This window comes from Paenibacillus sp. LjRoot56, from assembly GCF_964253335.1.
Taxonomy (GTDB): domain Bacteria; phylum Bacillota; class Bacilli; order Paenibacillales; family NBRC-103111; genus Paenibacillus_E; species Paenibacillus_E allorhizoplanae.
The window spans coordinates 57,672-115,342 of sequence record NZ_CAXURV020000008.1; the positions used below are offsets into that span (position 1 = coordinate 57,672).

Below are 57,671 nucleotides of genomic sequence, written 5' to 3' on the forward strand. Positions count from 1 at the left end.
TTCGTTGAAGACAAGCTCGTTCTGATATTTCGTCCAAGTGGCTCCTCCATCTAGGCTGTATACGGTTTCCGTAACGCTGGACTTATCATCCGTAGCGTTCAGATTTACTTTGACATCGGAGACGTACCAACCGTTCTGCTTCGTCCCTTCCAAAGCGGCGACGGTAACTGGAGGTGTATCATCCGTTACGATCCATTGAACCGTTCTGAATTTTTTGGGATCTTTCGTTTCACCAATGCCGGAGCCCCACTCGATATACCCTTTGCGCCCGGTGCCATCGTTATCATTAACGAGCAGCGAGAAGCTGAAGGCACCCTGTTTTTCCGGTTTGATCGGCGCAAGCTCAGACCAAGGAAGCGCGAGTTCATAGACGGTAACCTTTTGTGCTTCATCGCGCGATACCTGCAAGGAACCGTTCGTTATAAGATCCTTGACGCTGGTATTAGGTGACGACCAACGAAAGATTTGCGGTCCCTGAGGCGTCTGGGAAATACCTATTTCATAGAAACCCAGATTTTCTCCAGGAATACCCGCCATTGCGGCAAACTGGAGACTGTCATTTTTCCAAATATCCGCTCCGCTTGCAGGCGTGTAAAGAACATCGTCTTTGATTACAGCGGTCAGATTGAAATGATCCTGATCCCAGTTCACCCATACGCTGCCGCCCAAATCCGATGGACCCGCATAATTTTGCATTTTTACCGTTCCTTGCGACAATTGAGCGACTGGCGGCGACGCGATGATCGCTGGGTCAGCCAAGCCGTCAAGCTGCAGCGTACCAGGAAGGATCGGATTGAAATCCAGCTTCCCTCCATAAACGAAAGATGCTTTTCCATCAAATTGCACAGTCACTTGTGCTTGATTGCTGACGCCGTAATTAAAGCCGCTCAGCGGAATATCGAACGTCTTGGTGGTGTCTGGAGGTATCACATCGTTCAAATTCTGTGTACCTGACTGAGTACCAACCTGCCAATCGGCTTTCCTGACGGTTAGCCCTTGCTGCTTAGAATAGTTCTGAATTTGGATTTTTAATGCTTGAGCTTTCGTATTCACATCCGTAATAACAGGGATGATTCTTGCACGATAGGAAGGGAGGGTCTGAATCGCATGCTTCAGTCTTCCAATTCGGTTCCCACTCATGGTCAAATCACCTGTTACATAGCGAATGCCTTCCTGACTCAATCCAGGCAGTGCAAACAGCTGTGACGCATTCTGACCGGCTCCCGCGTACAAAGAATAGGTTGAGCCTTCCACTGTGAATGATGCAGTAAGGGGCGATGTGGATGCATTATTTGCTTCCACGGTCAGTAACACGGGCTCACTATTTACAGCTTCTGCCCCCGTCAATGCGAACGTCGAATCAACCGCAATACCGTCAATGTCGCTTTGGATATAAATTGGTTCCGCAGTTAGCGTCATATACACCTTGCCGTTAAGCGGCGTGAAGGTTTCCGTGTTCCCCATGATATCGGTGACTTGAATCGGTACATTCGTTTGAATGGCTGCCTGCACGGGGGTATTCGCCCAAACAACCCTTAGCTTCTGGCCGTTTTTATCAAATCTGTAGCTGGTAATGCCCGTGTCGACGGCTTCCTGTTCAACGAACGAGGCACCTAGCAATTCTCGCGTCATCGCCCCATAAGCCGCATAGGCGGGTTTCGGAGAAAACTGCCCTTTGGGGTCATCCTGGTGGCGAATGAGGCCGAAATTATCTTCGCCATAGTCGGCTTGCATGCCGTCATTCATCAAATCATACCAGAATATTTTCTTGACACCGGCGCTCAACGCTTGCACATAAGCACGCACCAAATAATCCGCTTGCGTTTTTTCGTCTACTCCCCTTGTGTCGGCATGCCAGCCAACTTCCGTAATCCAAACCGGTTTGTCTTGTCCCTGATTATATTTCCGGATTAAGCTTTGCGCATCGAGCACAGCTTGCAACATGCCATCCGGCGTTCGATTGTACGGATGGATGGAAACGACGTCCATGTATTGGAGCCCGCCAAGCTTAAACACTTCTTCCATCCAGCTTATATCTACATTCGATGCCATTCCGACAACCGTTACGTCCGGTCTGGCGGCTTTCACCGTCTCATAGGTCTTCTTCAGCAGCTTAAAATAATAGTCCGGACGCGAGTCTGCGGGACCGTTCCCACGATCGCCAAACCCTCCGTTGAACTCATTGTAGACTTCCACCCATTCCATCTGATTGCCGTATAAGTCCAACAAGGCCTTTCCATAATTGGCAAACCCTTGACGGCCATCGTCCGAATAGGGCGTACTGTCCTGATCATAAAACGGATTGGTAAAGTCAAGGGTGATGAACGGCTTCAAGCCGTCTTGCTGCGTTTTCCGCATAAAGGCATCACGGCCTGGCGGCTTCTGGTATTTCCCTTTTTCGTATTCGACATCTACCCAAGTTATTTCGTCACGGAAATTTTTGGATCCGGCGCGTTTCAATAATGCACTTAACTCAGGCGTCCAACCCGTATTTGTTCTTGCTAGGTGAGTGGATACCCCGAATGGAGAATTGTTCACCAAAGTAGGGTCATCCGAAGCTAAGCGGGCAAACGAAATTTCTGCACGCTTGATCGTTTGACCATCTTTCTCAGCAGCAAGCGAAAGCTTATAATAACCAAGCTGCTGAATAGGAATCGTCAAATTCAATTGCCCGTCCTGCACCCCTTCACTGCCTGCTAATACTTGATGATCCAAGTGGTCATATACGCTCCAACTTACGGTATCTCCCCTTGTTGCAAGAGGAAAGATTGCGGACTCGTTCGCCAGAAAGACATTTCCCATTCGGGACTGCTCGATGGATAAATCCGGGAAGGTAGATGTGGTTACGATATTGTCCAAGCGAATGTCTCCACTTGTTTTGCCCGCGATCAAGCCGGTCTTTTCTAGAATAAATCCGATTCTCTGGGCGGGACCATGCCATACCCCGTCGTTTGCCCCGTTATAATGTAGGTAGCTCGTACCGCTATTGAACTTAAATATTTCTATTTTTTGCCAATTACCAGTTGACGCCACGGCGATTTTCTGCTGATGCACCTGCCCGGTCGAATCCGTCAACAGAACCAGGATGGCAGCAGCATCCGTTGTTTTCACCCAAAATCCAAGCTTCTTTATCTCCCGAGGAGAAAAATTTCTTCCTATCGAAACACTTTTGCCTGTACCACTAAAATCTCCGCTCAACTTACCCGAAAAACTTCCCTCCTTAAACACGGACGAGTCCCGGACATATTCGCCTTTAGCTCCTGTTCCTAAGGTTGGTTTCCATATGTCAAAGGCGTTCTCGAAATTGCCGATTGCGGAATCCCATAGAGACTCTTGCTGCGGAACCGTCGCAGATACATCATCAATCCATACATTCCCGCTTATTTTTCCACCGCTCAAACCACTCTTCTCTAACAAAAGCCCGATTCCCTGGGCAGGTCCATGCCACACCCCATCGTTGGCTCCGCCGAAATGAAGATAGCTTGTGCCTCCGTTAAATTTGGTGATCTCCATCTTCTGCCAGTTGGCATTTGACGCCACTGCAAGCTTCTGCTGATGCACCTGACCGGTCGAATCCGTCACCCGAAGCACGATCGCAGAGGCGTCAGCTGTTTTAACCCAAAATTCAAGTTTCTTTATATCCATAGGAATAAAATTTTTACTCACCGAGACATATGTGCCGCCGGCGCTAAAATCCCCGCGCAGCTTACCCGAATAGGTCCCCGACTTAAACACAGACGTATCCCGCAAATATTCGCCTTTGGCTCCGGGAAACTCGGTTCCCAGGTAAAAATTCCAAAGCTCTTCATCGCTTTCAAACCCGCCAATCATTGCATTTTGTAATGTTTCTGCCGCATAAACGGTCGTGTTGTCTAAAGATCGTAGTCCAAACAAAGGTGAGGTAAACAATAACGAAATCAGCATAAGGCTTAACATCCATTTTTTCATCACCAAGTAAACTCACTCCCTTCATTTTTGAAAGCGTTTTCATTATTATGCCAACACAGGCAGCCAAACTATGCTTGCTCATCTCCATCCCCACGCCTGCATGATTTTTCTTGATCATGCAGGCCTATCCTTGCGCTCTAACGTAACCGCCACTCACGAATCCTCACCTAGTTACAATCGGTCGCCAATGTCCATAATCCCGACATGGAGCCGATCTTGCTCATCCGAAAATGTGAAGGTAACCTTACGGCTGTCTGGACTAAAGGATGGATGCGGGTGTCCAGGATGCATCCCACGGCAAGGAAGCTCGCAGAGCAGCTCGGACTGTTTCGTAGCCGTGTTGATGAGCACGATTTTGGAAATACCGGGTTCCTGCGTATCCGCGACCGCATATCGACCGTCAGGACTGATGCCGACATGCCAATATCTGTAATCGCCGTTAATGAACTCGTGCCGCTCGCCCCGGTGATCCACGAAATATACGCCTGTCGGTTTATCCGGACTATGCGGATACTTCACGAAGTACAGGCCACTGCCGTCGAACGCCCACATTTCGTGCCCAACATATTCGACTGGCAATCCGCTCTCCTCTTTCTTCTGCGAAAAGAGGTTGCGCATCTCTCCGGTTCGCGTATCGACCACCCAGAGCCGATCCGGAATTTGCTCCGTAGCACCCTCATGCGAGAAGAATATCTGCCCCGGATCAACAGGATTGATCATGGCATGATTCGCCACCGGATAAGGCTCGTCAAAACGCGGACGGGCTACTTCGCGCACCTCCCCGCTCGCCGCATGGACAGTGCCGATCACCCAATCGGCCTCCCGAGATGCAGCATCCTCGGATGGACGAAGCTGCTCCTTCCAGTAGACGCCAAGCACCTTGCCATCATTCGTAATCGATAGGGGCCCATAGAACGCGCAATGCTCTTCCAGCTTGCAAATCGTACGCCGTTCCCCGGTCCACGCATCATTTGCATACAACTCATTCTTGTCAAATAGATACAAGATATCATCACACGAAACGACCCCGCGTCCCCATTTCAGGCTTTCCTCCAACAACTGCACATCCCCCGTTTCCGTATCGAAACGCACGATGTTACCTGTCCATGTCTCCCGGTCCATATCCGTGTGTACGATCACATGGCGGCTGTTCGACAACCAAGACATCGCCGTATAATAATGATGTCCCGTATCGCCCCCTTCGGACCCAATTGCAAGAATCGGCAGTCCTGTGATTGTATCTGTAAACGATGAATGCCTCAGCATCATCCATACCTCCTGTTGCATTCTTATTCGGCATCATCAGCTTCGTCGGTATCATCAGCACCATCGGCTTCTCTTAGGGACGCTTGCTCCCGCTCCCGATATTCACCCGGGATAAAGCCAGTACTTTTCTTGAAAATCCGTACGAAGCTGTTGACGTTCGAGTAGCCGACCGCCCCCGATACATCACGGATCAACATATCGGTACCGGCTAGCAGTTCCTTTGCCTTCCTCATACGAATATCCATTAGATAATCGATGAAATTTCTTTCCGTTTGCTCCTTGAAAATACGGCTAACATGCGACGCGCTCAGCTTGAATTCGCTTGCCAAATAATTCAATGATAAATCGCTGTGCATATAGTGCGCGTCAATAAAAGCGGTCATGCGCTCGACAACGTCGTTTCGCTCTCGATTGCTTCTTCTCTCCTCAATTAGCTCTGCATATTGGCCAAGCTGCTCGATGACGTATTCCGACAACTCATGGATACTTTCGTACTGACTCAGCAGATCGAATAGCCGATGTGAAGGCGCCTCCTCGAGCAGTGCCGGATCGATCTCGCCTACGGCTTTGGCTGCCTTCATCATAAAATGCACAACAAGCTGCCGAATCATATCCGGGGCAGCGCCGCTACCAGCCATCTCACCGAACCAACGGTCCGTCTGCTTCGTCATCTTCTCGCTATCTGTCAGCCGCAGCGAGTCAACGATCCCATCCGCCATGCCAAGCAAGCGCATAAACTCCCCGCTCGCGGGCTCGCGAATATCTTCACTGGAGATAATCGTGTTGCCGCCGAGAATCATTTTGTACGACAGTGCCGACATCGCGTCGTGATACGAATGCTGAAGCGCGCCCAAATCTTGCGTCATGCGGCCTAGTCCAATCGAAATCGTCTGTTTGAATTGTTCTTCCACATAGCTCTTGATCAACTCAGAAACCGCCAGCGCCCGCAGTAGATTCGCTTCCCCGTACCCATCGTCAAAGCTGAGCACGATAACGACCATGCCATCCCGCGCTTCAATGGCGATCCCTCGGTACTCGGTGTTGATGATCTCCTCCGCCACATTGCAGAGCGCGTAGCTATATAAATGAAGATCCTGCGGAGTCGCAATCCCCGATTTTCCATCGAACTCAGCTGCCATCACGATATATTGCATCGCATGCAGCGGAAATCCGATCGCTGCAAGACTAGGCAACAGCTCGCCCGGATTTTTACGCGCGCCGATCAGCGCATCCATCACAAGTCGCCATTTGATAACCGGTTGTGTTTCCCTCATTTGCCTGTACATGCGATTGCTGTCTGCCAAAATGTACGATAAGGATACTTCGATGCCGCTGAATTCGTCGTCTGCCATATGCTCACTTTTTCTTTCATATCCGCCATACGCTTGAAGTTGTTTCGTCACATTCGAGAGGACTCGATTCACCGGCCGGAACATCCAGCTGTTTAATACCACCGCCATGCCGCTTGCTAGAAGCAGAAGAATGATCGAAATTCCAAACAAGGTATTTCGCACCTGGACCAGCGGCTTGCTGAGCTCAGAATCGGACACGACACTTATGATTTCCCAGCCCGTATACGGACTCTTCATATAAAAGATGGTTCTGTTGATCCCGTTTATTTTCGAACGGAACTGCCCTTCATCCCGCTCGTTCATTTGTTTCGACCAAAGCAATTCGCCTGTTTGCGTGCCGATCAACGATTTATCTGCATGACTGAGAATCGTTCCTTCCGCATCAGCCAGAAATAAATAGCCGAGAGAAGGATCAATCGCATTTTTAATCAAATTATAAATGGAACGCTCATCGACATTGAAAGCAACCGCTCCTTTCCTGTATCCTTCCCCATGTGTAAGCGGATAGGAGCGAATGAGCGTCATGACGTTGTGCCGAATTTTACCCGACTCATCGATGGACAGTTTTCGTGTGCCTATCCACTGATAAAAGCCTTTGTAACGTTCGAACGCACTAATCCATTGATAATCGGGGCCTGGCTCCGGCGTCTGAAACGGGTTCGTTTGCGACCATCGCTTCTTCGCATAAGAATACAAATCGATTGAAAAAATGGTGTCATTGCTCAGCAGCATATCGCCGATTCGGTTGTTAATATTGATGGTATCCTGCTGATCAGCAGCGTCGTCCTCCATAAACGTCCTCATATCACGGCTGCGCAAAAATTGCATCGTTTCCGAGTCGATCGCCTTCAACACCAACAGCAGTTTACTATTTACCTCGTGGAGCAGCGAGATGTTCGTTTGCTCGACTTCTGCCTGAAGATGATCGGTCGTGATGAAATAAGACAGGCCTGCCGTCGAAACTATGCATAAGCTTAAAAAAAGCAAAATAATCGACATTGCACGCTTCGAACGGCTTCTCTTTTGTCGCCAGAACATGCCTCTGCCCCCTCGAGTTATCAATAAATAAGGATTCAACGGGACCTAGAAGGCCACATTCATTCCCACATCAAATTATTTGAAATTCGTTTTATTCTTTTCGTACCATTCTTGTGCGCCTTGATCTGCCTTGTCTCCACCAGCGCTTTTGTACTCTTTTCGCATCATATCAAGCGCCTGCTCCGGCGTAATGTCACCTTTGATGATCGCTCTCGTGCGGATCTCATCCAGCTTAGGCCCAACGCTAGCAAACACATTATTGATTTCCGGCAGACTCGGCACATAAGGCATATCACGTCGGAACGGCACGCTAAGCGCTGTAGTAATTGCTTGAACATTCAATTTCGCCCAGCGCTGTGAAAGCGGATCCTGAGCGGCTTTTATAATCAAATCCTCCGGCTTAAACGTCTTTGCATCGTCTTTTACAATCGCATACTCACTTGCGTAGGCGACTTCTTTCTTAAATTTATCCGCGTCTATCACCTGAGGGACGCCGCTTACCAATTTGTAATGCGTGTTCTCCACACCGTTTTTCAGTGCGTACCAGCCTTTATCGAGCAACCAGTCAAGATATTGAATCGCTGCTTTCGGATTTTTCATATCCTTATTGAAAGCTACGAAAATATTAGCATCAGTTTCCTGGTATACGCCAAATTTCCCGTACTTTGTTGAAAAAGCAGCCAGCGGGACCGGATTCGCATCGGGAACGTTCTTCATCAAATCCTTCATGTAGCTGTCAATACCGCTGCCAACAGTGCCGATCAAGATGCCCGACTTGCCTTGCGCCCAGTCCGTCATCATCTTCTGACTGTTCTTATCCGTCAAGTACTCCTTATCGATATACCCATTCTCATACAGCTTTCTTTCGAATGAAATAGCTCCAACGTTGCGATCCACGAATCTGGCATTGATCATTTTGCCCCCTTCGAGATACCATTGCGTGCTATGCGTCGCATACAGGCCGGAGATCACGTTAGGCCAAACAAACATCGAAACGACAGGTGCGTTCGTATTCCCGGATAAACCTTTCTCCTTGAAGGCTTTCGTCACTGCAAAAAACTCTTCCTCTGTCGTTGGAGCCTTCATGCCAACCTTGTCCAGCCAATCCTGCCTAATCCACATGCCAGCGTTAGCCAAGTTGTTCAGCGGCCGTTTTGTCGTTATCCCGTATATTTTGCCATCGAACATCATCAACGGCTTCAAATCAGGATTCTCGTTAATATACTTCTTCAGTACCGTGCTGTATTTGTCTATGTAATCGTCAATAGGCTGAATGACACCTTGTGTGACGAGCGTACCGATATAATTACGGTCAAAATCCCAGATCAGATCCGGAGCTTCGCCAGAAGCAATCAGCGTATTCAGCTTATCCTGCGCCTGGTTGCGGGGAACCGGCACATATTTGACCTGGACGCCCGATTGTTCCTGAATCCACTTGGTCCAGCGATTCTGTTCGTAGGAGCCCTCTTCTGCTGCTACGGCACCGCGGTCATACATCGTAACACTAACGGCCTTCGGCAACTTATCGTATTTGTCTTCCACCTTACCTGTTGCTGACGGAGCTGGACTGCCGCTCGCTCCTTCCTCGGTTTTCGCACAGCCGGTTAAAGCCGCTCCCAGCGTCATTGCCAAAATCGTTGAACCTAACACCCATCTTTTTGTTCTCTTCATACGATGACCTCCCACATGGAATAATTATATCACAAGGCGCTAGCGCCATTATGAACGGAACTAATAACTGACGTTTGACGTTAAACAAGCTAGCCTTTAACAGAGCCCATTAAAACGCCTTTCACAAAATATTTTTGCAGAAACGGATAAATGATCAGAATCGGCAGCGAAGCTAGCATAGCGGCTCCCGCACGCACACCTTCCGGCGGCAGCGCATTGTTCCCGTCTGTCGAGTCCCCGATCAATAGCGCTGGATCGAGGTTGTCAATCATCTGATAGAGCTTCACCATCAGAGACATTTCCGTTGAGCTTTTAATAAAGATAAGTACGTTGTAATAAGCATTCCACCATCCCACCGCGTAGAAAAGAGTCAATGCTGCGATAACAGGAAGTGCCAGCGGAAGAACGATACGCACAAGCACGACCCAGTCCTTCGCCCCATCGATGGATGCCGACTCTTCAAGCTCACTCGGCAAACCTTCGAAGAAGGTTTTGAGGACGAAGAAATTGTACGTACTGAGAAGGCCAGGCAGCCAAAGCGACCAATACGTATTCATTAGTCCCAAGCTTTTGATGAGTAGAAACTGAGGGATTAGCCCTCCACTGAAAAGCATTGTAAAAATTATCATGCCAAGGACTGCTCCTCGTCCGCGCAAATCCACTTTGGACAACGGATAAGCTGCCATGATCGTAACCAGCATGTTCAGCGTGGTGCCGACAACGGTCATCACTACCGTGTTTTTCATCGCTACGAATAGCTGCCCGTCATCGATCAAATTGCGATAGGCATCCCATGTAAACTGTCGTGGCCATATCGAAACATTACCGGCACGTATGGCTTCGCCCGAGCTAAGGGAAACAGCCAGTACATTCAGAAACGGAAATAACGTCGAGAACGTGCATATTGCTAAGAAGAGATAGAGTATTAAGCGGGGCACGCGCTCTTTCCAAACGGCCATCCGCAGCCCCTCCTTTCGATTATTGAATTTGCCACTAGCCGCAACCTTTGCTACCATAACGCACGCTCTCCCATCGACCGAATGATGCGGTTCACCGATAGCACGAGTACCAAGCCGACGAGGGATTGAACCAATCCAATCGCGGTTGTGTAGCTATATTGCAGGTTGATGAGGCCGAGTCTGTAAATGTAAGTACTCATCACGTCGGAAACGCTGGTCACCATTGGATTAGTCAGCACCCAGACGTGCTCGAAGCCAACGTCGAACATACGGCCCATTTGCAGAACAAGCATGAGTGCAATTGTGCTTCGGATGCCAGGAAGCGTCACATGCCATATTTGTCGCAACTTGCCGCCGCCGTCTATACGTGCTGCTTCATACAGATGCGGATCAATACTCGACATGGCCGCCAAATAAAGAATGGTACTGAAACCTGCATCCCGCCATATGCCGGAAAACACATAGACAAGGGGCCACCAAAAGGTGTTTCCCATGAAATAGATCGGCTCAATCCCGAACGCCTTCAGGATATAATTGATAAAACCACTGCCAGGGGAAAGTAATCCGATGACGATCGTACCAAGAATAATCCACGATAAAAAATGAGGTAAATACAGGAGATTCTGCACAACTCGCTTATACCACTCCACTCGCACCTCGTTAAGCATGATGGCGAGCACGATCGGCACTGGGAAGCCAATGCACAGTCCGTATAGATTTAATAGGAGCGTGTTGCGAACAATCTTGAACAAATCACTGCTGTGCAGCAACCGATTGAACTGCTCCAATCCCACCCATTTACTGCCCCAAATGCCGTCAGCTAGCCGAAACTCCTTAAATGCAATGATTTCCCCGTATAAGGGGAAGTACTTAAATACAATGAAGTAAGCGATAACGGGGACAAGCAGCAAATACAGAAACGGCCTGCGCTTCAGATCCCTCCATAACGATCTTCGTGAAGCTTTCCCTTCAGCGCTTTCACGGATTCCGGCTTTGACGATTGGTTGTGAAATCATGTATGGTCACCTTCCTTTCTGTTGTTAGCCTGTTGTGATTCGGCTTGAACCCACCATACCAACCGTAGTTTTATATAGAAAGTCTCACTTTTTGAGGTTCCCCGCTTCTCATGCTTTGAGGGCTACACAATTTTTGCGCTCCTATTCTTTTCATGATAAAAGCCCGGGCGCTGGGCGCACGGGCTGGGAAAAACGGCTTTGCGGACATCCATTTCTCATGGATTACTGTGTTGTCGAATTTCTTGCAACTTACAGGAGTCTCTAACTTTTTGGGGACATCTGAATAGGGAAATGAAGATAAGAAAAATCCGTTGCAATCATCGACTAGAAGACATTACCACCCGATATAAAATTCAATACTAATTAAATTACCCCGTAGAAATTAAAAAAGTGAATGTTCACAAAAGTAAACATCCACTAACGATTTTTATTTTCCTTGATCATTTGCTCTATTGAATAATAAGTGGGACTACCTTGCCCTGATTCACATCGATTAAACCGAAGTCCGTAATTTTCAAAGCCGGACTTACCGGTAGGGAGTGCGTACTGATGGACATGATGGGATTATAATGCTTGTAGCCCAGCGATTCCATCGCTTTGCGGAGCTGTTCAACTTCCATGGCTACCTGCTCCAGCGGCTCTTCCGTTAAGATGCCGCCCACTGGCAGCCTGAGGTTCGCGATCACTTTGCCGTCTTCCACGACGCTGAAACCGCCTTGATTGTTAATCACTTCGTTAGCGGCAAGCTGCATATCGCCGGGATTGTGCCCGACAACGAGCAAGTTATGATTGTCGTGGGAGTACGTCGTCGCGATGGCTCCCCGCTTGATCGTATCGCCGCCAATCAATCCGTAGGCGCGATTGCCATTCTTCCCGTAGCGTTCGAACGTAGCAATGAGTGCGCTGCCGCTTTCCTGCCATAGCAGCTTCCCTTGCCGAACTTCAACCTGAGCGTGCTGTTCTTCTGTGAATGTAGAACCATCCTTCACCATCATCTTGCGGCACGTATAAACAGCGTCAGCTTCTTCTATACTGACAACAAAATCCGCTTCCTTTAAAGGCGCCATCTGCACGCTCTGATAATAATGCGCAGGAAAAGCCGGAGGCTTGATGATTGGTATATAAGCCTTGTCCACATCGTAAACTTTACGCCCCGCCTTGAAAACCTGCTCAATCGTTAGCTGTTCTAGATTGGAAAGCAGCAGGAAATCGCCTATCTTGCCAGGGGCGATTACCCCGCGGTCATACATCCGCATCCGCTTGGCTGGAGAGAGTGTGCTGGCATAAATGGCCTGCTCGGGCTTCATACCCATGCCGATTGCTTTGCGCACAATATGATTCAAGTGCCCGCGGCGCTGGAAGGAGTCAGCCATCACATCATCGGTAACGAAACAATAATGCTCGGATACATCATGATGGATTAAATAAGCCATAACTTCATCCGTCATTGATTTCTCTTGAATTTCGATGAACATGCCCGCAGCGATCCGGGCTTCCATGCCCTCAATCGATTGATGCGTATGATCCGAATCGACACCGCTGTAAATCATCCTGTGCAGGTCCAAATCCAACAGCTTAGGCACATGCCCTTCAATAATGAGATGCGGATAGTTGGCACGGACATGGTTGATGATTTGATTTGTTTTGCAATCGGGGTCTGTAATAACATCAACGAAATTCATGATTTCACCCAGACAGATGATCCGTTCCGTACGTAACAGCTCGTCCAAATCGGCGATATGAATCTCGCCGCCTGTCGTTTCCATGGATGTCGCTGGAACCGAGCTCGGGATCGCATAGAACATGTCCGCGACAGTATCCTGACTTGCTTTCATAAACTGCTTGACTCCATCCAGTCCGAAGACGTTGGCAATCTCGTGAGGTTCGGGCACAATGGTTGTGACCCCATTACGGATGAGTCCGTAGGAGAACGTCTCCGGTGTCACCATCGTGCTTTCAATATGCAAATGGATATCGATAAGACCTGGAATCATGTAACGGCCGTTTCCGTCCAAACGTTCCGAGGCTTCGAAACTTTCCGATCCTCTTTTGCCAATATATAAAAATTTACCGTCCAGTATGGCTGCATTGCCATGGATAAATGTTTTAAAATAACTGTTATAAATATGAACATTTTCAATCAGTACATCAATGCGCATCTGTCTTCACCTCCAAGTCCACTACTCAACGATTACTAATTTCTCACCTGGAAAATGAAGCCGAACCTCTTGCCCATTCGCGTAAGGAAGCTCCATCTCTTTATTCACGGTGAAGGAACCAAGTTCCGTTTCAATCACATACTGATAGCTTCGCCCGAGGAACGTGCTAACCTTGACGCGGCCGCTCACGCGATTGGCCCCTGCCTCCAGCTCATCTAGGGTTCCCATCACGACATCGTCCGGACGAATAGCTCCTTGCTTGCCTAGCTGTTCGCCTTTACTCGCATGCTTGGTTACAGCGAACATATAATCTTTCACCTTGAGGGCAATCTCTTCACTGCTATCAAATCGTGACTCGAAGATGATAAAATTCGTAAACCCGATAAACCGCGCCACGAACTCCGTCTTCGGATATTTGAATATCGTCGCCGGGGCGCCTAGCTGCTCGATAATCCCTTTATTCATGATCGCTACTTTATCGGAGATCGAGAAGCACTCTTCCTGATCATGCGATACATATACCGTCGTAATGCCTAGCTCTTGCTGGATACGGCGGATCTCCACCCGCATGTTGACGCGCAGATTCGCATCCAAATTGCTCAGCGGCTCGTCGAAGAGCAGCAGTTCCGGCTCGATGACGAGCGCCCTCGCAATCGCGACGCGCTGTCTTTGACCGCCCGACAGCTCTTTAGGGTAACGCTTCTCGAAGCCGGATAAGCTGACGACATCGAGAATGTGACGCACGCGGCGATCTAGCTCCGCCCCACTCACTTTACGCAAGCGCAGGCCGAAAGCCACATTATCGTAAATCGACAAATGAGGGAATAACGCATAGCTCTGGAAAACGAAGCCAAAATTGCGTTTATTCACAGGAACACGCGTATAATCTTTTCCATTCAAAGAGAAAGTGCCTGATTTCGCCTCGATGAATCCTGCTATAAGCCGCAAGGTTGTCGTTTTCCCGCATCCGCTAGGACCAAGCAGCGAGATCAAGCTTCCTTTTTCAACACTTAGGTTAAAATCCTGCAGAATATAGTGCTGGTCATAGGCAACCGAAATTTTTTCCAGTGATAGCAATGCCATGATTACAAGCCTCCGTTATCGTTTGGTGAAATAGGATAAACCCATCAACCGTTCAATGATGAACATAAGTACAGCTGTGAACAGCATCAGCAGTACAGAAATAGCAGCAATTGTCGGATCAAAATGATTCTCCACATAAGTCAGCATCTGAATAGGCAGTGTACTGACACCAGGCCCCGTCATAAAGACTGAAATGTCCACATTATTAAAAGATTCCAAGAATGCAATCAAAATTGCCGCAATAATCCCGGATTTGATATTTGGCAGTACGACTTTAAAGAAGGTCTTCAAGTGGCTGCTACCCAAGCTTAACGCGGCTTCTTCAATCGCAAAATCGAAATTCGATAAGCTTGAAGCAATTACTCGAATGATAAAAGGCAGCATGATGACTGTATGTCCAACCAGCAGCGCCGCATATATCGGTAGGTGGTATACCACGATCAGGTACTTGAGCATCGTAAAACCAAGCACAATACCAGGAATTAGCACAGGGGAAATGAAGATCGCATTGAGCGCTTCCTTCCCTTTGAACGTAAATCGGCTTAATGCGTAAGCGGCAGGAATCCCCAGCAGCAGCGCAAATAAATTACCCAGCAGCGATACGATGATGGAAGTGCTGAACGTCGACATGAACATCTTGACGTCCAGGATGTTACGGTACCATTTTAAAGAGAAGCCTGTCGGTGGGAATTTCAAGATACTCCCTGGCTCAAAAGATGCAAATGCAATGATGACGAGCGGCCCGAGCAAAAATAGATAGACAAGAAGCGTAAATACGGCCAGCCCTCGGTTCTTCTCCCGCATATTTCTACCCCTTCGGATTTAATTTAACAGCCAGTTTGTTCATCAGCGCGATGACCACAAACGTAATCACAATCATAATGACCGCAATAACGGAGGCAAGATACCAATCATTCAGCGTAATCGCGTTCTGATATAGGAATGTGGAGATAACCCGCTGCTTGCCTCCGAGCAAAGCCGGTGTCGTATAGGCCGTCAGACTGCCTACGAAGACTAGAATACTTCCTATGATTAATCCGGGTACGCTAAGCGGCACGATGACTTTGACGAAAGCTTTGAAGCGACCCGCTCCCAAGCTTTCCGCCGCTTTCAGCAGATCCGGATCTATATTCTCAAGAACACCGACCAAGGTAATAATAATGAGCGGCAGGAATAAATGGACCAGACCGATCATCATCGCAGCAGGCGTGTACAAGATATCGAGCGGCTCCTTGATCAAGCCAATAGCGATCAACGCATTATTCAGCAGCCCCTTTTTGCCCAAAATAATCATCCAACTGAATGACCTAACAACAGAGCTGGTGAGCAGCGGAAAAATCGCTAAGGCAAGCAGAATCGCCTTCTGCCTTGGGCTTTGCTTGGAGATGAAATAGGCAACCGGGAAGCCCACCACGATGCATAGCAAGGTTGTGACCACACTAACACGCAGGGTCGTCCATAAAATTTTCAGAAAATAAGGATCCCTGAAGAAGCTCCAGTAACCAGCTAATGTGAAGCTGCCTTTATTGAAAAAGGTTGAACCTATCGTAAGAAGGATCGGAACCACCATGAAAACCATCAGGAACAGTAATCCCGGCAGCAATAGTAAATATAAATACGTTTTTTTCATGTAGCTTTACTCCTGTTCCTGGGTTCGCTAGGCGCGCAATGCGCGGATAAATTGGTCTAGAAAAGCTTCGGCGGACACTTCCATACACACATGGACATTAGCAGGCTTAGCTAATCGGTTCTGGAAATCACAGACCGTTTGCCCGTCGCACAGCTCACTTCGGGTTTCTACATCTACGTAATAATGGCGAGTGGTAACGAGCTCTTTATTCAGCGCCACCCCGACTGCGAGCGGGTCGTGAAGGGCGCAAGCCCGTACACCGTTGCGCTCTTGATAACGTTGCATGTAATCCGCTGTGCTTTCCTTGACATAGCGGCCAATCGGCGTATCTCCGAGCGAGCGGATATGTTCTTCTGTCAGCAGCGCCTTCCGGGTCACATCCAAGCCTACTAGCGTTATGGCCGGGAATCCCGCATGCAGCACGATCTTCGCTGCTTCTGGATCGACGTACATGTTATACTCCGCTGTCGGCGTCACATTCCCGAAACCTTGGACAACGCCGCCCATTACAACTACTTCGCTGACATGATGAACCAAGTCCGGATATTTCATAACAGCCATGGCCAGATTCGTCAGCGGCGCGGTCATAATAAGCGTGACTTCACCTGTGTGCTGCTTCACTTGCTCAATGATGAAATCGACTGCATGTCCCTCAGCCGCGTACATGTGAACCTGCATATCGCTTAAAGCTCCGCCAAGTCCGTCCTTGCCGTGAACGCGATGTTCAAAATAAGTCGTGCGCAGCAGAGGCTTATTCGCTCCTTTAATGACTGGAATCTGCTGCTCCATTCCCAGCAGCTGCAAGACTTTGCAGGTATTTAGGGTCGCTTGGTCAAGTGACACATTGCCGTTCACCGTAGTGATACCTAGCACTTCCATTTCCCCGCTGCCTACAGCCAGCAAAATGCCAAGCGCATCGTCTACGCCTGTATCTACATCAAGGATGACCTTCTTTGTCATGATAAACCCCCTTCCATTTCATACAGACAAGGGTATATTCACAATCATATACCCTTGTTCAATTTCAACTATTGAGTGACTTCTTTATTCCAGCGGTCAATCCAACCTTTAAGGTTTTGATTCACGAATTTCATGTCCAATTTGCGAAGCTTGCTTACGACTTCTGTTCCATAAGTAATACCTTGCGCTTCATCAGCCGAGAGCTGAAGTGTTGTATTCACAGGTGAATCGATTTTGGACTTTGCTGATTTTTCTTGGACTTCTTTGCTCAAATGCCAGTTGATAAAATCTTCAGCCAACTGCTTATTTTTACTTCCTTTGATCACGTTAACCGTATTCATGACAGCGTATGCCCCTTCAGTCGGGGAAACAAACTTCGTTTCCGGTACAGCCGTTTTCAGATCCTTCACATACATTTCCATGATTGGCCCAGCGGCAATTTCCCCTTGCGCGAACATATTCACGAATTCGGAAGTTTGGCCGTAGTATTTGACGACGCCTTTATTTAGTTCTTTCACCTTGGCGAATGCTTGATCCGCATTGAACGTTGTGTTGCCTGCAACGACCGATGCCGCATCAAGGATCATTGGACCTGTTGTCGACGTGATGCTTGGCAATGTCAGTTTCTTCGCAAGCTCAGGACTCCATAAGTCGCTCCACGACTTGATTTCTTTACTTGTCGCCTTCGGATTATAGGCGATTCCCAACCGACCAATCGTATAGGCAGGACCATAGTCTTCACCAAGCGGAGCCTTTGCCAAATCGTAGATGTCTTTCAAATTCGGAATACGGGTGCGATCAATCTTTTCAAAGAGTCCAGCTTCAATACCTTGCTGTGCATAGTAATCGGATAAATAGATAAGATCCACTTTGGAACTGCTGCCTTGCTTCACTTTGTTCAGACGCTCCGAGTTGTTGCCAATCTCCAGAACGATCTTGACGTTGTGCTCTTTCTCAAACGGCGCATATACTTCTTTCTTGAAGAAGTCATCCGAGAAGCCCCATGTAGAAATGACTAATTCGGTAGGCGCTCCTTTGGCTGTTGCCGTCGGTGCCGTTGAAGCTGGACTTGCACTTGCAGTCCCCTGATCTTTGGACGGAGCTGCGCCGCATCCTGTGAGAGCTAGACCTACCACGGACAGCGAAATAAGGCTATGAAGCATTCTTTTTTTCATCATGAATAACCTCCCAAGTTTGTATATCTATATTTTGAAGCGTCAAACCCTTGTCAATTTTTACTAGTATGCTACCCTTGACTTCATATCTATGCGCAAAAGCAATAATAAACAGAAAAGTGCCCTTGATAGAAGAAATCTTCTAATCAAGAGCACTTTTCATCGTAAACAATGTAAAGAGACATCTACGGATATACATGCGGTTTCCACTTAAGATAGATCAAAAGTGAAACACCGTGGTCTAAGCTATTCGGTTTGTTTAAGAATGATGTTCGTAATTGCCCATTGCGTTGGCGGATCATAATCTCTTAATACCGCATCCATCGATAATCCCATCTCTTGTTCCAACTTCTCGCGGATTCTTTTCTTATATATCGAAGACATATAGAAATCCACTTCGTGTTTCAAAGTCGGCGCCTCGCCTTCAAGCGCGGTAGAACGGGGGGAACGTCGATGCTTTGCATGAAAAGTAATGATGTTCTGATCCAGCGATACCTTCAGTAAAGTGGTTCCAAAGCCGAACAATTCTTTAGAAATCTCGTTATATAGGTGACACAGCTTCTTCTTGTACTCATTAGAATCTGATTGGGACATTGAAATCACCTTCAAGAACGATTATTGACTTTTATGCTTTCAAATCTATCTTAATAATACATAGGATTACTGAATTAATCAAGCAAATCGTTCGCCTTTTTATCTATATTGACTAATAATAAAGAGTACATCACTTAGAAATATGCCAATTTCCCGAAATATCTCTCATGCTTTGTAAGAATTAACGATTTGATTTTGTGATTTTCTTTATGAATCGGCAATCTTGCGCTCCACAATGTTGTTTTCCCATAGAATCAACGGCTCTATACTGCCGCTACTCTAGGTTTATTCTTCCATTAACTCATATTCAATTATTGTTCTCATTCGCTTATCAAGCTTACATGTCTTTACCTCAAAACCATTAAACTCAAGGCGTATTTCCAAGTCCATACTCGGAAGCCTAACCACAGTTGATCTCGCTAGCCCAGTTGGCTCGAATAATCGCAAGATATACGTATCTTCTCCTTGTTCGGCTCGCTTGAAAGCCGTCATTTGGATCACATCATCATCAAGTTGGACCGCTGTAGCAGGTATCTGCCCTTCCCCGTGGGGGAAGAACGAAAGTGCATACGGTTTTTCATTCCATTGAAGCGCCTCGCGGTCAATGCATCTGAGTCTTTCCGATTTGGGGCCGGCATTCAACCAGAATCTGAACATTCGTTCACCTTGATCGATTCGCGGTGAGAAACGATCATTTGGCATCAATGGTCGATCAAGAATTGGATGAGCGGTGTAAGCCGCCCCTCGTAATAAGGAGGGTCTTATTACGCCATTTGAACAATCCGATCCATAGATCCCATCATTGATCAGAGTAATAGCGACATTGTCAGTTTCGGACATGAGAGCTGTCCATTTTTGTGCAACTACTTCCGTTCCATCCGTTTCAAGAGACTGCACACCAAAGATCGTCTGTCCTGCATATATGCCCTCATCAAGTACGGTTGGAATGGCGAGTTTCAGCATCGTGTCCTTCTCTTGCCAAAATACACGCACATGGATCTCTATCTCCGTCCCATTTTTGGGTAGCTTATACGTGATAACGACCGCGGAATGAGCATACATCAACAGCGATTCAATTACGGTACGTACTTCACCGTCTTCAATTACCCTTACAGAAGGCAGAGTTCCTTCTGTGATACCCGAGAATGCCGTTCCCTCTTCGGGTGACATCAGACGAAATGCCCCCTTCACGTTCTCAAACCCATCGGTGTCCATCCGCCAAGGATCCCCATTGTCAGTAATGGCCAATGGTTGAAAAGCTCCCACTTTAAGATAAGGGATACCCTTAACGATGTACTGATCCATCAACCCTGTTTGCGTATTAATAACTATGTTTAGTGACGGTGTTCGGAAATGAATATCACCGCCTTCGAGCACCACCTGCGGTTTAGGCTTCGAAGGCAGTAATTCAATCCGACAATCGAATCGGTTCATGGTGGAAGGCGATAATTGAGCTTCGAACACAACCCTTTTTCGCCAGTCCAAATTTAGATTGCTATGTTCCTTCTCCGCTTGTGATGGAATACGCATGCCATCTTGATATACGACAGGCATCGAGAATTGATCCTGCCAGTTCTGATCCGCAAGCATAAATTCACATTCAAACACTCCCCGAACGGGATAAGGATGCGGGTTGTAGACGAGTATCGGATACTCCCCTTCTCCTGCTTCCCGTTGCCCGCTCGATAAGGCGAAGAATGCTCGAGCTTTCAGCCTTGATGCAATTTCCAAACCATGATCCATCAGACGAAGGGAAGCTTCTTCTGCAGGTTGAATTGAGGTTCCAGGCAAAATGTCATGGAATTCAGCTACCATCAGATCATGGAACGCCTCATTAAGCTCTTCTTTGGGATAGCGAAGATATCCTTGCAAAGCAGCAGATGATAACATTTTTTCCGTTTGGTACAGCTCATTCTCCAGATGACGATGCTTTTGTTTAATTCGGATCATAGAGGTGTAGCAACCAACAAAGCGTGGATTCAAATCTCGTTCATGGCGGGGCAGAGCATCCCCTTTCTTAGAGAGATCTGCAAAGTAAGCCTCTGGTGTTGAATGTAAGACCTCTACATTACCTTTCGTTGACTCAATTAAGGCGCCTATTCGGTTTAGATCTAGGCGTGAAGGTCCACCACCGTGATTGCCGACGCCCCAAAGCACAAGCTCAAATTCCTGAGTTGTTTGCTTATTAATTCTCTCTTCCACCTTGATATGTGCTTGACCAAGCAGCGTGTTATAACCGTCTTGAATTTGATGGGCAAGTACTTCAGAGCCATCGAACCCGACCCAGGCGAACTCTTGTGCTGGGCCCGCAACACGATCCTCAGGGCGCATGAATAAATAGGAATCGAATCCTGCTTTTCGAATGAGCTGTACAAGACCTCTCGAGTGCCCGAAGGAATCAAAATTGATAGCTGTGGTTGAACTCACACCAAATTTGTCTTTGAAAAAAGTCCGCCCAAGCAAAATCTGCCTCACTATCGACTCTCCGGAAGGCATGTTACAATCAGGTTGTAAATACCACCCACCCATGATGTGCCACTTACCTGCTTGTACCAACCCCTGTATTTTACGGAATAAAGAAGGCTCGTACTCCTCAATCCATTTATATAGCAGCGCTTCATTATGGTTGAATACGTACCCCTCATATTCTTCACAAAAAGCGGCAGCAGCCCGAAAAGTTGATACCGCAGCTGCAGCCCCTTCTTCCCACTCCCATTGCCATACGGGGTCCAAATGCGCATTGCTTAATAAATGTAGCTTTCGCATGTTTATCTCTCCTCTTTGATCATGAATCGATGTCATCTGCTACCATTTTCTCAAAATCTACCCCCCACGTATATTCACTGGAATCACACGTTTTTGAACAAAAATAACATGCAAAGAAGGCTGTGCTATACTAAGAACATGCATCCTAACTTTTCGTAAAGGTGATCTTAATGAGTCTATTGAACCCACGTCATCCGCATGAAATACTTTTTCTGGGCGTCCAACCTTATCAAACTATGCTTAGTGGAAACCTAAGGCTCAATGATGCAGCCGTTGAAATCATTGATCTTTTACTAGAAGTACCTGCGGGATTCGCTCAGTGCCCACCGCACCTCCACACGTGGTATGAGCTCAATTACGTGTATGAGGGACATATGCAAACGAGCTTCGGCGCATCGATGTTGGATATTCACGCAGGTGAGTTTTTCCTCATTCCTCCGGGTATGGAACATGCTCATACCTATGAACCCAATGATCCACATAAGGGCGTCTGTTTAAGGTGGAAGGTGGATAGTAGCACGGAGGATAAACCGGCGAATACGATCTCAACATACGAACAACTCAACGTCCTATCAAGTTGGAAACCTGGCGTTTACACTGATGAGTTTGGACTAGGTCAGCTTCTTATGACGTGCTTTGAAAATGCTAAGTTGAACGGCTCATCCATTGCTGTTTTGCTGCAAATTGTGCAAGTTATTTTTTCTATAACAGAGTTGTCGCCGGAAAGAAAGCGGTGGATTGAAACCGACACCAATTCTGATCACGCTTTGCTCCGTAAGGTTGAAATTTATTTAAACGATGATCAAACCTACGAAGTAGATGTTCATCGACTAGCTGCATCCCTTCATATGAGCTACGGTCATTTGGCCCGAAAATACAAAAAATTGAGCGGTCATACCATCATGGATCGTATGAGTCAGATTCGTTTGGAACGCTCGCTAGAATTGCTACGATGCACGGACCAGCCAATACAAGAAATTGCGTATATAACTGGGCTATCAAGTTTATCGTATTATAGTCGTTTATTTAAAAAGAATTACGGGATGAGCCCGAAAGAATATAGAGATATAGGTAAAGAAAAAGGCCTAACTCATAGTTGAGTTAGGCTTTTTTTATGAATATGAATATAGTTATTTCACTGTCCGCTTATCCGTATTAAGGGCCCGGACTTTCAAGTCAGCAATTATAAACCTTTAGGGAATATCGCGGCTATCTAATAAAATGTCTCAAAAAATAATAGAATAGTGGACGAAACTCACAAAGTCCCATTAGTTCTTTCTCTAAGTCTCCTCGCAAAATTTCACTCTTGCAATGATTTGAATTTACTTTAATATACAAGCATATCATTCCTGAAGTTCCTCAAAGTCCCGAAAAAATCATTCTACATTATAAAAAGAACAAAAGCCTTACGTTTTATCGTAAGGCCGATCATTATTACTATTATTGTACGTTTCAATTAACTAACTGCCCATCCCGAAACCTCACAACCCGCTTCCCCTGCTCCCCGAACTGCTGATCATGCGTAATCACAATAATCGTCCGCCCCTGCTCATTTAACCTGAAAATATCCATGATCTCTACGCCAGTCTTCGAGTCCAGCGCCCCAGTAGGCTCATCCGCCAAAATAATCGGCGGATTTTTTGAGGTTGTGGTCACGAAGCAACGTAAATTTAAAACAGCGGAGCCTAGGATGTGAAAATAAACTCCTAAATTACCCGCTGTTTATAATTAAGTGATTTCCTTTATTAAGGCTTATACGGCACAATATTTGAAGTGCTACTACTATCCCCATCTGTATTCGATCCAACCACTCTGTAATAATATTGCGTTCCTGCTGTTAAGCCGGTATCCGTAAATTCATAGAATGGAGCTGCAGATACCGTCCCCCTAAGCGTCCCCGGACCCGGATAAATATTCGATGCCCCTGAAGAACGATATACTTTGTAATTACCGGTTGGCAAATTTGATTTGCGTAGAATGAATTGATCGAACATGGTCTGTTGGTTCTTGCTGAAAACTCCAGCATATCCTTGCGTAAAAGAGGTGTCGGTTACAGGATCACTGATGACATCTTCATTCAACATGCCTACAAGTGAAGAGCCATTCACCTTTAAGCTTAAAGTTGCTTTCGTCAGCGTAACACCGATATACTCGTCATCAATATCCGCGATGGACTTACATACCAAATCACCGGCAGGACTGCCGTTAACAACTTTTTGAAGCTTAATATACTGCTGACCAGATGCGGTTGAGCCGGAGCAATCGGCACTCGCAAGACCAAGCCGGTAATAATTGTTCCCTGCTGCATCCGAACGAACAGCAACTCCTGCTAAGCTAGACCAGGTTCCAGCCTCTACTTTCGCTTCGACATCGTAATTACCCCAATTCGCGTTGCCCGCTATCGACAATTCGGATGCTGATATCCCGGATTGGTAAACTTTCGAACTACTTCTTGTCGGATGTGCTACAACCGAAAAAGTTCCCGAAGGTTTCGTCCAGACATCGTCCTTGTCATTAATGTTGTCCTTGATGGAATCCGTTTCACTACCATCTTCAAAACCATCATAGATCGTTTCCTGATACGATGCATCCCATTCTAATGTGATAGAGCTTGCCCCCGATGATTGAATGCGTAAATCATTTGGCGCATACGGCATATTCGATTTGGTGACAACCGTTTGATCCGCGGAATTAGCACTTTGTCCGCTAATTGAACCGTTCGATGTATTTGTCGTACCATTGTAAGCACTAACCGCAACATGATAGGTCGTATTATTGTTTAGCCCAGTGAGCTTATACCCGTTCACATTACCCACATCGATCGTGGTAGTATAACTCGAACTTGTGCCATATTTGACATTATAGCCTCTTGCCCCTGGTACACTCTGCCATTCGAATGCTATTTCGCCACTTTGCTTAGGATACAGCCTCGTAACAACAGGAGTTGCTGGTGCGGCAAGTGTTACTTTAACCTCATTGGATAATACAGTGCTGGACGTTCCTGGATATACCGTGAAGTAGTATGGACCACCAGTTAGACCTGTAATCGTCGTTGTATCTCCCGTTACTGCAATCGTGTTGGTATAGCTGCCAGGCGATGTGCCATATTGTACTTTGTAGTTGCTTACGCCATCCAGCGGCCACCATCTAAGGGAAACCGAACCGTCGCCTGTTACTTGCGCATGACTCAGGGTGGTTGGTTGAACTACAGCAGCGCGGGCACTGGTCCACTCTACTCGCATGACTGTGTACCCGGGCACGGTTACCAGATTGGTTGTCGTTCCCGATTGAATTTGAACATTCGTCTTGTTAGCGGCCGTGTTCTGTGCGTCTGAGGCTGCCGACACATACGTTTTTGTCAGCGTTCCGCTTATTGCCGTGCCGTTCTGCTGAATGGTCACATCGTGCGCAGTTGCTGACTTATTGAAGATGACGACATAGTTCTTACCGTCATCCCCTTTGTAGGCTTGCGAATAGATAGCAGGCATATCCGAATCATTGGAATCGTCTGTCACAACCGTCAACCCACCTGTCACTGTCGTCTGCCATAAGCTGGAACTGCTATTGATGGCATGGTCAACCACTTTAAGGTCTAACGCAGGTGCACGGTTGAACACGTCAAAATTCCATGTTGTTGTATCCTCTGTCAGCCCCTTTTGGTAGACATCATCAAGCTCATCGGCGCTCTCATTCCCTGTGCTGACAAGGCCCTGATAAATGCGATATCCGCCCATATATTTCACATTTGTGTTTTTACTGGCTCGTACGGCGGATTCCGCAACAAACATACCAGCGTAGTGGGAATTTTCCAATACGCCCCCAATACCGACTCCATACTCGGTGACAACAATAGGAGCAGAGCCCCAGCTCTTGTTCTCGTAGGTGTTCAGACGATTTTCCCATATGTTCAAATACGTGTTCGTATTTTGGATTGCCTTAGTCAAGCTTTTTGTTTGCGGGTCGTCCCCATTATACTGGTGGAACGTAATGCCATCCCAGAAATGTCCACTGTGATTGGCTTCGTACGTGTTAAAGGCATTATTTTCCGAATCAGTTGGATCTGGCGTGTAATAGACTAATGTCTTTGCACTCGGAAGCACGCCTTTGATCGCATCATTATACGCCTTAGCTTTATTTAAGTAATCATTGGTACCATTATAAAATTTAGGAGATGCATTTAGATCACCAATATATCGGAAATAGTAAGGCTCATTGCCCAACTGCCAGTACTCAACCTGTATGTTATTATCCTTTACGTATTTGGCCAAATCGGCAATATCTTCAGGCCTCTCTGTAAACGTGTTGACTGTAAAAATCAATTTCGCTCCAATTTTACGTGATGACTCATAGAAATCCTTTATATGCTCTTTTCCCTTAGCGTATGTGTACCTGCTGAACCGAGTAAAATCGAAATATTGCTTGTCGGATTCCTTATACTGCGCAACTGATTCATCGTCTACCTCACCCAACTTCCAGTTATAATTGCCGACGACCGTACCAGCGCCATAACGAACCCATCCGACTTCCGCATTTTTGACCTCATTGATATAATCATCATCCATGTACGACATTGCACCTTTTTGCGTTGGGCTATTGTATCCCCTAAACCCTTTCGTAAACTGCGTTTCAGAACTTGTGCTGTAATTGATGGTGGCTGTAGGGTTAGCAGCGTGCGCAACTTCCAAACCAGGAATAACGCTTATGGAGGACTGCACCGACAAAGTTATCAGTAAGGAACAAATAGCTATCTTTTTAATCATAATTATCCTCCATTATTATTTAATCATCCGAAACAATTCCCAGTCTCGCACAGTCCTACTATTGAGATTGAACTGAAATGTTGTCAAATATACCAGTTGCATCTGTTGTGCTATTTGGACTACCTACCCGAAGCCCGACTAATCCTTCACTATAAGTGTTGTCGGTAGCCTGAATAGTGCCCAGGGTTGCACCACTAGAATTGGTTAAGGTAGCCGTAATCGATGCTCCGTTCGCATTAATTTTAATATGATACATTTGATTGGTATTGATTGTTAAATTCGTTGTTTTCTCTGCAAGCGTGGTACCGGCAGTCCCATTAGCATCCATTCGAATGAGTCGGAAGACATCGCCTGATTCAATTTGAGCCAGGTAACCTTTGAACATATAGGCCCCATCCCCATGGTTGGAGCTTCTAAACAGTAGCCCCGCCTTTCCTCCAGTCATCAGCTTTACATCTGCATCATAAATAAAATTGTTGAAATACGAACCAACCTGAACGGATCGAATACCTCCTTTTCCTGTTCCCTCGAATTGCTGACTGCTATTGACCTTCCAATCCGGATTAGGTGAATCCTCATCCTTATTGTAAGAAAACCATCCTTGTGCATAACCATAAGTCGGACCCGAATCGTCATCATTGAAGTTTTCATTTAATGGATTATTCGCGTTCCATGTGTTAAGAGCTGCTATCAGAGAGGATTTGGTCGCAGCCAATGCACTATCATTAATCTTGTTGTCCCCAGGCTCCTCCGGATTAGCTTCTGTCGTATTATACAAGTACTCATTTACTGTAGTGTCAGGGTCTATCGTCCTAATATACTTGTAGGTTCCATTATTGACCGCCAGTTGTACTTGATCTGTACGATCATTACCATCCTCGTTTACATATTTCCAATATAAATAGTCATGAGGATTCGTCGTATCTGTTCCTTTAATCAAAGGGGTTAAATCCCTGCTTGCTGGTGCCGGTATGTTTGCCGTAGAGCCTGCTGCTCTCGCAATTGTAGTCAGCAAGTCCTGTGTGCTTACCATTTGATTGATCACTGCACCAGTGTTGGTGTATTGATTAGGCCATTGGATGGCAAACGGCTCACGGATGCCACCTTCAAATACACCGTGTTTGCCGCCCTGCAGGTTACCTGAAGATCCGATTTCCGGCCCATTATCGGAAACGAAAATAACCATCGTATTATTCCACTTATAATCGGTATGAGACCCAAGGGCACCCAGTACCTGACCAATACTGTCATCGAGATGATCAACCATTGCTTGGTAGATTTTCTCTTCATTGGTAAGGTCAGTTCGATTGGCATAAGTCGAATAGTAACTGTAAGGTACCTGAAGCGGTACGTGCGGTCCATTATAAGCCAAGTATAAGAAGAATGGGTCCTGCGACTGGCCTCCATTGCTCTGGATGTAATTAACAGCCTTGTTTGTAAAGACATCGGTCAAATTGTTTTGTGGAGTTCTGGTGAAATAGGAGGAGGTGGCAGTGTCATATTCCTTCACGCTCAAATTTTGGTTCGTCACCACGTTGGAACTTGTAACCACATTCCCGCCGCTAATAAACGTTGCATCGGAGGGGGCAGTACCATCGGTTGGATAATAACTGCTGATACCGCCCGGAATACCATAGAAGTTGTCGAAGCCTCGGGAGATAGGCATCAGTGTGTTCGTACTCCCCATATCCCATTTGCCTATCGTCATTGTTTTATAGTTTACCGTGTTGATATCTTTCAATATGCTTGCGATAGAGTACGTCGTATTATTCTCTGGATACTCCCTCGCCAAAAAGTTGCTGTCAAAACCGAATCGCGCCGGATAGCGCCCCGACATAAGAGCGGACCTTGACGCTGCGCATACTGGAGAAGCCACATAACCTGCAGTAAATATCGCTCCATTATCAGCGATGGATTTCATATAAGGGGTGGGAGATACAGAAGTCGGATTCGTCAGTGTTGTATCCCCATATCCCAAATCATCTGCATAGATTAGAATCACATTTGGCGCAGCATTCACTTTGGGAGAATTGGACATTCCCATGAGAATCGCTGCCCCGGTTGCAACAAAAACAGTCTTTGCAATGATGTTCCAGTTTACATTATTCGTAATAATCATCACCCTCCAAATATCAATCATTTTTCATACCACATTAAACCTAAACTCTCAATTGACGGTATTGTCGAATCATGTAACATTGCTTATACTTTCATATAGGGATGTAAGGTTCATACACAGTCGATAGATGGGGTGTTTACGTTGGGATATTTGACTAAGATTAAACAATTAAACGAGCTGCGTTTAACACTCAAATGGATTTATGAGTGGAAGCTCCCACCTGAGCATGAACTTTTCAAAGCCAGCTTCCCCTCTACTGTCATCTGGGTCATTCTAGAAGGGCAGAAAAAGGTGCAGATTGGCGAAGTCCTTTACGAACTAAAATCAGGCGATATTGTTATTATCCCACCTCTTACATCTCGCATTGGATTTCAAGAGAAAGCCTCCAATAGTGATTTTCACTACATTACGTTAGCAGCTGATATTCATGTTGGCTCCCTGGATTTTGTCAAATTGTATGCCATGCCCGTTGTTTATCAAATAGAAGAGCAAGAAATTTGGCTTCAGGTTGTAGAGCGCACTTATCATCTTCTAAAGCAATCCGACCAATTGTTGGAGAGTATGCAGTTGGATAGTCAATGGAATAAAGATGTGACAGAGTTTACTTCGGAGCTGTCTACACTTCAAACCATCGAGTTGCTCGATGTGCAGCGTTTGTTTTATGAGTGGTTTCTCCAGCTATGCCGACTAGTCAGTTCCCTTTTGCCGGAGCAACCAATACAAACGGATAAGCGCCTAAGAGAGGTTTGCGAATATATCCATAGAAATATTGGAGGTCATTTAACTCCTTCGCATCTAGCTGCTGTCGCCTATGTGAGTGAGAGTCACCTCCGCCTTCTGTTCCGCAAAGCGTTCGGCAATTCACCTATGGAATACGTCCTCAAGGCTAGGATCAAGCATGCGAGAGAGCTATTGTTGGATAGTGAGAACAGTCTCGGAGAGATTGCGCGCCGGGTTGGCTTTGATAACACAAGTAAATTCAGTCGCCATTTCTCGAAGTTGGAAGGACTCAGCCCACGAGATTATAGGAAACAATTTCAAAATCCGGGGAAAGGGCATTAATCCATTCACGCTAGCAGCTTCTTCATAAACATCTGGATGGCAACTCTGCGGAGCTCTGCCAATTCATGCACATATGCAGGATAGGACACTACGTTCTCAAACTCTTCAGGGTCCTTCACCAAATCGAACAATTCTTCATGTTCACGCCCGTTTTTAGCTACATGAATATATTTGATACGCCCATTGCTTATCGTTAGGAAGCCCTCTCCCTCGCTGACCACATAGTTGTATCCACCTGCTTCTATCCCTTCTTTAAAATCGCGACCATCCGTAGCAATTGGAGGTGCATCAGCCGACTTCAGGCAAGTTGCCATGATATCGGTCAGCATGACCATTGCATCCGTGCTCTGATGCGTGTTTTCCCCAGGATACTGTACGAGTAACGGTACGTTAAGCACGTCTTCATATCCGCAGTCCCCTTTTCCCCATATCCCATGATTACCAAGCATCTCACCGTGGTCCGCCGTGAAGATAATGAGCACGTTATTGCCCCAGCGCCTTCTTACCGCCTCTAAAATGAGCCCGATCTGGTCATCAATCTGAGCAATATTCGCATAATAGCTTTTTCGAAGCTGATGCCAATAGGCATCGTTGTAGTTTTGCTGTGCATAATCCGGTGCGCTGTAAGAGCCATCGGCGATGCCTCGCCCATCCCCGTAGTAGCTTTTATGGTGGATTCGGGTTGTGTCTTCGAATTCATGATCCCGTCTAACCATCCGTTTATCCCTACTCATATCCACACGATCAAAATAGACAGCAGGCGGATCAAATGGGTAATGCGGCCCGCTGAACGATACCCAAAATAACAATGGTTCTTCTTCCGAATAACCTTCGATGTATTCTACCGCCTTGCGCCCCACCCAGCTGTCGGGATGCCATTCCTCTGGACCAGGGAACGGAAATACTTTGGCTTTATTCGAATCCCACGTATCCCTCCTATAAGCATCTAGATAGCCAGCTGCATCCAGCTCCTTTGCGTAATCATCATAGAACCACACAGATACCTGCTTGTCGTCCTGTAAATCCAGATGATCTATGCCAAGGGACAAGTAATAGTCTCGGAACGTCTCATAGGGCAATGTGAGGTCAGGTCTCGTCTCTCCATAGGGCACGGGGGAGAAGTGGCATTTCCCATGTACTGAAGTGTGATACCCGCTTCTTTTCAACTCCTGAAATAAGTTAGGAATTTCTGTGCCTAGTTCACATTTGCGAAAATTACTATATGCACCACTGTTATGAGGCAGTTTTCCTGTCACCAGAGCACAGCGGGAGGGCATGCACCACGGACTCGCTGTGTAAGCGCGTTGGAATTGGATAGCTTCTGAAGCCAATGCATCCAGATGTGTTGTCGTGATCGCTTCGTTGCCATAGCAGCTCAATGCGTCCTTCCTCAACTCGTCCATGGTGATCAGTACAATATGCGGTCTTGAAGAAGCCATATCCTTTACTCACTCTCCTATCCTTTTTATGTCGCGAATCCTTCCAAGACTCCCCGTTGAATCAGCTTATTCGCTACAATCTCATGCAGGAACGGATTCGCTTCCTTCAACTCCTGCAGCAGCAAACCCCTAAGTTGTTTAAGTGTCTCCCTACTTGAAGGAGAGGCGGCGATATTCATATTTTCACCAGCATCCATTTCTAAATTGTACAGCTCTTCTATATCTCGATAACGGAACACATATTTATACGCCGAAGTGCGGATTGAGAAATTGACACTATCCGTATTCACATTAAACTGCTCCGGTCCACCCCGCTCTCCACCAACGACAGCACTCTCTGATCCGCCAATCTTAAACGTCTCGGCGAGCACGTAGTCCCTGTGTGTCGATGTTTGTCCTTGAAGCAGCGGCACAAAGGATCGACCTTCGTGTTTCTGCTTGATGTTAACACCGGTCAACTCCGCCAGCGTAGGCAGTAAGTCAATGAGCGAAACCAGTGCGTTGCTACGCGCCGGTGACGGATAGTCCTCACCAGTGCCTGTAAGGATGAGAGGAACGCGGAGCGCTTCTTCGTAATGAAGCGGAAAACCCTTCTTAATTAACCCATGGGAACCCATCATATCACCATGATCGGAAAGGAATACGATAAGCGTATCCTCATAGAGCTCTTCCCGCTTCAAATAATCAACAACGATTCCGACCTGTTTATCAATCAAGGCACACAGCCCCAAATAATGGGCGATATAGGAGCGCCATTCATTATCATCCAAGCCATTCAACTCAGAGAAATAGGAGGATTGCAGCACCTCGAATGGCTTCCCGTCTGTCCCCTGCAAAAAGTTGATCGGCAGCTTGACCTCGTCAGGTTTAATCAAGGTATCATAAGGGGCAGGTACGATCATCGGGAAATGCGGAGCATTATAGGAGCATACCGCAAAGAACGGCCGATCATCCGGCCTGCGGTCGAGTGCCTCTGTAAATATGTCCGTTTGCCAGGTCTCGAGAAAATGCTCTTCCTTAATTTCGGCTGTTCCATAGGGTGCTTTCCCCTCCCGCTTAAGCTGTCCGATATCGGAATGCGTCAAATTCTCGATATGAGTCTCATGCAGCTTATATCCGTGGGTTTGTGTGTATTCACGGTACTCTTCAATGAATCTGCCCCGGTCTCGGCCCTCGATCACAGCTGGAATCGCTGAAACATCGTCGAAATGAAACCGTTGCGGCGTCGTACCCGGCACATGCCACTTACCTGTATAAATGGTATGGTAGCCAGCTTCTTTGAAATTAGAGATTAGCCCTTCATCTTGCAGGTCCTCTCGAATGCTTTTCCAATTGCCGGTCACTTCATGCCCATGGGGCATAAGTCCCGTCCATAGGCTGGCACGAGCTGGGCAGCACAACGGATATGCGGTGTAGCTGCGATCCAACGAGATGCCTTGGGCTGCCAGCGCATCGATATTTGGCGTCACAGAACGTTCGCTGCTAAGGCTATTCAACGTATCCCATCGTTGTTCATCACTCATTAGAATAACGATATTTTTCGGTTTCAAGTGGCACTACCTCCATGGTTGTCATTTCTTAAGGCTTCAACTTCTTCTGCTCAATGAGTCGATTTGTATCTTCGGACAAGTCATCATGATCCAGCAGCTGCTTGTGCAGGCGATGCTTCATCTCTTCAAGCAAGTTTCGCTTATCAGATGCATGTATTAAATTTTGAAGTTCAAATGGATCCTGCTCTAAATCATACAACTCATCGGAATCATCCAAATGAGCGACGTACTTATACGTCTCCCAGTAAAGAGCTCTCTGAATCTTCTCGTAATCCTTATGACCGAAATGAACGGCCATAAGATCTTTGCGCCATGTGCTAGGAATCCCAAAGTCAGAATCATTTGCAGAATTGATATGCGTTATCAGTCCTGCCAAGCTAAGGCCATCCAAATGCTCAGGAATTTGAACACCGCTCCATTCCAGAACCGAGGATACTATATCCATATTGCTTACGAGTGCTTGTGTGCTGCGTGCTTGCTTCGTCACACCTGGCCATTTCACGACAAGTGGAATCGCCATCGTTTCCTCCGTCAGCATAGCGTCCTTATCGAATAGTCCACCGTTCGAGGCAAGTATATCGCCATGGTCTGCCGTATAGATGACAATGGTGTTGTCTGAAATCCCCAATCGATCTATCGTATCCAATACCTTTAGGAATGCCGAATCTGTCTGAGCAAAATGCTCATAAGCTCTTGCAAGCAGCGGCCGCCATTGGTCCCATTCGGTGAACCTGGTTCGACTCCGCCAATCATCACGATCACGCTTATGGTAATCTGGCCGATCCACAAAATTGTTGCTGAAATTTGGATATTCAGGAATGAGCTGAGCATCCAGCGAGTTCCGAAACGGCTCAGCTACGAGATAAGGCTGATGAGGTCCCCAAATATCGACCCGAAGTAAGAAAGGCTCTTCTCCCTGAGCAGCCTCTTCTAACCAATCACATGCAAGCTGTGAGACGAAGTATGCTTCTGTAGCCTCCACAGGCGATTTAAAGTGTGCCGTACTAGCAGACCGAAAGCCGTTAGCACTAGCTCCCGCAAAGGATTCCACGTCTTTCATGTTGATGTCCGATAAAGAAGCTCCGGAAATGCTCCACTCCACATCCACAATCGGATCAGGCAGATCGAACCGCTTCAAGTAGCTCGCGTATGCCTCTGATTGGTATGGCGTACCGTACCCCTCTAAGGAAAATCCTTCAAAGCCATATTCCTGTGCATTCTCCTTCCCTGCATGCCATTTGCCGAAGTAGCCGCACCGGTAACCCACGGACTTCAAGAACTCACTCAATACGGGCGTTCCAACGTTCATTGCCTCTTTAAGACTTCTCGAATCGTTTCTAGTAATACCATGCTTATGCGCGTACACGCCTGTCAGCATACTTGCTCTCGCAGGAGAGCAGAGAGGCGTTACGGAATAGGCGCGGTCAAATGCAGTTCCTTCCGAGGCTATTCGCTCATAGGCCGCTAGTATCGGCTTCGGCCCCTTTGTATCACGAAAATGCTTCCAAACAACATGATCCTGCGTCAACCAAACAATATTCGGTTTTCTATTCGGTGTAGCTCCCATAATCACAATCCTCGCATTCCGTTTTTAGAAGTCGGCTTGCCGTTCGGGCAGCGGGTCTACCGTCCATGCCATACGATCCGTCATCAGTTCCATCATCTGTAGTTTCATCTCTAGATAGGCAGGATCGTCATATAAATTACTTGTCTCTGCCGCATCCTTTACTAAATCGTAAAGTTCACCTTGCTGAGATGAATGGACACGAACCAATTTATATCTGCCGTCAGATACCATCGTACAGTGCGGCGGCAGATCAGGATGCCAAGGCTGCGCATTATAATATTCACAGTAGACGCTGTCCCGGTGAGCGTCATGCGGTACCTCCCCTTTGAGCAATGACCAAAGTGACTTCCCCTGAATTCCCGGCGCCGCATCAGCCTGAATGGCATCGAGTAGTGTCGGGGCTAAATCTACGAGTTCCACAAGAGCTGATGTGCGAACACCCGATTGGATAACGCCCGGCCATGCAATCAGAAGAGGCACCTTGACAAGCGGCTCATAGAAATAAGGACCTTTCCAATATATCCCATGATCACCCAGCATCTCGCCATGATCTGACATAAATAGGACGAGTGTATGCTCCAACTCCCCTGTCTGCTTGAGCACTTCCATCAGCAGCCCTATCTGTTCATCCACATGCTCCATAATGGCCCATTGAGAAGCACATATTAACTTATGTTCATATTCTGTCATTTCCTTATAATTCAAATGCTTAGCAAAATTATATGCTTTCTCGCTGTCCATCTTCTGATAGACTGGTTTGTTGTCCAGCTCACCGGGTGTGTAATTGGGCAACGGAACACGATCTAGATGTTCCATGTATTTATCTAGCAACCGCTTGGGCGGATCGAATGGATGATGCGGATCAAAAAGGTTAAGCGAGAAGAGCCACTTATTGCCCTGCTTGGCATTGGATCGAATGAACTTAGCAGCCTCTTCTATGCACCACGTACCTTGACGATCTTCTTCATCCTCCCCGTAATATACTTGGCGGGAGCCAGTAATGGCTTCTCGTTTCAACTCTTTTCCCTTCTCATTCAACCATTGTGTATGCTCATTCAGGGCCCATTCGTGAGTGCCACCTGTCGCTGGAGACCAGCGGAACACTTGGTATCCGTCATCCCCCCGTTCCTCAACGCCATGACATACCGCTGGGTGAGTAGGAGCCAAATGCAGCTTCCCTGCAAGTCCACAGACATATCCTTGTTCCGCAAATCGCTTTGAAATGAGCTTCTCATCAGAAGGAAGCTTCTGGCCGTTTTGTCTGCACCGGGTTGTACGTGGGTATCTCCCCGTCATGAAGCTGGCGCGGCTTGGTGTGCATACAGGGCTTTGACAGTAAGCTCTCTCGAAAAGCGTACCCTGGGATGCGAGTTTATCAATATTCGGGGTATTGACATTCGGATTGCCGTAACAGCCCAGCGTATCTGTTCGCTGCTGGTCCGTGCAGATCCATAAGATATTGGGCTGACGACGGACGTCCCCATTCCCTGATTGGATATTCATTTCCTGTTCCCTCCTGCCGGTTTAAATCTCCAAACGTTCCACGACAACGGCAGCAGCCTCGTGCTTAGGCGGTTATCATTGACTAGGGGGACAAAACCATTTCTCGGAACAATCGTATCTGGAGCATCTGCTTGATTGTAGGCAGATGGATTCTGATGCTGCACAACAATGCTTTCATGGCCTATTAACGCATCAAAGCCTCTCAGTTCCAAATTCATCTCAAGCTCCTCGCTTAAACTGCGATTCACCGCAAAGACCGTCAGCACACCAGAATCATCATCGAATACCGATACCGCTTCAATAAGAGGTACCTCTCTTTTCTCATTCGTCACATACGATGGGGCTTGCACCTGGACCGGTAAGGCAAGTCCTCTCCCAAATCGGGAGGCATGCAGAAATGGGTAATAAATCGACTGCTTCCATGCCCTTCCATCGGAGTCTGTCATGATAACACCAAAGACGTTCACGAGTTGTGCAATGCAAGCGATCCGAATCCGATCGCTATGCTTCAACAGTGAAATCAGCATCGAGCCGAATACGATCATATCAACTGTTGTATGACTTCCTTCACACAGCGCTGGACCAACAGTCCACGACTCGGCATCATTCCCTTTCCATGTACTCGGCACGACATTCCACTCATCAAAGGACAAATACATCCGCTTACTCGAGCGCTTCTTCGCCTTTACGAAGTCACAAGCAGCGACGATTGAGTCAATATATTCATCCATGATCAATGATTTCGCCAAATATGCCTCCAGATCGTCCTCTTTATTGTCCAGATACATATGGACCGAAAGATAGTCTGCAATGTCATAGCAGTATTCCATTACGGTTGCATCCCAATCAGGATAAGTGGGAAGATTTAGAGAGGAACTCCCGCATGCGACCAACTCAATCGTAGGATCGAGTCGTTTCATCACCTTTCCAGCCTCCCGGGCGAGAAGGCCGTATTCCGCTGCTGACGTGTTGCAAATTTGCCAGGGACCGTCCATTTCGTTGCCTAGACACCACAGCTTGAACGAATATGGCTGTTCTCTGCCATGAGCTTTTCGCAGCTTACTAAAGCTGCTTTCCCCCGCCATATTGCAATACTCTAGCAGATGAGCCGCCTCCTCAACACCGCGGGTGCCGAGATTGACAGCCATCATGACCTGCGAACCTACCTGCGAAGCCCACTTTGCAAATTCATCCAGTCCAACCTCGTTCGTTTCCAAACTTTTCCATGCCAAATCCATACGTGTAGGGCGATTCACCTGTGGTCCGACGCTATCCTCCCAGCGAAAACCAGAAACAAAGTTTCCACCAGGATATCGGATGACCGATACATCCAACTCTGAGACCATGCCCGCAACATCGCGTCGAAAGCCTGCTTCGTCAGACTCCGAATGCTGCGGCTGATAGATACCTCCATATACACAGCGCCCCATGTGCTCGATAAAGCCGCCATAAATTCTCGCATCGATGCGTGATATGACGAAATCGCGATCTATCACAGCTCTCGCCTTTTGAACTCCAGCCATCGTTCATTCACTCCATTTCAAAAGTAAAACAGCTGGTGAAGGGAATCCAGCCTCGGATGCTTTCCACGGAAGCCTGTTCTTCATCCATGTCTCACCACGATTTGCCATCACCTTGCCAGCTGTATCTCGTTTTGTTTATTTTCCACCCTTAAGCAGGCCATCAAGTGATTCCTGGAACATTTTCTCCAGCTTATCCACGCCCATTTTCTTCAAGGTTGCTACATACGCATCCCACTCGGCAAAAGACTGATCGCCTGAGATAAACTTGGCACGCATTTCATCTGTATAGGTATCCAGATCGGTGCGAATTGCGTTCATTTGATCTTGCTTTTCTTTGGATAGAAGCGGTAGAGCATATTGTTTTTTAGGCAAAAACGGCTGAACAAGTTTGAAGTCCTTCGGTCGGGTCGAGCCTTCCAGCATTGGTGATAAATGTTTGTCCGTATAATAGCCGAACTCCCCTCCACCTTGCCAAATGGTCATGGACCCCAGTTCCACTGTCAGCCCTCGTTGGCTATTCAAAATTTCCTTTTTATATCCTAAGCTTCCATTCTCACGCTTCTCGTAAGTGACACCCTCCTTGCCCAAGTAGAGCAGAGTCGCACCTTCGTCTCCATAAAAATAATCGAACATACGCATCGTTGCTTCTGGATTCTTGTTAGCTTTTGTAATGATCGCCTTACCGCCGTTAGCATTAACATCCTGCTTCAGATTCCATAACTGGTCGCCATGAGGCCCTTTAAGTGGCGTAATACCTGAATAGTCTCCTGCAAATTTGCCAGCATTTTGAGCTTGCAGCAATGGCGTGAAGCCTACCTTATTGTCAGCTAGCTTCGCAAAATACACTTGATCCGTCTGCGTGAAAATATCCTTATCCAGTAAGCCTTCCTTATAGAGCTTGCTTGTATATTGCAGCAGCTCCTTGTATTTCTCATCCGCGTACCAAATATGCACCTTATTATTGTCGTCAATGTTCAACTTATAATCCAAATTGCGCTGCAGCCCATACATGCCTTCAAGTCCACGCATCGCCCAGTCAATTGTATGAGCCGTATACGGAATTTCATCGTTCTTGCTGTTGCCATTCGGGTCCTTTTCTTTAAACAATTTCAACAGTGAGTAGAGTTCATTCGAATCCTTAGGAGCCTGCGCTCCAACCTTATCGAGCCATTTGATATTCAGCATCGGGAAACGTGGAACACCGAGCAAGTCGTAATCGACAATTCGAGGCAGCGAATATATATGTCCATCGGGAGAGGTAATGGCAGCCTTTACCTCTGGCTTCTTCTTTAACAGCTCACGCAGATTAGGTGCATACTTCTCGATCAATCCCTCCAGAGGAATGAAAACGCCAGTCGAGCCATATTTCGTAATATCCGCATCCTTGATAACACCTTTGATGAAAAAGTCGGGCAGTTCGCCGCTTGCCAACACCAGATTGACACGCTCTACAGCGTTTTGCAAGGAAGGCGTATCCCATTCGATATGAATATTCGCTTTCTCCTCCAGCTCCTTCCAAAGCAGCATCTGGCTGTATTCACCCAATTGCGGGTCCTTTCGAGCAAATCCTTTTAAAGTGACCTTTTCCTTAACAATCGGTAAACCGGTTTCGTTGACATTTGCAGGTATCACCGAAGCCGTAGTTGTAGCCGTCCCCTCTTGTGACGCAGATTTATCCGCACACCCTGAAATAACTAGCACCAAAGCGACCGGGACTGTTAAAAGTAAATTCTTTTTCATAAGATATGACCTCCAATAGTAGATGTATAATTTGAATTGCTATAATAATCAGCCTTATCCTTTTATCGAACCGATCAAAGCGCCCTTTACAAAAAAACGCTGCATAAAGGGATATAAAATCAGCATAGGAAGGCTGGCGACCATAATAATGGCATATTTGATCCCTTCCGAATCAAAAATTCGATCTGTAAAGCCCTTATCCAGTGTTGCAAAATCATCAACTTTGGATTGAATGAGAATTTCTCGCAGAACCAGCTGGAGAGGAAACAGACTTCGATCCGATAAATAAATGAGACCGTTGAAGAAATCGTTCCAGTGATGAACAGCATAATACAATGAGATTACAGCCAGGATTGGCTTAGATAACGGAAGCACCACATCAAGTAAAATGCGCGTGTTCGAGCACCCGTCTATAAAAGCAGCCTCCTGCAGCTCCTTCGGAATCGTGTTCATAAAATAAGTGCGCATAATGATGAGATTAAAAGTATTTATTGCGCTTGGCAGTATCATCGCCCACATGGAATTCACCAACCCCAACTGCTTCACGACCAAATAAGTTGGGATAATACCGCCTTGAAAATACATGGTTAAAATAAGAATACCCAGAATAACACGCCCGCCCTTAAGGTCAGACCTCGATAGTGGGTAGGCCGCCAGCACTGTTAACACCACGTTAATAGCCGTGCCTAGCACCGTATAGAGGATCGTATTTCGGTACCCGTTCCAGACTGTACTGTTCTTGAGTACGTTGATGTACGACTTTAAAGTCAGTTCCTCTGGCCAGAATAGGATTTGACCTTTGGCAACAAGAGCAGGGCTGCTGAGCGAACTACTGAACACATGCAGCAAAGGGAATACAATAAACAAGGTCAATACGACAAGAAAGGCATACATTGCCAAATTGAACCAAACGTCATTGTTTTGGATGGCATTTTGTTTTTTCAGCATCTTATTCCCTCCCTTTACCATAAGCTGTTGCTCGTCAGTCGTTTAATGGAATAGTTGGCTATGATTAGCAGTGTGACATTGATCAACGTATTAAATAATCCTACTGCGGTTGAGAAGCTGTATTCACCTTGCAGAATACCTATCCGGTAGACATAGGTTGAAATGACATCAGCCGTCTCCAGATTCAGTGGATTTTGCAGCAGGAGTATTTTTTGAAAGCCTACATCCAACAGATTACCTATTTTCAAAATAAAGAGGACGAGGATCGTTGAGAGAATACCGGGAATCGATACGCTCCAAACCTTATTCCACTTGCTTGCCCCATCCATCGTCGCAGCTTCATATAACTCGGGATTAACGGCTGCTAGTGCAGCGATATAGATAATGGCCGACCAACCTGTATGCTGCCATATTTCCGAAAGGACATAAATCGTTTTGAAATACTCCTTATGTGTCAATAAATTCGCCGGTTCATACCCAAACCAAGCAGAAATGGTATTGATCACTCCGGTAGAGGAGGTGAAGGCCGTAATCATCCCCGCAACCACAATAACCGATACAAAATGAGGGAAATACGTGATATTCTGAATAATCCTGCTCAACCTCAACCACTTTAATTCTTGAAGCAACAGAGCCAGAATAATTGGCAACGGAAAACCAATGATTAAAGAATAAAGACTAAGTTTTACCGTGTTCACAATCAGCCGTTCCAAATAAAACGAGGAGAAAAACCTTTCGAAATGATGTAACCCATTCCAAGAGCTGCCCCATATCCCGAGCGAAGGAATAAAATCTTTAAAAGCAATCTGCAGTCCATAAATGGGTATGATGTGAAAAATAGTGTAATAAACCAGAACAGGCACTAACATGATATAGAGTTCATAATTTCTGAGAATGCCTAAACTGACTTTTTTTCGTTTGTTCATAAGACTACCTCTTTAACAGTTAGTTTGTAAAAAAAGACACACTTCTCCCCCCTTAAAGGTTAGAATTGCGTCTCCGTTCGAACGGTGAACTTATTCTTATAATTCCCATTATTTTTATCGGAATTATTATTAGAAAGTATTAGTTATAATTTTACATGCAGATCCTTTCGTATGAAAATGCGCTAATCATGCACATATCCGATATTTCCGATAGGATATAGATAAATATATCTGATATTTCCGGTTAAATATATATCATTTGTGATTATTTTTTGGCTAAAAGTGATTATTAACAAGATAATTCCTTTTGTATAACTTCTTGATATTTTAAAATTGAGTGAATGCAATAATGAGTTGATTTTAGAATAAAATTAGACAAGCAAACTTTACGTATTTACATATAGGTCAGGAGAGAAATGAAAGTAATGTATCAATCAAAAAAACTTATTAGATTGAAACCTGTCGAAGTAGGTTGTGGTGCAAGAATTAACAGAGATAGCAATTACCCATTAAATTGTAATTAACTATGCCACAATACCAAATATTTTATTGAGCCATTCAACATCAGAGAGGACAGACGAATTATTTTCGGCCTGCCCTTTCCTTATCATATGTAAAGCCTCAATTCCCTTTAACGTTTGACCCGCTGTAAGAAACGATTTGAAACCAAGCATTGGTTTTGTGATTTTCTTTATGAACCGGTGATCTTGCTCCACAATGTTGTTTAGATACTTTGTCTGTCTAATCAAGGTTTCTTTTGGTAAGGCTTTTTCATTTATTAATTCTTGTATGGCTGGTGGATATGCCGGGTTTTTATCCAAAGTGATCACACGAGGTATTTGATTATGTGACGAGGACAAAGCCTTTGTAAAGAAACGCTTGGCTGCCGTCATATCACGATTTTCAGATAACATGAAATCAATCGTTTTCCCCATAGAATCAACTGCCCGATATTTTTAAATACCATCTCACGGTTAGTAAAATGATTGCTGATTCATATTACTTCCATTTAAATAAATCCAATTTGGTTTCCAAAGTAAGTTGCTCCATCCCATGACTTCATTATCGATTACGTTATCATGAATTAGAGCTTTGCACCACAACCTTATTTATGCTCCTGGCGTTGGAGTGGCTCTGAATGCATTTACAGTCTTGTCCAGAACAACCTGTGCATCACTTCCCGAATCAAGAATCGTATTTTGAAGCGATTCTTTTTCTACCATTACTGTTGTTACGGTAAGCGGCTCTGATGCTTTGGTAGTCAACAAAGCGTCTACTTGCGCAGAGAAACAAGAATCACTTATCTTAGCATGAACCTCCGTGGCAACAACATGATTATTAGAAATATAATTTCCATTACCCGAAACAATACGTATGATTACAGGTGTTGCACCTACCGGCTTGATGTTCTGAGTATTAATTCCTTCAGAAAAGTGATTAGCAATTACAGAATTATTATTGCCACTGATATAGAGGAGACCATACAAATCATCTAAACCATTGTCTATTCCCAGAAAAGGAGTCCAAGGTTCATGGTCTCGTAAAAAGTGATTTGAAGAAACCAAGTTTTCCGAACAATTTTCCCTGAATACAACCATTCCTGGATAAAATGAGTGAAGTCTATTATTAGTGATACTGGAACGTGTCACACCATCAAAATAGATACTGCTCGCACCTCGTGGAAAAACATTATTCGCTGTAATCAAAAGTCCACCAAAATTTTGAGCGTAAATTGAATATCCTTTAAAACCGGCTCCTATCAAGTTATCGGTTATTTTTGAAGCCTGGCCCCAACCTCGTAGTTCTATACAGTTACCACATTCAGCTATGAAATTATCATGTATAGTCAGTGCATCTGCATGATAAATAGTAATTCCATGCTCTAAATACACAAACCCCATGCCTGTAATCCGAAATGAGTCACAAGCACTTGCAACATAAATACCCGTTTTCCCGTTAATGTATGTGTTTTCCGGATTTGTTTCTCCTGAACCATCTTCAATAAAATGCAAACCATCAATACAAAAGTCAGAAAACTCTACCGAACTTATTCGGGGATTTCCGCTTCGTTCAACATAAAATGCAGCTGCTTTATATTCTTCGTCATTTACTTCTAGGGGAATATCTACGAGTATGCGACTTCCTCCCGGCCACAATTCATGCAAATCCGCCCATTCATTCTCAGATGTATTAAAACGAATACTCGAAGATGTAAACCCGTGTCCAGAACCCATAATTTTAAGATAACTGATGTCTATAACTACTTGACTGCCAAGATGATAATCTCCCGGTGGAATATAGATAACCGCACCCGGCTTTCCGCCTTTATTCACATCAGTGTCCGATTGCCTACTTTTAATATCTGCTATAATGCTATTGATTACCTCACCAATATCCTCAAACGGATTACCGACAGGCCACTCTGTTACGTCGTAATAATTTTTACTAACCATAAATAAATTCTCCTATCAATTAAGTGTGTTCTACCTTCACCATATAGAGTGAAGTTGCCATATATCAAGAGAAATGAGTTCCACCTTATCTCCGAGGCTAAAAAGTTTCAAGTTTATACTGTACGGATTGGGATATATGTTATTAGTCATTGTCGTACGCCCTTCATTCGCAAATACTTCAACAACGCAAGTATCTACGTAGATATGCAGCCTTAATGTATCCTTATCGGCAGATTCCAGTTTACATTTTCGAATCCCCTGACTCCATCCGTCCGATCTGTTTCTATCAAATTGAAGTTCTCCGCTCTTAGGCGAATAAGAGAGTACCGTCTCCTCATTGCCGTCATCCGACACCCGCATTTTGAAGCCAAATTCCTCCGCGTGACAATTTTCAAGATTAAATTTCGCCACAATCTCTAAACTATCCCCTTCTATCGATCGGGGAAGCGCTTGTATTTCCCCTTCTATCGCCGTACAGTCAAGATGAAAATGTCCCCCCCGTATTGCCTTTAATTCTTCAACTGGAAGAAATCTCAAATGTCCGTCATCGTCCATTTCTACAGTTCTTGGAATGGACATCGCGCCGCACCAATTGTTTTTAAAAGTGGGACCGAAATTTTGAAACCACGGCATCCAATCCCAAGCGTTCAACCAACCTATAATAATTCGTCTTCCATTATCATCAAGGAAGGATTGAGGAGCATAGTACTCGAACCCGCAATCCACTTCTCCACAATAATCCCAAGTAAATTTCCCACTACTATAATCTAATGAACCAGTTAAATAACTCGCTTTTTTTTCACCCATTCCCATTGGGGAGAACATTAGTACATAACGATCGCCAAGCGGAAAAATATCCGGACATTCCCACATCGTACCCATCGTACCGTCACTCTCAGCCAATACACTTACATACTCCCATACATACAGGTCATTCGAGCGATAAAGCAAAGCTCTTCCTTTTCCATCTTTACTTGAACCTACGACCATATACCATTTATCTTCGTGTTTCCATACTTTCGGATCCCTGAAATCAGAGGAACTCCCTTCTGGAGGAACAGAGATAACCGGATTTCCTACATATTTTTGAAATGTCACGCTATCGGTACTGGAAGCTATACATTGAGTTTGAATGACACGCCCTTCCTTCATAATCGTGCCGGTGTAGATCAAAGTCAATATCCCGTTGTCATCGACGGCGCTTCCGGAAAAACATCCGCCTTTTTGGTCAAGATCATAGACTTCACTTGGCGCAAGTGCAATAGGAAGGTGTTCCCAGTGAACCAAATCTTTACTTTTTGCATGGCCCCAATGCATCGGACCCCACTCGGCTGAATAGGGGTGAAACTGGTAAAATATATGATATTCTCCTTGATAGTATATAAGCCCGTTAGGATCGTTCATCCAATAGGCGGGAGGCATAAAATGAAACTTTAAACGCATAGGGTCTTTACCCACATGATCCTTAATAGTTGCAACCGATTGTTCTGCTTTACCTAACATGAGATTATGGAACGTATGGTGATCATATTGCATCAATATTTCCTCCACTCTTTATTTCATCATACAATTTCTCTATTCTTTAACAGCACCCATTGTCATTCCGCGAACAATGTATTTTTGCATTACAAACGAAAAAAGCATGACAGGCACGCTAAATATGGTTGCCGCAGCCGTCATAGGGCCTAGATCCAAACCGTAAGCTGTTAAAAACTCTGAAATTCCTACTGGCACCGTTTTGGCCGAAGTGCTTGTTAAAAGTAATGCGAACAAGAAATCATTCCAGGAAAGCATAAAGCTAAAAATTGAGGTAGTTGCGATTCCAGGCAGCGAGATCGGTAAGATAATACGCATAAAAGTTCCAAACATCCCGCATCCGTCGACACGCGCAGATTCATCAAGCTCTTTTGGCAAATTGTCAAAAAAACCAATCATCATCCAGATAACAAACGGAATGTTTATGCTGGTATAGACTAAAACTAATGCTAATTTTGTATCCATTAAACCTAATTGCCCAATAATACGATACATCGGTATTGCAACACTAATCAGAGGCGTCATACGAACACCCAAAGTAAAAAGCAGAAATAAATTCCCTAACTTTGATGCGAATCTGGTTAAGCCATAAGCAGCTAATGAACCCAGAAAAACACTCAATAGTGTACCTGACATTGCAGTTATAAGACTGTTAACAAAATATTTGCCGATTGCCAGTTGTTGAAACAGGGCATTATAATTGGCTAAAGTAAACACAGAAGGCAACAACGTAGGGGTTGTGGAAATCACTTCCCTTGGCGGTTTCAGTGAAGATAACACAAGGTAAGCGTATGGAAATAAAGTAATAACCAAAAAAATACATGAGATGACGAATACAAATAAACTGGCAACTCTGGATTTTTGTTTACTCATAGTAATAACCATCTTGCTGATCTCCTTCCTATCGAACCGCTTTCTTATTTGGATTCCAGAATTGTTTAAAAAAGAATGAACAGATTACCAACAAGATAATCATAAAGATTACAGCCATTGCGCTTGCATATCCTTCTTGATTGTATCTGGCTACCGATTTATAAATTAATGTGCTTACTAAGGAAGAGGAACCATTCGGACCGCCTTGTGTCATCACCCAAATAATATCAAAGGATTTAGCTGCATCAATCATACGTATGACAACTGCAACTAAAATGACCGGTTTTAAACTTGGCAGTGTGATATGCAAAAAGTTTTGAAACTTATTTGCTCCGTCTATGCGGGCAGCTTCGTATAAACTTTCAGGTATACCTTGTATGCCCGCTAATAGTATCAACATCATAAATGGCGTGGTAAGCCATACATCGGCAATCATACAGGAAATTAAAGCCAACTTGCTGTCAGATAACCACAAGATACTTTGAGGGTTCTTGATCAAACCCATTTTGTAAATAATGACATTTAAAATACCAAATTGGTCGTTCAGCATAAATTTCCATATTAAACCGCAAACCAAAGGAGAAATCATTAACGGACTCAACAGCAAAGTACGAATGATATTGGCGCCTTTAAACCCTGTACTTAGCAGAAGTGCAAGAAACATGCCCAATATTAACTCAATTGCAACTGCCCCTATCACATACACAATTGTATTGTTTAAGGATTGGTAGAATGTGTCCGAAGTTAAAGCGTGAGAATAATGCCGAAGACCAATAAATTTTGAAGGATCTTCATCATCAAAAAAACTATCTTTAAAAAGCAACATCATTGGGTAAACAAAAAACAAGATCATGAAGACGAAAGCCGGTAGAAAAAATAAGAAAGAAAGCTTCTGATCTCTTAGGGACATATCCATCATCCTTCTGTAAGAATTGGAATTCGGTTAAAAAGGGGCTCGAACCTGAGCCCCTTTTTCCATTTATTTTCCTTGTATCTCGTTAATTTTTGCTGCGGCTCTGTTTAATGCTTCTTGCGGTGTTTCCTTTCCGGAGAGAGCTACTTGAATTGCAGAGACTAATGCTTCATTTTCGATTTCGTTCCAATGTGGCAATATTGGACGATTCTGTGTTTGGCTGGCAGCCAGTGTAGTTTCAAGCGCTTTCAGGTGTGCATATTCAGGTTTTTGGCCGTATTTGTCAAAGACCGATTTTCGTGCAGCCACTCCTAATGCTTTCATAAACAATTCATTTTTCTCATAAATAAATTTCACGTATTGTTTTGCGATATCTTGTTTTTTGGAAGTGCTCGGGATCACTTGATACCAAGGTCCAGGCACAACCCCTACTCCGGAATCACCAGCAATCATTGGAGCGGCGCCCACTTTCCCCGCTACTTTCGATTTGCCTGGGTCGTTAGAAGGGACAAAGAAATGAGCCCACTCAAGCATCATAGCCATTTTTCCATTCCAGAACATTTCAGAAATTTCAGAAGAGGCCATGTTTAGTGCACCTTCTGGCGCAGACTTGTCTTCACGTAAAATCTTTGTTTCAAATTCCAGTGCTTTTACATATGGTTCCGAGTTGACTAAGGCTTTATTATCTTTACCCACAACCAAAGGTTTTGCTCCTGCTTGAGCGGCATGGTCCAACCAACTGGCAACCGAATCCCCGTTATTCATCCCTAATATGCCCGTACCATATAGATCAGTTGCCCCATCATTATTCGTATCACGAGTAAAGAACTTGGCGACATCCCTATATTGCTGCCAATTCGTAGGCGGCTTCAAATCATATCCATATTTAGCCTTGAATGCATCTTGTTCCTTCGGATTATTAAACAAATCGGTTCGATACAATAAAATTTTTGAGTTCGTCCAAACCGGCATGCCCAGAATTTTACCGTTCACTTTACCGCCATCGACTACATTAGGTACAAAATCATTTTTGACCTCATCCGTCAATAAGTCATCCATAGCTACCAAGTTTTTTGCCAATGCAGGAAACCACAAGATATCGATCGTGGCAACATCGTATGCTCCTGAGTTAGCTTTCATTTCTACATTCAATTTGTCATAGACACCGATGTAGGGAACCGTTTCAATCTTCACTTCATAGCCAGTCTTTTGCTTAAATTCTTCCGCCGTTTGGCTGGCGACCGTATTGGCCGGACTTCCGCCCTCTACCAGAACCGTGATGGATTTATCCGACGAGCCAGATGCTCCTTTCTCAGAAGTTTGTTGTCCTTTATTGGACGCAGAGCTTTCAGGGTTCTTTTCATTACTAGAACATCCAACCAAAATCGCTGAAAAAGACATGCATAGTACAAGAACACCAGATAATAATTTACCTTTTAATTTCATAATAAGTTACCCCCTCATTATTATTTAACAAATGGTAGTCCCCCTAAAGGACTATTTGGTTGCCAAGCGTTCATAGTAGTTCCTACATCATTTTCATTTGTTTTGTCATTATGCTTTCCAATACCCTCAAATATCCCCAGGAATCCCCCCAAGTAAACAGAAAAGTTTATCCAAAATTGTGTTTCTCGAAAACCGTTTGATTTTCTCGGAAAACGTTTGATTTCCCCAAAAAAACGTTTTCTTTTCTCAGTTAAACGTTTTCTTTTCCACAAAACCAATGATATACTAATAATGAAACATTGTCGTTGGCTTAAATTATGATTAATTTGTCAAATATTTTGGTTGGAGGTTACTATATGAACTTACACAATCTGTCTCCTTATTTACGAATTGCTATGGATAGCTACGTCTCATTTCCTTGGTTTTTAGAGGAAAGGGTATTATTTGACTATGAAATCCTTTATCTCAAAGAAGGCAGATTAAAAGTTACTGTAGAGGATGATGTTTATTTTGGAGAACCAGGTGACATATTTTTCTTTCGCCCCAAACAAAGGCATTCGATTAGTAAAATTGGAACTGATTTAGTCCGACAGCCCCATTTGCATTTTGATTTGTTCTATCAAGAAGATAGTCCCGATATTAAAGTTTCTTTTAAAAAATTAGAAAATATGACTAACGATGAAATGAAGTGGTTCCGAAGCGACGAGATTGATAGATTAACTATTCCTCTAGCTAGTCATATACGGTTGCGGTATCATTTAGCTATAGAAAAATTACTTTATGAAATTATAAGAGAATTTCAAATGAAGCTGCCATTTTATGAATTAAATATTAAGGGATTATTTATTCAATTATTCACCGCATTATTGCGCGAAAACTATTGGAACAGAAATCCTCACTTATTTTCCAATATCAATGAGTTGGAGCAAGTCAGAATTTTCTTAAAGCATAACATTGGTCAAAGAGTGACTTTAGATGAACTTGCCAAAATATCTGGAATCAGCAAGTACTATTTGATCACCCTGTTTAATCAAACATTTGGAATGAGTCCTATTCACTATCACCAATTAATGAGAATAGAAAAAGCAAGAGAGATGATCCAATTCACTGATGAACCTTTAAAACGAATTGCGGAACTTATCGGATTTCCGGATATTCATTCTTTCAGTAAAGCGTTCAAAAAAATAGAAGGCGTTAATCCTTCTTTTTATCGGAAAAAGAAAACATCTCGCTCATAATTACATGTCCATAGATGTGTGATATGTCCAAGCGTTGCCAATTGTAACCGCTTGCATAAAATGACAAAAAAGGTCTGAATAGCTATTCCTAGGTTATTTGAGATTTCCCCAAATTGCCTATCAGCTGAAAGCAGACCACCTAATGTTACTATCATCACGTAAAGTCAATTAGTCTATGTATCGCTTAATCACATCCGATTTACAAATTACTTGAGTTTAAATGAAGCTACAGATTGCTGTAAGAACTTAGCCATATGGGCTAATTCGTTGGAATAAGAAGCAACTTCTTGGATTGCCGCTGTCTGTTCCTCTGTCGTTGCCGAGATGTGATTGGTTGAACTTGCTGAACTTCCATAGAGATTAGAGACTACCTCCATGTTTTCAACCATTTTCTGCATATTCATTCGAATCATTATAATGTCATTGGTCATTTCGCCCGCTTGCCCAGATACCCCATCGACTAAGTTAAGAATCGTAGAAAAGGAATCTCCAGCCTTTGTCGTAAGCAGCTTCCCTTCTTGAATAGATGAATCTGCATTTTCCATCGCTTTCACTACTTGCGAAATATCTTCCTGGATCTCTGTAATTAATGTTTCGATCTCACTATTTGATTTCGTTGAATTTTCAGCAAGAAGGCGAATTTCACGAGAAATTACCGAAAATGTTTTACCATTAGATCCTGCCTCGGCGGCAATAATACCTGCATTTAAAGCAAGCATTTTCGTTTGCTTGGCGATAGTGGAAAGTAAGGTCATAATCTGATTGATCTTTCTGGACTTATCTTCTAACTGTCGGACTATTCCAACCGAATCGAGTGAGTTTTGAGAGATCAAATTGATCTGATTTATTGCTTCCACAATATCCGCTTTTCCTTCAATGGATGTTTGCAGCGCTTCCTTTGCAGATTGGCTTGCAAGTTCAATTCGTTGCGTTATTTTTTTAATATTCACAAACATAACTTTTGTTTCTTCTACAGCTTCATCGGTTAATGAAAGTTGTGTATGCGTCCCACCCGCTACTTCTTGAATCGATTGTGCAATTTCTTCTGTTGCTTTCGCGGATTGTTCCGCATTATCGGTTAAAAGAACAGAAGTTTCAGATACGCTTTTCGCGCTTTCAGATACTTGCAATAAAATGGACTTCAAGTTACTTGCCATTGTATTTAGATTTGTGCCCATTTGGCCAAATTCATCGACCGTTTTTATAGGTATGGTCTGGGTTAAATCCCCGCTTGACATCGATTGAGAAAGAATATTTACTTTCTTAATGTTATTGGTGATGTATAAACTGTAGAAATAAATCACCATGACAACAACACATATCAATACAATTATGATCATAACCGAGATGATGAAATAATCGTTTAGCTTCTGGTAAAGCTCCTCCTGCGATATGACGATGGCTAGTTTCCATGATGTATCTGGAACCGTCTGATAATAAACGATATTGAGCCCCCTATCGTCACTAAAAACGGCATTTCCATTATTATTCTTCAGTATTTCTTGGCCAATTTGCGCCAAGCTTACATTAGAATCATTCTTGATTTGATGATTCGCTACGCTCTGGTTATCTTTATTAGCAATAAAGTTCCCATTACGATCCAACAAAAATGCCCATCCATTTTTTCCAACATGAATGTCTGAAATCTTCTGCTGCAGGCTGTTCAAATTGATGTTGGCTGTAACTACGCCTTGAAATTTATTATTGGTGTAAAATGGAACCGCTGTTGTTAAAATCATAGCATTGGAGGTTTTATCAAAAAACGGATCCGTCCAAACCATGGTTTCCTTTGTGTTTTTACCAAGCAGATACCACTCTTTTTCGGGATAATTATATTCTTTCGTATCATAATCATTGGAAAATAAAATGCGACCGTTGTCTCGGTAGGCGTAGGAACTGTAATATTGCAAATAATTTTTATATTGATAGGGCTCATACCAAATCCCAACTCCAAATGTGTCCGGGTTTGTGGATAATAAACCTTGAATAATTTGAAAATATTTACCTTTATCAATCTTGTCTCCTACAGGTTCAATCGTGCGTGCTAAGCTTTCAGGTATTTTACTGTGCGCTGTTAATATGGTTTGCATATTGTTGATCGTTGCGTTTAATTGATATGCCATTTTATCTTGAATTTCTGCATTGATGATATTTTTAGAATAACTGTAACTTAAAGCAGACAACGTAAACATGGATAAAATTAACATAGGTAGAATCGTGACGATTGTGCGGGTACGTATGCTTTTGAAACGAAATTTCACCATACTAACAGCCCTTCCTCTTACTTATCGCTACGGAGACGATCCAAAAGCACCGCAAGTACGATAACAACACCTGTAATAACGGTTTGCCAAAAGAAGCTAACATTTAAAAGTGTCAATCCATTTCTAATTACGCCCAAGATTAACACTCCAATAATCGTCATTTGAATTCGGCCAATTCCCCCAGCTAGGCTCGTACCACCTAGAACAACGGCAGCAATGGCATCAAGCTCGGCCATGCTTCCAGCATTCGGCTGACCGGAAATTAAACGGCCTGCTAGAACTACGCCAGCTAATCCCGCACATAAACCACTAATGGCATACACATTAATTAACGTCTTTTCAACCTTAATACCTGTTAATCTCGCTGCCTCTTCATTTCCCCCAATTGCATAAATATGTCTGCCAAACATCGTGTATTTAAGTACGATAAACATTACAACATATACACTGAGCATAATGTATATGGGGGTTGGAACCGATAGTATCTTCCCTGATCCAATAAACTTAAACGGATCCGAAGCCAGTATCGTAGGTAATCCCCCGCTAATTACGAAAGCAGCACCTCTTATATAAGTCATACTTCCTAATGTAACAATAAAGGATGGAAGTTTGGTTCTTGCAGTCAGAAAGCCATTAATCCATCCTGCTGCATATCCCACCGCAATTCCAGCGAACATGGAAATAAAAGGGTTAACTCCTTGTTTGGAAAGCATGACGGAAATAACGCCCGAAAGTGCGATCGTAGATCCCACAGATAAATCAATCCCGCCAGTCAGAATAACTAACGTCATACCCGCCGCAAGAATTCCGTTAACGGATGATTGTTTTAAAATATTGAGAATATTCCCCGTATCCGTGAAATTAGGTGCAAAAATGGCGAGTATAATACAAATAGCAACTAACACGATTAACATGCCTAGTTGATTCCAAATTTTTCTCATGGATAATCCAATATTATGTTTGTTATTAATGATTGCTTCCATTCCAGCGCTCATTTGATCTCCCCCGTTGCATAATACATAATTTTCTCTTGCGTTGCGTCTTCGCGCCTAAGGTTTGCACGTAATTTACCCTCATGCATAACAAGTATACGATCACTCAGCGCTAATATTTCTGGCAGCTCAGAAGAAATGACTAACACAGCAAGGCCGTTTTTGGCTAATTTACAAATAACTTTATGAATTTCAGTTTTGGCGCCAATGTCGACACCTCTTGTCGGTTCATCTAACAAAAGCACTTTAGGCTGGATGGATAACCAACGTGCAAGCAGCGCTTTTTGCTGATTTCCTCCGCTTAAGCTAACTACCTTTTGTTCTTTACTTGCCGTTTTAATGCCTAATTCTTTAATATACATATCAGCTTCATCATTGATTTGCGACCAATCTAAGAGCGATGCTTTTCGATATTTAAACATTTCAGCCATCATAATATTTTCTTTGACAGACATATTTAGGAATAGTCCCTGTTCCTTACGGCTTTCCGGTACATGGGCAATCCCATATCGCATGGCATCCTCTGGAGAAGATATTTTCACAGATTGACCGTTAATCAGAATTTCACCTGCTGATATTTCTGATAAACCAAAGATCGCTCTGACTAATTCTGTTCTTCCTGCACCTACCAATCCTGAAATCCCAACAATTTCCCCTGAATGCACCTCTAGCGAAATATCCTTTACATTTTTGTTATCAGATAAACCTTTAACCTCTAAAACCGGCGTTTTATCTTTAATCCAGCTCGTATGTGAAGGGGGTTTTTGAAATAAATCGGTTAATTCACGGCCAACCATTGTCTTAACCAGATGCTCCGGATTGGTTTCGGCGATAGGGATCGTTGTAATCCACTCTCCATCACGCAAAATGGTACAACGATCAGAAATTTTAAAAATTTCATCCATACGATGTGAGATGTATACAATCGCAACACCTTTTTGTTTTAGTTCATTGATAATAATAAACAGCTTATCTATTTCTTTGTGGGTTAACGAAGCTGTTGGTTCATCCATCACTAGAACTTCTGCTTCTATAGAGAGGGCTCTCGCGATTTCCACCATTTGTTGTTGGGCAACACTTAAGGTTGAGACATATGATCTTGGATCCAAGTCAGATCCGATTGATTTTAATAGAAAATGGGCTCGTTCGTGAACTTTCTTCCAGTCCACCATACCGAACTTGTTTTTAGGAAATTTGGTTCCCATCAATACGTTCTCACCGATGGTTATATTCGGAGAAAGATTAAGCTCTTGATGAATGACACTAATGCCTTTCTCACGCGCTTCCATCGCATTACGCCATGTGATCGATTTGCCTCGATACCTAATCTCGCCGTTATCGGGACGATGTATCCCTGCCATAATCTTCATAAGTGTCGACTTACCGGCGCCATTCTCTCCCATTAAAGCATGTACTTCACCTTTATGCAGGTCGATATTTATGTTTTTTAAAACGGTAACCCCAGAGAAAGACTTGGAGATCGCTCTCATGCTTAAAGCTATTGACGATGATTCAGAGGAAATGTTTTTTTCAACTTCCGCTTGCAGAGCTTCCATGTTCTCACTCCAACCAATTTAGTAATGAATATCATTTAATGACAATTGAATGAATACGATGTGGCACTCAGGTAGAGAGTAACCACATCGCAAGAATAAAACTACCAGCCTTTATAGTCTTTTACGTTTTCTGTCGTAATGAAGTCAGTTGGAAGTTTAATTAATGGTTCCACTTTTTCACCAGCAAGAACTTTAAATGCTGTTTCAACCGCAATTGTAATCATATTAAATGGGTTTTGTGCCGAGCTTCCAACATAGCTTTTGTTTTCTTTCAGTGTTGTCACTGCATCAGGAGATCCATCCACACCAACGATAAACATTTCCTTGTCGCGACCGGCTTGCTCTGCAGCAATTTTGGCGCCAATACCTGTTGGATCATTAATAGCAAATACGGCGTCGATTTGTCCTTTACCGTTTGCTTGTAAAATGGTCTCCATCTTAGCAAGCGATGTTTCGCGATTACCGTTACCATTTTGATTTGCAACTATTTTAATTCCCGGAGCTGCTTTGAGAGCTTCATTAAATCCTGCAATGCGGTCTGTTACAGCGGACACCGGCGGTCCATCTAATACGGCAATATTTCCTTTTCCATTCAACCGTTTAACCAAATATTCACCCGCAATACGTCCTGCTTGAACGTTATCGGAAGTTACACTCGCATTAACGCCACCTTCAGAAATTGTATCGACAGAAATGATTGGGATACCTGCTGCTTTAGCTTGACCCACTGCTGCTGCGATACCTTTGGTATCTACGGAACTTAGAATAATCATACTTACTTTTTTGGTAATAAAATCTTCGATTTGAGCGGTTTGTGTAGCCAAATTATCTTCTGCACTAACGGCGATTACTTCACCGCCGTGTTTCTTAGCAGCTTCAGCTGCACCTTTGGACATCGCTACGAAGAAAGGATTGCTTAAGTTTTGTACGGTCAAACCGATAACTACTTTTTTCGCAGGTTTCGGATCTGCTGCTTTAGCTGCGCTAGCCGTTTCTGCTGGCGCCCCAGTTGCTGCTGCGGGTTTTGTTTCCACTGCTTTACCACAAGCCGAAAGTGCGAATACAACAAATAGTAACAAGAAAATCTTCATGTTTTTCATTTTCAAATTCCTCCGAATTATTATAATTTTTTAAAAAATAAGTTTGGCGAATAATAGGAAGCTATGTGATAATTAAAGTGTAATTGTTTTTCTATGAACATGTTTTAGAGTCCAATTGTCTATCACGTTTAGCGACACAAGTAGCCAATTGCAAAACTCTTTAGCATGTTCTTTTTCCCTCCTTTTTTTTGATACAACCAAATCCCCCAATTGAAGCATGATTGACACTAATCACTTACCTAAAAGAAATCTCACCTCCTTAAAAGAGTGGATGTTTGTTTTCTGTGTATTCATCATACCTGTGATGAATACAAAAAATAATAGAAAATCTTCTTGAAACTGTTGAAATTTTTCTATTATCTTCATTCAGATATAAAAGACTTAGCATGATGTGGAATCAGGCATGGCTACTACTGCCTATGCCATTCGGGGCTTGAACCCTAGAGATAGCGAACATGCTGGGCGCAAACAAAATAGCCCTAGCCTGTTATGACAGGCTAGGGCTATTTTGTTACTTCTCTTCACACCAACACTATTCGTCTTGGCTGCGATTATTCCTGTATCAATAATCGGTAAAGGACTACAGCCGTCTCAGCTCTCGTTGTATGATCGAGTGGATGAATCTTCCCGTTGTTTCCTTCAATAATATGGGATTTCACAAGAGAAGAAACACTGTCAATGGCATATGACGAAATATCATTACTATCCTGGAATACAGTCAAATCCGATTTTGCACCTTTGGCTGTATCGCGTTTCGCTGCAGCCATCGCTCTATTCAGCATAACTATCATATCTTGCCTTGTAATGGAAGCATTCGGGTTAAAATGACTCCCATCTATGCCAGTGGTAATGCCTAACTTTTTGGCGATGCTGACCGCTTCATAATAATAATCGTCAGAGTTAACATCATCAAAGCTGGAATCCGCTTGGGCCGTTAATTCAAGTGCGCGTACAAGCAGCAGAATGAAGTCTGCCCTTGTAATATCCTCTTGCGGAGCAAATGCTGTCTCTGTTGTGCCTTGAATAATGCCTTTGGATGCAAGGAGTTCGACCTGCTTTTTAGCCCAAGCATAATCATTAAGATCATCGAAGGACTTATTCACGTAAGCAATTGCATAATAGCTGAAATGGATCGTTTTAAAGATCATTTCACCTGTTGCTTTATTAAATTTGGCATTCGGAACAGGCACGATGCTGCCGGATGGATCCAGATACCAGACAACTAAATGATCTGCATTGTTCATTTCTTCTGCTGTAGGCGTGTATTTGATAGCTACCTGTACCGGAGCATCCGCATTACGCCATGGAATAACTTTACCATTCAAAGTGGCAATTAATTCAAGAATTGGTCTTGCTCCGATTTCTGATTGTTTGCCGTTACCAGCTGCATCACGATCAACAAGGGTCATACTTACTACAATGTTGTCATTCTCATTGAACGCGCCTTCGGTAAACATCTGACTCGATAAAGTCATGGTGCCTATTGGACTACGAATTTCAAATTGTCGATTAGCATGATTACTCGATATGAACGCAGATGGTATCTCGATGCTATACCCTTTAACATCATCCGCTTTGTCCAATTCGATTGTCATTTTTTTGGTGCCTTTTGCGTCAACCCTTGCGGCATCCAACGCTTTACTCAACGTCTCTTTCGAAACTTTACCCACAGCAATTTTATTAATTAAACTAGTCGGAACAACAAGTCGGCCCTGATTGTTTGGCGTTGTGGCCGCCCCTGTAGTTACTGGGGTTTCTGGTGTAGGGTCTGAATGAGTTTCATTTGATTTTACAACCGTGACAGAAGCTGTTATCACATGTCCTTTATACGCAGCTGTAATCAAGGTTTGACCAGGTCGCTTTCCGTACACTTTGCCGGCAGCAGTCACAATGGCTACAGAAGGATCAGAGCTTTTGAAGACAGCTTGGTCCGTAACAATTTGTTTGCTTGTCAGATCGCCATATCCATATACCGTTAATGGCATACCCTGCAAACCTCCATACACGATTCCCGTTACAGAGTTGCTTGTATCTGGAATGGCACCGCCATATACCGCTTGGCTTACAGTTTGAGTCATTGGACTTAAAACAAGAGCCGATACAACGGTTGAGAGGGTACTATTCGTTTCAAGCGTGTAGCTTCTTTTATCCATTTGAAGCTTCTTGATCGACCTATCTGCCCAAATACTGTCAAACTGATAAATACTTAAAGAGTTGACGTTCACTTCCCCATTTTCAGCATAAAGCTCAAGGCCCTTACTGTTCGAATCAGGGAATATTTGATCTGTGAAAACTTTTCTCCCATCATTTGCAAACACTTCAAGGGTATCCTCATCTACGAAGATATGAAGTTTAATTTTGTTATTTTCCGGAATAAGAGGAGCTTCTTGTCGGACAGGGACAATATCACTTACATCAGGCCCTCCAGAATGTGTACGGTCCACAAACACTTTTTGAGTTGACGTGTCATACCCGATAACTGTCTCCTGAGAGTTGGACTTACGAACTTTGAATCCAAATTCTGATGCATCCTGAATACCGAATTC

37 protein-coding genes and 2 pseudogenes (2 of these 39 cut by a window edge) are annotated in these 57,671 nt (G+C 44.4%); 3 read left to right on the top strand and 36 right to left on the bottom strand.

The window, feature by feature from the left end; all coding sequences use genetic code 11:
* The 14 genes from ACSQ8O_RS35800 to ACSQ8O_RS35865 form a co-directional block, all read right to left on the bottom strand.
* Positions 1 to 3,948: the 5' portion of an OmpL47-type beta-barrel domain-containing protein gene (locus ACSQ8O_RS35800; RefSeq protein ID WP_436245705.1), read on the bottom strand. It extends 522 nt beyond the left edge of the window; 3,948 of the gene's 4,470 nt are visible here — the first part of the coding sequence; the start codon lies at positions 3,946 to 3,948; its stop codon lies off the left edge, out of view.
* Positions 3,949 to 4,119: 171 nt separating this feature from the next.
* Positions 4,120 to 5,217: a TolB family protein gene (locus ACSQ8O_RS35805; RefSeq protein WP_436245615.1), complete on the bottom strand. Its 1,098-nt coding sequence runs from the start codon at positions 5,215 to 5,217 to the stop codon at positions 4,120 to 4,122.
* A 20-nt stretch (positions 5,218 to 5,237) separates the two neighbouring features.
* Entirely contained in the window at positions 5,238 to 7,604 is a 2,367-nt protein-coding gene (locus tag ACSQ8O_RS35810) for a helix-turn-helix domain-containing protein (protein ID WP_436245616.1), read from the bottom strand.
* Between the two features lie 75 nt (positions 7,605 to 7,679).
* Entirely contained in the window at positions 7,680 to 9,275 is a 1,596-nt protein-coding gene (locus tag ACSQ8O_RS35815; protein WP_436245617.1) for an extracellular solute-binding protein, read from the bottom strand.
* A gap of 89 nt (positions 9,276 to 9,364) precedes the next feature.
* On the bottom strand, positions 9,365 to 10,291 hold the full coding sequence (locus tag ACSQ8O_RS35820) for a carbohydrate ABC transporter permease (protein ID WP_436245618.1): 927 nt from the start codon (positions 10,289 to 10,291) through the stop codon (positions 9,365 to 9,367).
* Positions 10,285 to 11,250 (bottom strand): ABC transporter permease, encoded by a 966-nt coding sequence (locus ACSQ8O_RS35825; protein ID WP_436245619.1) that lies wholly within the window; start codon positions 11,248 to 11,250, stop codon positions 10,285 to 10,287. Before ACSQ8O_RS35825 ends, ACSQ8O_RS35820 begins: the two co-directional genes overlap by 7 nt.
* 449 nt (positions 11,251 to 11,699) lie before the next feature.
* Entirely contained in the window at positions 11,700 to 13,409 is a 1,710-nt protein-coding gene (locus tag ACSQ8O_RS35830; protein ID WP_056619045.1) for an adenine deaminase C-terminal domain-containing protein, read from the bottom strand.
* Between the two features lie 21 nt (positions 13,410 to 13,430).
* On the bottom strand, positions 13,431 to 14,492 hold the full coding sequence (locus ACSQ8O_RS35835; protein ID WP_436245620.1) for an ABC transporter ATP-binding protein: 1,062 nt from the start codon (positions 14,490 to 14,492) through the stop codon (positions 13,431 to 13,433).
* 15 nt (positions 14,493 to 14,507) lie between these two features.
* Positions 14,508 to 15,296, bottom strand: coding sequence for an ABC transporter permease (locus ACSQ8O_RS35840; protein WP_056619038.1), 789 nt, complete (start codon positions 15,294 to 15,296; stop codon positions 14,508 to 14,510).
* A 4-nt stretch (positions 15,297 to 15,300) separates the two neighbouring features.
* Entirely contained in the window at positions 15,301 to 16,122 is an 822-nt protein-coding gene (locus tag ACSQ8O_RS35845) for an ABC transporter permease (RefSeq protein WP_436245621.1), read from the bottom strand.
* A gap of 27 nt (positions 16,123 to 16,149) precedes the next feature.
* Positions 16,150 to 17,082 (bottom strand): nucleoside hydrolase, encoded by a 933-nt coding sequence (locus tag ACSQ8O_RS35850; RefSeq protein WP_436245622.1) that lies wholly within the window; start codon positions 17,080 to 17,082, stop codon positions 16,150 to 16,152.
* A gap of 68 nt (positions 17,083 to 17,150) precedes the next feature.
* Positions 17,151 to 18,260: an ABC transporter substrate-binding protein gene (locus ACSQ8O_RS35855; RefSeq protein WP_436245623.1), complete on the bottom strand. Its 1,110-nt coding sequence runs from the start codon at positions 18,258 to 18,260 to the stop codon at positions 17,151 to 17,153.
* A 243-nt stretch (positions 18,261 to 18,503) separates the two neighbouring features.
* A complete protein-coding gene (locus ACSQ8O_RS35860) occupies positions 18,504 to 18,851 on the bottom strand; it encodes a hypothetical protein (RefSeq protein WP_056619026.1) in 348 nt (115 codons plus the stop codon).
* A gap of 285 nt (positions 18,852 to 19,136) precedes the next feature.
* Entirely contained in the window at positions 19,137 to 21,617 is a 2,481-nt protein-coding gene (locus tag ACSQ8O_RS35865) for a glycoside hydrolase family 38 C-terminal domain-containing protein (RefSeq protein ID WP_436245624.1), read from the bottom strand.
* A gap of 170 nt (positions 21,618 to 21,787) precedes the next feature.
* On the opposite strand from ACSQ8O_RS35865, the gene ACSQ8O_RS35870 reads away from it, so the two are divergent.
* A complete protein-coding gene (locus tag ACSQ8O_RS35870; protein ID WP_436245625.1) occupies positions 21,788 to 22,717 on the top strand; it encodes an AraC family transcriptional regulator in 930 nt (309 codons plus the stop codon).
* 352 nt (positions 22,718 to 23,069) lie between these two features.
* On the opposite strand, the pseudogene ACSQ8O_RS35875 reads toward ACSQ8O_RS35870, so the two are convergent.
* From ACSQ8O_RS35875 to ACSQ8O_RS35885, 3 genes and pseudogenes are all read right to left on the bottom strand, one after another.
* Positions 23,070 to 23,255 (bottom strand): annotated as a pseudogene (locus tag ACSQ8O_RS35875) (macrolide ABC transporter ATP-binding protein); the annotation flags it as partial.
* A gap of 107 nt (positions 23,256 to 23,362) precedes the next feature.
* Entirely contained in the window at positions 23,363 to 26,377 is a 3,015-nt protein-coding gene (locus ACSQ8O_RS35880; protein WP_436245626.1) for a hypothetical protein, read from the bottom strand.
* A 58-nt stretch (positions 26,378 to 26,435) separates the two neighbouring features.
* Positions 26,436 to 28,517, bottom strand: a complete 2,082-nt coding sequence (locus ACSQ8O_RS35885) for a sulfatase-like hydrolase/transferase (protein WP_436245627.1) — start codon at positions 28,515 to 28,517, stop codon at positions 26,436 to 26,438.
* Positions 28,518 to 28,637: 120 nt separating this feature from the next.
* On the opposite strand from ACSQ8O_RS35885, the gene ACSQ8O_RS35890 reads away from it, so the two are divergent.
* Positions 28,638 to 29,558 (top strand): helix-turn-helix domain-containing protein, encoded by a 921-nt coding sequence (locus ACSQ8O_RS35890; RefSeq protein ID WP_436245628.1) that lies wholly within the window; start codon positions 28,638 to 28,640, stop codon positions 29,556 to 29,558.
* A gap of 5 nt (positions 29,559 to 29,563) precedes the next feature.
* On the opposite strand, the gene ACSQ8O_RS35895 is transcribed toward ACSQ8O_RS35890, so the two are convergent.
* From ACSQ8O_RS35895 to ACSQ8O_RS35960, 14 genes and pseudogenes are all read right to left on the bottom strand, one after another.
* On the bottom strand, positions 29,564 to 30,997 hold the full coding sequence (locus ACSQ8O_RS35895) for a sulfatase-like hydrolase/transferase (protein WP_436245629.1): 1,434 nt from the start codon (positions 30,995 to 30,997) through the stop codon (positions 29,564 to 29,566).
* Positions 30,998 to 31,023: 26 nt separating this feature from the next.
* Complete coding sequence (locus ACSQ8O_RS35900; RefSeq protein WP_436245630.1) at positions 31,024 to 32,547, bottom strand: sulfatase-like hydrolase/transferase; 1,524 nt, start codon at positions 32,545 to 32,547, stop codon at positions 31,024 to 31,026.
* A 28-nt stretch (positions 32,548 to 32,575) separates the two neighbouring features.
* Positions 32,576 to 34,114, bottom strand: a complete 1,539-nt coding sequence (locus ACSQ8O_RS35905) for a sulfatase-like hydrolase/transferase (RefSeq protein ID WP_436245631.1) — start codon at positions 34,112 to 34,114, stop codon at positions 32,576 to 32,578.
* Positions 34,115 to 34,138: 24 nt separating this feature from the next.
* Positions 34,139 to 35,617 carry a sulfatase family protein gene (locus ACSQ8O_RS35910; protein WP_436245632.1) on the bottom strand — a complete coding sequence of 493 codons (1,479 nt, stop codon included), beginning with the start codon at positions 35,615 to 35,617 and terminating at the stop codon, positions 34,139 to 34,141.
* Positions 35,614 to 37,140: an arabinosylfuranosidase ArfA gene (arfA, locus tag ACSQ8O_RS35915; protein ID WP_436245633.1), complete on the bottom strand. Its 1,527-nt coding sequence runs from the start codon at positions 37,138 to 37,140 to the stop codon at positions 35,614 to 35,616. The genes ACSQ8O_RS35910 and arfA overlap by 4 nt, the downstream gene beginning before the upstream one ends.
* 135 nt (positions 37,141 to 37,275) lie before the next feature.
* A complete protein-coding gene (locus tag ACSQ8O_RS35920) occupies positions 37,276 to 38,880 on the bottom strand; it encodes a hypothetical protein (RefSeq protein WP_436245634.1) in 1,605 nt (534 codons plus the stop codon).
* Between the two features lie 54 nt (positions 38,881 to 38,934).
* Positions 38,935 to 39,828, bottom strand: a complete 894-nt coding sequence (locus ACSQ8O_RS35925; protein WP_436245635.1) for a carbohydrate ABC transporter permease — start codon at positions 39,826 to 39,828, stop codon at positions 38,935 to 38,937.
* A 14-nt stretch (positions 39,829 to 39,842) separates the two neighbouring features.
* The gene (locus ACSQ8O_RS35930) at positions 39,843 to 40,754 is read right to left on the bottom strand and encodes an ABC transporter permease (protein ID WP_436245636.1); all 912 of its coding nucleotides are present in this window, start codon (positions 40,752 to 40,754) and stop codon (positions 39,843 to 39,845) included.
* A 524-nt stretch (positions 40,755 to 41,278) separates the two neighbouring features.
* Positions 41,279 to 41,707, bottom strand: a pseudogene (locus ACSQ8O_RS35935) (IS6 family transposase); the annotation flags it as partial.
* Between the two features lie 156 nt (positions 41,708 to 41,863).
* Complete coding sequence (locus tag ACSQ8O_RS35940; RefSeq protein ID WP_436245637.1) at positions 41,864 to 43,207, bottom strand: NosD domain-containing protein; 1,344 nt, start codon at positions 43,205 to 43,207, stop codon at positions 41,864 to 41,866.
* 36 nt (positions 43,208 to 43,243) lie between these two features.
* On the bottom strand, positions 43,244 to 44,743 hold the full coding sequence (locus ACSQ8O_RS35945) for a glycoside hydrolase family 32 protein (protein ID WP_436245638.1): 1,500 nt from the start codon (positions 44,741 to 44,743) through the stop codon (positions 43,244 to 43,246).
* 39 nt (positions 44,744 to 44,782) lie between these two features.
* Positions 44,783 to 45,628: a carbohydrate ABC transporter permease gene (locus ACSQ8O_RS35950; protein WP_436245639.1), complete on the bottom strand. Its 846-nt coding sequence runs from the start codon at positions 45,626 to 45,628 to the stop codon at positions 44,783 to 44,785.
* 16 nt (positions 45,629 to 45,644) lie between these two features.
* The gene (locus ACSQ8O_RS35955) at positions 45,645 to 46,526 is read right to left on the bottom strand and encodes a carbohydrate ABC transporter permease (protein ID WP_436245640.1); all 882 of its coding nucleotides are present in this window, start codon (positions 46,524 to 46,526) and stop codon (positions 45,645 to 45,647) included.
* 69 nt (positions 46,527 to 46,595) lie between these two features.
* On the bottom strand, positions 46,596 to 47,975 hold the full coding sequence (locus ACSQ8O_RS35960) for an ABC transporter substrate-binding protein (RefSeq protein WP_436245641.1): 1,380 nt from the start codon (positions 47,973 to 47,975) through the stop codon (positions 46,596 to 46,598).
* 356 nt (positions 47,976 to 48,331) lie between these two features.
* On the opposite strand from ACSQ8O_RS35960, the gene ACSQ8O_RS35965 reads away from it, so the two are divergent.
* On the top strand, positions 48,332 to 49,213 hold the full coding sequence (locus tag ACSQ8O_RS35965) for a helix-turn-helix domain-containing protein (protein ID WP_436245642.1): 882 nt from the start codon (positions 48,332 to 48,334) through the stop codon (positions 49,211 to 49,213).
* Between the two features lie 206 nt (positions 49,214 to 49,419).
* On the opposite strand, the gene ACSQ8O_RS35970 is transcribed toward ACSQ8O_RS35965, so the two are convergent.
* The 5 genes from ACSQ8O_RS35970 to ACSQ8O_RS35990 all read right to left on the bottom strand — a co-directional run.
* Positions 49,420 to 51,477 (bottom strand): methyl-accepting chemotaxis protein, encoded by a 2,058-nt coding sequence (locus ACSQ8O_RS35970; RefSeq protein ID WP_436245643.1) that lies wholly within the window; start codon positions 51,475 to 51,477, stop codon positions 49,420 to 49,422.
* 17 nt (positions 51,478 to 51,494) lie between these two features.
* Entirely contained in the window at positions 51,495 to 52,418 is a 924-nt protein-coding gene (locus ACSQ8O_RS35975; protein WP_436245644.1) for an ABC transporter permease, read from the bottom strand.
* Positions 52,419 to 52,468: 50 nt separating this feature from the next.
* Positions 52,469 to 54,025, bottom strand: a complete 1,557-nt coding sequence (locus ACSQ8O_RS35980) for a sugar ABC transporter ATP-binding protein (RefSeq protein WP_436245645.1) — start codon at positions 54,023 to 54,025, stop codon at positions 52,469 to 52,471.
* Positions 54,026 to 54,126: 101 nt separating this feature from the next.
* A complete protein-coding gene (locus ACSQ8O_RS35985; RefSeq protein WP_436245646.1) occupies positions 54,127 to 55,125 on the bottom strand; it encodes a substrate-binding domain-containing protein in 999 nt (332 codons plus the stop codon).
* A gap of 551 nt (positions 55,126 to 55,676) precedes the next feature.
* Positions 55,677 to 57,671 carry the final stretch of a GH32 C-terminal domain-containing protein gene (locus tag ACSQ8O_RS35990; protein ID WP_436245647.1) on the bottom strand. Its footprint extends 4,992 nt past the window's final position, so the window shows 1,995 of its 6,987 coding nt (coding positions 4,993-6,987); the start codon falls outside the window, past its right edge; it ends in the stop codon at positions 55,677 to 55,679.

Excerpts from the sequence above, each read along its gene's own strand:
- ACSQ8O_RS35805 (WP_436245615.1), bottom strand. The coding sequence starts at position 5,217 with ATGATGCTGAGGCATTCATCGTTTACAGATACAATCACAGGACTGCCG.
- ACSQ8O_RS35810 (WP_436245616.1), bottom strand. The coding sequence starts at position 7,604 with ATGTTCTGGCGACAAAAGAGAAGCCGTTCGAAGCGTGCAATGTCGATT.
- ACSQ8O_RS35815 (WP_436245617.1), bottom strand. The coding sequence starts at position 9,275 with ATGAAGAGAACAAAAAGATGGGTGTTAGGTTCAACGATTTTGGCAATG.
- ACSQ8O_RS35820 (WP_436245618.1), bottom strand. The coding sequence starts at position 10,291 with ATGGTAGCAAAGGTTGCGGCTAGTGGCAAATTCAATAATCGAAAGGAG.
- ACSQ8O_RS35825 (WP_436245619.1), bottom strand. The coding sequence starts at position 11,250 with ATGATTTCACAACCAATCGTCAAAGCCGGAATCCGTGAAAGCGCTGAA.
- ACSQ8O_RS35830 (WP_056619045.1), bottom strand. The coding sequence starts at position 13,409 with ATGCGCATTGATGTACTGATTGAAAATGTTCATATTTATAACAGTTAT.
- ACSQ8O_RS35835 (WP_436245620.1), bottom strand. The coding sequence starts at position 14,492 with ATGGCATTGCTATCACTGGAAAAAATTTCGGTTGCCTATGACCAGCAC.
- ACSQ8O_RS35840 (WP_056619038.1), bottom strand. The coding sequence starts at position 15,296 with ATGCGGGAGAAGAACCGAGGGCTGGCCGTATTTACGCTTCTTGTCTAT.
- ACSQ8O_RS35845 (WP_436245621.1), bottom strand. The coding sequence starts at position 16,122 with ATGAAAAAAACGTATTTATATTTACTATTGCTGCCGGGATTACTGTTC.
- ACSQ8O_RS35850 (WP_436245622.1), bottom strand. The coding sequence starts at position 17,082 with ATGACAAAGAAGGTCATCCTTGATGTAGATACAGGCGTAGACGATGCG.
- ACSQ8O_RS35855 (WP_436245623.1), bottom strand. The coding sequence starts at position 18,260 with ATGATGAAAAAAAGAATGCTTCATAGCCTTATTTCGCTGTCCGTGGTA.
- ACSQ8O_RS35860 (WP_056619026.1), bottom strand. The coding sequence starts at position 18,851 with ATGTCCCAATCAGATTCTAATGAGTACAAGAAGAAGCTGTGTCACCTA.
- ACSQ8O_RS35865 (WP_436245624.1), bottom strand. The coding sequence starts at position 21,617 with ATGCGAAAGCTACATTTATTAAGCAATGCGCATTTGGACCCCGTATGG.
- ACSQ8O_RS35870 (WP_436245625.1), top strand. The coding sequence starts at position 21,788 with ATGAGTCTATTGAACCCACGTCATCCGCATGAAATACTTTTTCTGGGC.
- ACSQ8O_RS35880 (WP_436245626.1), bottom strand. The coding sequence starts at position 26,377 with ATGATTAAAAAGATAGCTATTTGTTCCTTACTGATAACTTTGTCGGTG.
- ACSQ8O_RS35885 (WP_436245627.1), bottom strand. The coding sequence starts at position 28,517 with ATGATTGATATTTGGAGGGTGATGATTATTACGAATAATGTAAACTGG.
- ACSQ8O_RS35895 (WP_436245629.1), bottom strand. The coding sequence starts at position 30,997 with ATGGCTTCTTCAAGACCGCATATTGTACTGATCACCATGGACGAGTTG.
- ACSQ8O_RS35905 (WP_436245631.1), bottom strand. The coding sequence starts at position 34,114 with ATGGGAGCTACACCGAATAGAAAACCGAATATTGTTTGGTTGACGCAG.
- ACSQ8O_RS35910 (WP_436245632.1), bottom strand. The coding sequence starts at position 35,617 with ATGAATATCCAATCAGGGAATGGGGACGTCCGTCGTCAGCCCAATATC.
- arfA (WP_436245633.1), bottom strand. The coding sequence starts at position 37,140 with ATGGCTGGAGTTCAAAAGGCGAGAGCTGTGATAGATCGCGATTTCGTC.
- ACSQ8O_RS35920 (WP_436245634.1), bottom strand. The coding sequence starts at position 38,880 with ATGAAAAAGAATTTACTTTTAACAGTCCCGGTCGCTTTGGTGCTAGTT.
- ACSQ8O_RS35925 (WP_436245635.1), bottom strand. The coding sequence starts at position 39,828 with ATGCTGAAAAAACAAAATGCCATCCAAAACAATGACGTTTGGTTCAAT.
- ACSQ8O_RS35930 (WP_436245636.1), bottom strand. The coding sequence starts at position 40,754 with ATGAACAAACGAAAAAAAGTCAGTTTAGGCATTCTCAGAAATTATGAA.
- ACSQ8O_RS35940 (WP_436245637.1), bottom strand. The coding sequence starts at position 43,207 with ATGGTTAGTAAAAATTATTACGACGTAACAGAGTGGCCTGTCGGTAAT.
- ACSQ8O_RS35945 (WP_436245638.1), bottom strand. The coding sequence starts at position 44,743 with ATGCAATATGATCACCATACGTTCCATAATCTCATGTTAGGTAAAGCA.
- ACSQ8O_RS35950 (WP_436245639.1), bottom strand. The coding sequence starts at position 45,628 with ATGGTTATTACTATGAGTAAACAAAAATCCAGAGTTGCCAGTTTATTT.
- ACSQ8O_RS35955 (WP_436245640.1), bottom strand. The coding sequence starts at position 46,526 with ATGTCCCTAAGAGATCAGAAGCTTTCTTTCTTATTTTTTCTACCGGCT.
- ACSQ8O_RS35960 (WP_436245641.1), bottom strand. The coding sequence starts at position 47,975 with ATGAAATTAAAAGGTAAATTATTATCTGGTGTTCTTGTACTATGCATG.
- ACSQ8O_RS35965 (WP_436245642.1), top strand. The coding sequence starts at position 48,332 with ATGAACTTACACAATCTGTCTCCTTATTTACGAATTGCTATGGATAGC.
- ACSQ8O_RS35970 (WP_436245643.1), bottom strand. The coding sequence starts at position 51,477 with ATGGTGAAATTTCGTTTCAAAAGCATACGTACCCGCACAATCGTCACG.
- ACSQ8O_RS35975 (WP_436245644.1), bottom strand. The coding sequence starts at position 52,418 with ATGAGAAAAATTTGGAATCAACTAGGCATGTTAATCGTGTTAGTTGCT.
- ACSQ8O_RS35980 (WP_436245645.1), bottom strand. The coding sequence starts at position 54,025 with ATGGAAGCTCTGCAAGCGGAAGTTGAAAAAAACATTTCCTCTGAATCA.
- ACSQ8O_RS35985 (WP_436245646.1), bottom strand. The coding sequence starts at position 55,125 with ATGAAAAACATGAAGATTTTCTTGTTACTATTTGTTGTATTCGCACTT.